The organism is Streptomyces sp. NPDC020801, assembly GCF_044334385.1.
In the GTDB taxonomy this organism is placed as follows: domain Bacteria; phylum Actinomycetota; class Actinomycetes; order Streptomycetales; family Streptomycetaceae; genus Streptomyces.
In genome coordinates this window covers 1-56,453 of record NZ_JBIRST010000012.1, presented here as the reverse complement: position 1 = coordinate 56,453, position 56,453 = coordinate 1, and the positions used below count along the sequence as shown (strand labels likewise).

Annotated in this window: 48 protein-coding genes and 2 pseudogenes (1 of these 50 running past the window's edge); 31 read left to right on the top strand and 19 right to left on the bottom strand. The window is 72.2% G+C overall.

The window, feature by feature from the left end:
- The 4 genes in view from ACH4UM_RS24460 to ACH4UM_RS24445 are tightly spaced (at most 47 nt apart) and all read left to right on the top strand, a layout consistent with a single transcriptional unit that may run on beyond the window.
- Positions 1–206: the end of a thiamine ABC transporter substrate binding subunit gene (locus ACH4UM_RS24460; RefSeq protein WP_398183063.1), read on the top strand. Its footprint begins 910 nt before the window's first position; the window shows 206 of its 1,116 coding nt (coding positions 911–1,116); the start codon falls outside the window, past its left edge; it ends in the stop codon at positions 204–206.
- Between the two features lie 47 nt (positions 207–253).
- The gene (locus ACH4UM_RS24455) at positions 254–1,858 is read left to right on the top strand and encodes an ABC transporter permease (protein ID WP_398183060.1); all 1,605 of its coding nucleotides are present in this window, start codon (positions 254–256) and stop codon (positions 1,856–1,858) included.
- Entirely contained in the window at positions 1,858–2,877 is a 1,020-nt protein-coding gene (locus tag ACH4UM_RS24450; protein WP_398183057.1) for an ABC transporter ATP-binding protein, read from the top strand. Before ACH4UM_RS24455 ends, ACH4UM_RS24450 begins: the two co-directional genes overlap by 1 nt.
- A gap of 24 nt (positions 2,878–2,901) precedes the next feature.
- Positions 2,902–3,699 (top strand): maleylpyruvate isomerase family mycothiol-dependent enzyme, encoded by a 798-nt coding sequence (locus tag ACH4UM_RS24445; RefSeq protein ID WP_398183055.1) that lies wholly within the window; start codon positions 2,902–2,904, stop codon positions 3,697–3,699.
- 56 nt (positions 3,700–3,755) lie between these two features.
- On the opposite strand, the gene ACH4UM_RS24440 is transcribed toward ACH4UM_RS24445, so the two are convergent.
- The 7 genes from ACH4UM_RS24440 to ACH4UM_RS24410 all read right to left on the bottom strand — a co-directional run bounded on the left by ACH4UM_RS24440 (position 3,756) and on the right by ACH4UM_RS24410 (position 10,563).
- On the bottom strand, positions 3,756–4,448 hold the full coding sequence (locus ACH4UM_RS24440) for an LAETG motif-containing sortase-dependent surface protein (RefSeq protein ID WP_398183052.1): 693 nt from the start codon (positions 4,446–4,448) through the stop codon (positions 3,756–3,758).
- A gap of 169 nt (positions 4,449–4,617) precedes the next feature.
- Positions 4,618–5,778: an LOG family protein gene (locus ACH4UM_RS24435; RefSeq protein ID WP_398183049.1), complete on the bottom strand. Its 1,161-nt coding sequence runs from the start codon at positions 5,776–5,778 to the stop codon at positions 4,618–4,620.
- 36 nt (positions 5,779–5,814) lie between these two features.
- Complete coding sequence (locus ACH4UM_RS24430) at positions 5,815–6,222, bottom strand: VOC family protein (protein WP_398183046.1); 408 nt, start codon at positions 6,220–6,222, stop codon at positions 5,815–5,817.
- 147 nt (positions 6,223–6,369) lie between these two features.
- Positions 6,370–7,710: a hypothetical protein gene (locus ACH4UM_RS24425; RefSeq protein WP_398183043.1), complete on the bottom strand. Its 1,341-nt coding sequence runs from the start codon at positions 7,708–7,710 to the stop codon at positions 6,370–6,372.
- Positions 7,692–8,435, bottom strand: coding sequence for an ABC transporter ATP-binding protein (locus ACH4UM_RS24420; RefSeq protein WP_398183040.1), 744 nt, complete (start codon positions 8,433–8,435; stop codon positions 7,692–7,694). Before ACH4UM_RS24420 ends, ACH4UM_RS24425 begins: the two co-directional genes overlap by 19 nt.
- A gap of 248 nt (positions 8,436–8,683) precedes the next feature.
- Complete coding sequence (locus tag ACH4UM_RS24415; RefSeq protein ID WP_398183037.1) at positions 8,684–10,063, bottom strand: aspartate aminotransferase family protein; 1,380 nt, start codon at positions 10,061–10,063, stop codon at positions 8,684–8,686.
- On the bottom strand, positions 10,048–10,563 hold the full coding sequence (locus ACH4UM_RS24410) for an Lrp/AsnC family transcriptional regulator (RefSeq protein WP_398183034.1): 516 nt from the start codon (positions 10,561–10,563) through the stop codon (positions 10,048–10,050). Before ACH4UM_RS24410 ends, ACH4UM_RS24415 begins: the two co-directional genes overlap by 16 nt.
- 170 nt (positions 10,564–10,733) lie before the next feature.
- Here ACH4UM_RS24410 and ACH4UM_RS24405 point away from each other — a divergent pair, with 170 nt between their 5' ends.
- The 3 genes and pseudogenes from ACH4UM_RS24405 (at position 10,734) to ACH4UM_RS24395 (ending at position 13,161) form a co-directional block, all read left to right on the top strand.
- Positions 10,734–12,173: a gamma-aminobutyraldehyde dehydrogenase gene (locus ACH4UM_RS24405; RefSeq protein ID WP_398183031.1), complete on the top strand. Its 1,440-nt coding sequence runs from the start codon at positions 10,734–10,736 to the stop codon at positions 12,171–12,173.
- Positions 12,174–12,288: 115 nt separating this feature from the next.
- Positions 12,289–12,571, top strand: a pseudogene (locus tag ACH4UM_RS24400) (HXXEE domain-containing protein); the annotation flags it as partial.
- A gap of 56 nt (positions 12,572–12,627) precedes the next feature.
- Positions 12,628–13,161 (top strand): hypothetical protein, encoded by a 534-nt coding sequence (locus tag ACH4UM_RS24395; RefSeq protein ID WP_398183030.1) that lies wholly within the window; start codon positions 12,628–12,630, stop codon positions 13,159–13,161.
- Here ACH4UM_RS24395 and ACH4UM_RS24390 read toward each other — a convergent pair.
- From ACH4UM_RS24390 to ACH4UM_RS24380, 3 genes are all read right to left on the bottom strand, one after another.
- The gene (locus ACH4UM_RS24390; RefSeq protein WP_398183027.1) at positions 13,151–13,312 is read right to left on the bottom strand and encodes a hypothetical protein; all 162 of its coding nucleotides are present in this window, start codon (positions 13,310–13,312) and stop codon (positions 13,151–13,153) included. The two genes, ACH4UM_RS24395 and ACH4UM_RS24390, sit on opposite strands and share 11 nt — an antisense overlap.
- A 298-nt stretch (positions 13,313–13,610) precedes the next feature.
- Positions 13,611–14,324 (bottom strand): glycerophosphodiester phosphodiesterase, encoded by a 714-nt coding sequence (locus tag ACH4UM_RS24385; protein ID WP_398183025.1) that lies wholly within the window; start codon positions 14,322–14,324, stop codon positions 13,611–13,613.
- A gap of 58 nt (positions 14,325–14,382) precedes the next feature.
- On the bottom strand, positions 14,383–15,432 hold the full coding sequence (locus ACH4UM_RS24380; RefSeq protein ID WP_398183022.1) for an adenosine deaminase: 1,050 nt from the start codon (positions 15,430–15,432) through the stop codon (positions 14,383–14,385).
- Positions 15,433–15,726: 294 nt separating this feature from the next.
- Between ACH4UM_RS24380 and ACH4UM_RS24375 the strand changes: the two genes are divergently transcribed.
- Both ACH4UM_RS24375 and ACH4UM_RS24370 read left to right on the top strand, forming a co-directional pair.
- Entirely contained in the window at positions 15,727–16,461 is a 735-nt protein-coding gene (locus tag ACH4UM_RS24375; RefSeq protein WP_398183020.1) for a DUF4190 domain-containing protein, read from the top strand.
- Positions 16,462–16,579: 118 nt separating this feature from the next.
- A complete protein-coding gene (locus ACH4UM_RS24370; RefSeq protein WP_398183017.1) occupies positions 16,580–17,041 on the top strand; it encodes a DUF4190 domain-containing protein in 462 nt (153 codons plus the stop codon).
- Between the two features lie 49 nt (positions 17,042–17,090).
- On the opposite strand, the gene ACH4UM_RS24365 is transcribed toward ACH4UM_RS24370, so the two are convergent.
- Positions 17,091–17,711 (bottom strand): NADAR family protein, encoded by a 621-nt coding sequence (locus tag ACH4UM_RS24365; RefSeq protein WP_398183015.1) that lies wholly within the window; start codon positions 17,709–17,711, stop codon positions 17,091–17,093.
- Positions 17,712–17,921: 210 nt separating this feature from the next.
- Here ACH4UM_RS24365 and ACH4UM_RS24360 point away from each other — a divergent pair, with 210 nt between their 5' ends.
- From ACH4UM_RS24360 to ACH4UM_RS24325, 8 genes and pseudogenes are all read left to right on the top strand, one after another.
- Positions 17,922–19,457 carry a gamma-aminobutyraldehyde dehydrogenase gene (locus ACH4UM_RS24360; RefSeq protein ID WP_398183012.1) on the top strand — a complete coding sequence of 512 codons (1,536 nt, stop codon included), beginning with the start codon at positions 17,922–17,924 and terminating at the stop codon, positions 19,455–19,457.
- A 52-nt stretch (positions 19,458–19,509) separates the two neighbouring features.
- Positions 19,510–20,757 (top strand): PotD/PotF family extracellular solute-binding protein, encoded by a 1,248-nt coding sequence (locus tag ACH4UM_RS24355; RefSeq protein ID WP_398183010.1) that lies wholly within the window; start codon positions 19,510–19,512, stop codon positions 20,755–20,757.
- A gap of 8 nt (positions 20,758–20,765) precedes the next feature.
- Complete coding sequence (locus ACH4UM_RS24350; protein WP_398183573.1) at positions 20,766–21,935, top strand: ABC transporter ATP-binding protein; 1,170 nt, start codon at positions 20,766–20,768, stop codon at positions 21,933–21,935.
- Positions 21,935–22,873 carry an ABC transporter permease gene (locus ACH4UM_RS24345; protein ID WP_398183007.1) on the top strand — a complete coding sequence of 313 codons (939 nt, stop codon included), beginning with the start codon at positions 21,935–21,937 and terminating at the stop codon, positions 22,871–22,873. The genes ACH4UM_RS24350 and ACH4UM_RS24345 overlap by 1 nt, the downstream gene beginning before the upstream one ends.
- The gene (locus ACH4UM_RS24340) at positions 22,874–23,674 is read left to right on the top strand and encodes an ABC transporter permease (RefSeq protein WP_398183004.1); all 801 of its coding nucleotides are present in this window, start codon (positions 22,874–22,876) and stop codon (positions 23,672–23,674) included.
- Between the two features lie 39 nt (positions 23,675–23,713).
- Positions 23,714–25,141: an NAD(P)/FAD-dependent oxidoreductase gene (locus ACH4UM_RS24335; RefSeq protein WP_398183001.1), complete on the top strand. Its 1,428-nt coding sequence runs from the start codon at positions 23,714–23,716 to the stop codon at positions 25,139–25,141.
- A gap of 154 nt (positions 25,142–25,295) precedes the next feature.
- Complete coding sequence (locus ACH4UM_RS24330) at positions 25,296–25,754, top strand: hypothetical protein (RefSeq protein WP_398182998.1); 459 nt, start codon at positions 25,296–25,298, stop codon at positions 25,752–25,754.
- A gap of 24 nt (positions 25,755–25,778) precedes the next feature.
- Positions 25,779–26,069, top strand: a pseudogene (locus ACH4UM_RS24325) (chitinase); the annotation flags it as partial.
- On the opposite strand, the gene ACH4UM_RS24320 reads toward ACH4UM_RS24325, so the two are convergent.
- The gene (locus tag ACH4UM_RS24320) at positions 26,008–26,646 is read right to left on the bottom strand and encodes a phosphatase PAP2 family protein (RefSeq protein WP_398183570.1); all 639 of its coding nucleotides are present in this window, start codon (positions 26,644–26,646) and stop codon (positions 26,008–26,010) included. The pseudogene ACH4UM_RS24325 and the gene ACH4UM_RS24320 overlap by 62 nt on opposite strands.
- A gap of 613 nt (positions 26,647–27,259) precedes the next feature.
- A complete protein-coding gene (gene gabT / locus ACH4UM_RS24315) occupies positions 27,260–28,594 on the bottom strand; it encodes a 4-aminobutyrate--2-oxoglutarate transaminase (RefSeq protein WP_398182995.1) in 1,335 nt (444 codons plus the stop codon).
- A gap of 271 nt (positions 28,595–28,865) precedes the next feature.
- Here gabT and ACH4UM_RS24310 point away from each other — a divergent pair, with 271 nt between their 5' ends.
- The 4 genes from ACH4UM_RS24310 to ACH4UM_RS24295 all read left to right on the top strand — a co-directional run bounded on the left by ACH4UM_RS24310 (position 28,866) and on the right by ACH4UM_RS24295 (position 36,123).
- On the top strand, positions 28,866–31,319 hold the full coding sequence (locus tag ACH4UM_RS24310) for an ATP/GTP-binding protein (RefSeq protein WP_398182992.1): 2,454 nt from the start codon (positions 28,866–28,868) through the stop codon (positions 31,317–31,319).
- Positions 31,320–31,521: 202 nt separating this feature from the next.
- The gene (locus tag ACH4UM_RS24305; protein WP_398182990.1) at positions 31,522–33,192 is read left to right on the top strand and encodes a PucR family transcriptional regulator; all 1,671 of its coding nucleotides are present in this window, start codon (positions 31,522–31,524) and stop codon (positions 33,190–33,192) included.
- Between the two features lie 149 nt (positions 33,193–33,341).
- Positions 33,342–34,787, top strand: a complete 1,446-nt coding sequence (locus ACH4UM_RS24300; protein WP_398182987.1) for an aldehyde dehydrogenase family protein — start codon at positions 33,342–33,344, stop codon at positions 34,785–34,787.
- Between the two features lie 616 nt (positions 34,788–35,403).
- Entirely contained in the window at positions 35,404–36,123 is a 720-nt protein-coding gene (locus ACH4UM_RS24295; protein WP_398182984.1) for a CDP-alcohol phosphatidyltransferase family protein, read from the top strand.
- Here ACH4UM_RS24295 and ACH4UM_RS24290 read toward each other — a convergent pair.
- On the bottom strand, positions 36,086–36,538 hold the full coding sequence (locus ACH4UM_RS24290) for an adenylyltransferase/cytidyltransferase family protein (protein WP_398182981.1): 453 nt from the start codon (positions 36,536–36,538) through the stop codon (positions 36,086–36,088). The genes ACH4UM_RS24295 and ACH4UM_RS24290 overlap by 38 nt on opposite strands.
- A gap of 187 nt (positions 36,539–36,725) precedes the next feature.
- Here ACH4UM_RS24290 and ACH4UM_RS24285 point away from each other — a divergent pair, with 187 nt between their 5' ends.
- The 3 genes from ACH4UM_RS24285 to ACH4UM_RS24275 are packed head-to-tail and all read left to right on the top strand — an operon-like array spanning position 36,726 to position 40,809.
- Entirely contained in the window at positions 36,726–37,955 is a 1,230-nt protein-coding gene (locus ACH4UM_RS24285; RefSeq protein WP_398183567.1) for a glycosyltransferase, read from the top strand.
- The gene (locus ACH4UM_RS24280; protein WP_398182978.1) at positions 37,952–39,583 is read left to right on the top strand and encodes a lipopolysaccharide biosynthesis protein; all 1,632 of its coding nucleotides are present in this window, start codon (positions 37,952–37,954) and stop codon (positions 39,581–39,583) included. The genes ACH4UM_RS24285 and ACH4UM_RS24280 overlap by 4 nt, the downstream gene beginning before the upstream one ends.
- A complete protein-coding gene (locus tag ACH4UM_RS24275) occupies positions 39,580–40,809 on the top strand; it encodes a hypothetical protein (RefSeq protein ID WP_398182975.1) in 1,230 nt (409 codons plus the stop codon). Before ACH4UM_RS24280 ends, ACH4UM_RS24275 begins: the two co-directional genes overlap by 4 nt.
- On the opposite strand, the gene ACH4UM_RS24270 is transcribed toward ACH4UM_RS24275, so the two are convergent.
- The gene (locus ACH4UM_RS24270) at positions 40,769–42,235 is read right to left on the bottom strand and encodes a hypothetical protein (RefSeq protein WP_398182972.1); all 1,467 of its coding nucleotides are present in this window, start codon (positions 42,233–42,235) and stop codon (positions 40,769–40,771) included. The genes ACH4UM_RS24275 and ACH4UM_RS24270 overlap by 41 nt on opposite strands.
- Before the next feature lie 94 nt (positions 42,236–42,329).
- Here ACH4UM_RS24270 and ACH4UM_RS24265 point away from each other — a divergent pair, with 94 nt between their 5' ends.
- Entirely contained in the window at positions 42,330–42,899 is a 570-nt protein-coding gene (locus ACH4UM_RS24265) for a WcaF family extracellular polysaccharide biosynthesis acetyltransferase (protein WP_398182969.1), read from the top strand.
- Positions 42,896–44,011, top strand: coding sequence for a glycosyltransferase (locus ACH4UM_RS24260; protein ID WP_398182966.1), 1,116 nt, complete (start codon positions 42,896–42,898; stop codon positions 44,009–44,011). Before ACH4UM_RS24265 ends, ACH4UM_RS24260 begins: the two co-directional genes overlap by 4 nt.
- Before the next feature lie 40 nt (positions 44,012–44,051).
- Here ACH4UM_RS24260 and ACH4UM_RS24255 read toward each other — a convergent pair whose 3' ends face one another.
- The 3 genes from ACH4UM_RS24255 to gmd form a co-directional block, all read right to left on the bottom strand.
- Entirely contained in the window at positions 44,052–44,708 is a 657-nt protein-coding gene (locus ACH4UM_RS24255) for a hypothetical protein (protein WP_398182963.1), read from the bottom strand.
- Positions 44,708–46,978, bottom strand: a complete 2,271-nt coding sequence (locus ACH4UM_RS24250; protein ID WP_398182960.1) for a LamG-like jellyroll fold domain-containing protein — start codon at positions 46,976–46,978, stop codon at positions 44,708–44,710. Before ACH4UM_RS24250 ends, ACH4UM_RS24255 begins: the two co-directional genes overlap by 1 nt.
- A gap of 174 nt (positions 46,979–47,152) precedes the next feature.
- Positions 47,153–48,166 (bottom strand): GDP-mannose 4,6-dehydratase, encoded by a 1,014-nt coding sequence (gmd, locus tag ACH4UM_RS24245; RefSeq protein WP_398182957.1) that lies wholly within the window; start codon positions 48,164–48,166, stop codon positions 47,153–47,155.
- Positions 48,167–48,271: 105 nt separating this feature from the next.
- Here gmd and ACH4UM_RS24240 point away from each other — a divergent pair, with 105 nt between their 5' ends.
- Positions 48,272–49,306 carry a GDP-L-fucose synthase family protein gene (locus ACH4UM_RS24240; RefSeq protein ID WP_398182954.1) on the top strand — a complete coding sequence of 345 codons (1,035 nt, stop codon included), beginning with the start codon at positions 48,272–48,274 and terminating at the stop codon, positions 49,304–49,306.
- A gap of 81 nt (positions 49,307–49,387) precedes the next feature.
- Here ACH4UM_RS24240 and ACH4UM_RS24235 read toward each other — a convergent pair whose 3' ends face one another.
- Positions 49,388–50,812 (bottom strand): exopolysaccharide biosynthesis polyprenyl glycosylphosphotransferase, encoded by a 1,425-nt coding sequence (locus ACH4UM_RS24235; RefSeq protein ID WP_398182951.1) that lies wholly within the window; start codon positions 50,810–50,812, stop codon positions 49,388–49,390.
- A gap of 552 nt (positions 50,813–51,364) precedes the next feature.
- On the opposite strand from ACH4UM_RS24235, the gene ACH4UM_RS24230 reads away from it, so the two are divergent.
- The 4 genes from ACH4UM_RS24230 to ACH4UM_RS24215 form a co-directional block, all read left to right on the top strand.
- Positions 51,365–53,305, top strand: coding sequence for an acyl-CoA dehydrogenase family protein (locus ACH4UM_RS24230; RefSeq protein ID WP_398182948.1), 1,941 nt, complete (start codon positions 51,365–51,367; stop codon positions 53,303–53,305).
- Positions 53,306–53,528: 223 nt separating this feature from the next.
- Complete coding sequence (gene dxr / locus ACH4UM_RS24225; RefSeq protein ID WP_398182945.1) at positions 53,529–54,791, top strand: 1-deoxy-D-xylulose-5-phosphate reductoisomerase; 1,263 nt, start codon at positions 53,529–53,531, stop codon at positions 54,789–54,791.
- Positions 54,792–54,799: 8 nt separating this feature from the next.
- Positions 54,800–56,092 (top strand): M50 family metallopeptidase, encoded by a 1,293-nt coding sequence (locus ACH4UM_RS24220; protein WP_398183564.1) that lies wholly within the window; start codon positions 54,800–54,802, stop codon positions 56,090–56,092.
- Between the two features lie 170 nt (positions 56,093–56,262).
- Positions 56,263–56,453 (top strand): flavodoxin-dependent (E)-4-hydroxy-3-methylbut-2-enyl-diphosphate synthase (locus tag ACH4UM_RS24215; RefSeq protein ID WP_398182942.1); only part of this gene is annotated, 191 nt, incomplete at its 3' end.

The following is a 56,453-nucleotide window of genomic DNA, read 5'->3' as shown; positions in this document are numbered from 1 at the left end:
TCATCGACTTCCTGATCTCCAAGCGGTTCCAGGAGGACATGCCGCTCAACATGTTCGTCTACCCGGTGGTCACGGGCGCCGCGGTGCCCGCCGAGTTCACCAAGTACGGCCCGCCGGCCCAGAACTCCGAGACCATGGCGCCCGGCAAGATCGCCGCCAGCCGTGACCAGTGGGTCAAGTCGTGGACCTCACTCGTACTGAAGTAGTACGCCGGCCCCATAGCCGCACGGGGAACGCGGCGAGGCTCGGCCTGATGGCCGTGCCCGTCGCGTTCTTCGCGGTCTTCTTCGCCTACCCCGTGGCCGCGATCGTCCGGCGCGGTCTGAAGGCGGGCGGGACCTGGCAGTTCGGCCGGATCGCGGAGGTCGTCGCCCAGCCCGACATCCGGCACGTGCTGTGGTTCACCACCTGGCAGGCGCTCGCCTCCACCGCGCTCACGCTGCTGATCGCCCTGCCCGCCGCCTACGTCTTCGCCCGCTTCGACTTCCCCGGCCGGCAGGTCCTGCGGGCGGTCGTCACCGTGCCGTTCGTGCTGCCCACGGTCGTGGTCGGTACCGCGTTCCTCGCCCTCGTCGGCCGCGGCGGCCTTCTCGACGAGCTGTGGGGCCTGCGGCTGGACACCACGGTGTGGGCCATCCTCCTCGCCCATGTCTTCTTCAACTACGCGGTCGTCGTACGCACCGTCGGCGGGCTGTGGGCACAGCTCGACCCGCGGCAGGAGGAGGCCGCGCGGATGCTCGGCGCCTCGCCGCTGACTGCCTGGCGCAGGGTCACCCTGCCCGCCCTCGCCCCCGCGGTCGCCGCCGCCGCGCTCATGGTCTTCCTGTTCACCTTCACCTCCTTCGGCGTGGTGCAGATCCTCGGCGGCCCCACCTTCTCCACCCTGGAGGTGGAGATCTACCGGCAGACGTCCGAGATCTTCGACCTGTCCACCGCCGCCGTCCTGACGATCGTCCAGTTCCTGGCGGTGGGCGTGATCCTCGCCGTGCACGCCTGGACCGTACGGCGCCGGGAGGCCGCGCTGAGGCTGGTCGACGCCTCCGCCACCGCCCGCCGTCCGCGCGGCGCGGGGCAGTGGGCGCTGCTGGCCGGTGTTCTCGCGACCGTCGCCGTACTCCTCCTGCTGCCGCTCGCCGTGCTGGTGCAGCGGTCGCTCACCGCGCCCGGCTTCGGCTACTACCGGGCGCTGACCGACGCGGACGGCGGCACCTTCCTGGTGGCGCCGATCCAGGCGATCGGCACCTCCCTGTCCTACGCCGCCGCCGCCACCGCCATCGCCGTGGCGATCGGCGCCCTGGCCGCCGCCGCGCTCACCCGGCGGGACGCGGGCCGGATCGTACGCGGCTTCGACGCGTTGCTGATGCTGCCGCTCGGGGTGTCGGCGGTGACGGTCGGTTTCGGGTTCCTGATCGCGCTGGACGAGCCCCCGCTGGACCTGCGCCAGTCCTGGCTGCTGGTCCCGCTCGCCCAGGCCCTGGTCGGCGTCCCCTTCGTCGTAAGGACCATGCTGCCGGTGCTGAGGGCGGTGGACGTACGGCTGCGGGAGGCGGCGGCCGTGCTCGGGGCGTCGCCGTGGCGGGTGTGGCGGGAGGTCGATCTGCCGATGGTGCGGCGGGCGCTGCTGATCGCCGCCGGGTTCGCCTTCGCGGTGTCGCTGGGGGAGTTCGGGGCGACCGTGTTCATCGCGCGGCCCGACAACCCGACGCTGCCGGTCGCGGTGGCGCGGCTGCTGGGACGTCCCGGCGACCTCAACTACGGCCAGGCGATGGCCCTGTCGACGATTCTGATGGTGGTGTGCGCCGTGGCTCTGCTGATGCTGGAGAGGCTGCGGGGCGCGGACCGGACGGGGGAGTTCTGATGCTGCTGAGCCTGGATGCCGCGACCGTCCGCCTCGGCGGCCGGGCCGTGCTGGACGCCGTCGGCCTGCAGGTCGCCGAGCACGAGATCGTGTGCGTGCTCGGCCCCAGCGGCAGCGGCAAGTCGACCCTGCTGCGGGCGGTGGCCGGGCTGCAGCCGCTGGACCGTGGGCGGGTGCTGCTCGACGGGCGGGACCAGGCCGGGGTGCCGGTGCACCGGCGCGAGGTCGGGCTGATGTTCCAGGACCACCAGCTGTTCCCGCAGCGGGACGTCGCCGGCAACGTCGGCTTCGGGCTGCGGATGCACGGTGCGCCGAGGAGCGAACGGGCCGCGCGGGTGGAGGAGTTGCTGGAACTGGTCGGGCTGCCGGGCGCGGGCTCGCGGGCCGTGGCGGCGCTCTCGGGCGGCGAGCAGCAGCGGGTGGCCCTGGCCCGCGCCCTCGCGCCCCGGCCGCGGCTGCTGATGCTGGACGAGCCGCTCGGCCAGCTCGACCGTTCGCTGCGGGAGCGGCTCGTGGTCGAACTGCGTCAGCTGTTCGGGCGGTTGGGCACCACCGTGCTCGCCGTCACCCACGACCAGGGCGAGGCCTTCGCGCTCGCCGACCGGGTGGTGGTGATGCGGGACGGCCGGATCGCCCAGTCCGGTACACCGCTGGAGGTCTGGCAGCGGCCGGCGGACGCCTTCGTCGCGCGCTTCCTCGGCTTCGACAACGTGGTCGAGGCAAGGGTCGACGGCGAGGCCGCGGTCACGCCCTGGGGCAAGGTGCCGGTGCCCGACGGCGCGCCCCGGGGGACGCACACCCTTCTCGTACGGCCCGCCGGAGTCCGGCTCGTGCCCGCCGCCGAGGGCCTGCGCTGCACGGTCGTCGCCCGCACCTTCAAGGGCACCCATGTCACCGTCCACCTCTGGCCGAAGGAGGCGCCCCGCCTGGAGGCGGCCTGCCCGCTGCGGGCGGCACCTGAGGTGGGGGACGAGGTCGGGGTGGAGTTCGACCCCGCCGAAATCGTGGTGCTGGACTGATCGCGCGGTCGTAACGTGCGGGGCATGACGCAACTCGCACATGATCGCTACTGCGACGAGATCGCCCATCAGGTGGAGCAGCTGAGGGCCGTGGTCACCTCCGGCGCCGACCTCTCGGCCACCGTGCCGACCTGCCCGGACTGGTCGCTGGAGGATCTCGTACGGCATATGGGCGGCGCCCTGCGCTGGGTGGAGGCCCTCGTCAGGACCCGCGCCCAGCAGGAGATCCCCGAGGAGGAGGTCCCGCTCGCCGGGGGCCCGGCGGCGCAGGGCGATCCCGCCGCGCTGGACGCCTGGCTGGCACAGACCGGCCGGCTGGTCGTCGCCGCCCTTCGCGAGGCGGGGCCGGACGCGAAGGTGTGGGCGTGGGCGGAGCCCAAGAGCGCCGGCTTCTGGGCCCGCCGTATGACCCACGAGATCACCATCCACCGCGCCGACGCCACGCTCGCCGCCCAACTGCCCTACGAGGTCGCCCCCGACGTGGCCGCGGACGCCGTCGACGAGTGGCTGCAGATCGTGGAGTGGGCGCAGCGGACCAGGCCGGACAAGGACACCGAGGAACTGCGTGTGCCGGGCCGCAGCATCCATCTGCACGCCACCGACACCGGCCCCGAGCTGAACGCCGAGTGGCTGATCGAACTCACCGAGGAGGGGGTCGCCTGGCGCCGGGGCCACGAGAAGGCGACGGTCGCCCTGCGTGGCCCGCTCGTCCCCGTGCTGCTCGCCTTCTACAGCCGGCTGCCGCTGGACAGCGAGGAGCTGGAGGTGCTCGGCGAGCGGGAGCTGCTGGAGTTCTGGCTGCGGCGGGCCACCTTCGGCTGAACGACCGTGGCCCGCCCCCGGGTTCGGGGACGGGCCACGAACGGCGTACGGAGGCGTCAGCGGCCGCTGTTCGCCCCGCGGCGGCGCAGGCCGAAGAAGACCGCGCCGCCGCCGACGACGACCAGGGCCGCCGCGATGCCGGCGATCAGACCGGTGTTGGAGCCGGCACCGGTCTCGGCGAGGTTGGAGTCACCGGCCGCGGGCGACGGGGCGTTGCTCGCGGTGCCGGCCGGGGCCGTGCTGCTCTGCGATGCCGACGGCGTGGGGGTGCCGGCCTGCGACGGCGTCTTCGACGGAGCCGGAGTGGCCGGCTTCGACGGGCCGGCCGGCGTGGTCGGGGTCTCCGTCTTGCAGGCCGTGGACGGAGTCGTCAGGTTCGGTTTGATGTCCGCGTCGACCAGCTTGCCGCCGGCCTTGACGTGGATGCGGTAGATGGCGTTCGGCTGCCAGTCCTCGGCGAAGGTCACCGTGGTGCCTGTGGCTGAGCCTTTGACCTTCTGCGGTTTGCCGACCGGCCTGGCGTCGGCGTTGTTGTTCTCAAGGAACACGGAAATGGTCGCCGGAGTACGGGAGGCGTCCTTGTCGGTGACGACGATGACGCCCTTGCCGCCGTCGCACTTCGCTTCGGCGGAGAACTCACTGATGTCGCAGGCGAGCGCGCTGCCGGCGGCGCTGAGCGCGAGCGCGGCCGAGGCGGAGGCGACACCGAGGATGCGCACGGTGCGTGCGGTACGGCGAGATATGGACAAGATGGCCACTTTGCCCTTCACGGGATGCGCAATTGCGGGGGGCTGAGGGGACGTTGGGGCGCCCCGCGAGGTGCGGCCCCAGCAACCCCAGGAGACACACAGGTCTATAAGCGCTCCGTGAGGGGTGTCAATGCATATGCCCCGCACGGGCGTTGGCTTTGCTTCTTTATTAATCGCCCAGACGTTTCAGCGCCTCCGGCGCCTCCTCGATCCGGTCAACCAGGGCGATTCGGTCCTCCATCGAACGCTCCCGTGCCAGTGACCGCAGCAACGGCCACGCCGGCAGCCGTTCCGTCCAGTGCGCGCGGTCCACCAGGACCATCGGCGTGGGCTCGCCGCGGGACTCGTAGTAGTTCGGGGTCGCGTTGTCGAAGATCTCCTGAACGGTTCCGGCGGCGCCCGGCAGGAAGACCACCCCCGCGTTCGAGCGGGCCAGCAGACCGTCCTCGCGGGTGGCGTTGGCGAAGTACTTGGCGATGTGCGTGGCGAACACGTTCGGGGGTTCGTGTCCGTAGAACCAGGTCGGTATGCCCACCGAGTGCGTGCCGCCCGGCCAGCGGTCGCGCACATCGAAGGCGGCGCGTGCCCAGTCGGTGACCGAGGGCCTGAACGACGGCGCCTTGGCCAGCAGCCGCAGGGCCTCCGGCAGCATCCCGTCGTCGAACGCGGCGGCGTACGCGCCGAGGTTCGCCGCCTCCATCGCGCCCGGGCCGCCGCCCGTGGCCACCGTGAAACCGGAGCGGGCGAGCTCGCGCCCGAGGCGCGCGGCACCGGCGTACTCCTGCGTGCCCCGCTCCATCGCGTGCCCGCCCATGACGCCCACCACCCGGGCACCGTCGAGGAGTTCGTCCAGCGCGTCGGAGACGGCGTCGTCGTGGATCGCGCGCAGCATGGAGGCGTAGACGTCGCCGTCCGCCTTCGTCCGCTGGAACCAGGCATAGGCGCGGGCGTCCGGCGTCGCCTCGTAGCCGATGTCCTTCCGGGTGCCCTCGCCCTCGCCGGCACCCCCGCCGAGCCCGTCGAACAGCTCGTCGGGTCCGTACACCAGCCCGCGGTACGGGTCGAAGGGCAGCTCCGGCACCGGCGGGAAGACCAGGGCACCGGCGGCGCGCACACGGGCGACGGCCTCGGGGTCCATGGGGCAGCCGAGGAAGACGGCTCCGGTGGTGTCCAGGGCGACGAGGACGCCGGTACGGTCCGTCAGGTCGACGGCCTGGACGCGGAAGTGGGCGAGTGTGCCGTGTGCCGAGACGGCCTCGTCGAACTCTTCGAGGGACTCGATCTCGCGGTCGTGTGAGCCGTCTAGCGGCTGGGCGGGTGTCGGATGCACCCGCCCATGCTAGGCAGTGCGTTCACCCGGACGGGCTCAACCCTGCACGGCTGCCGGGTCCATCCACACCACCTCCCAGGTGTGGCCGTCGAGGTCGTCGAAGGCGCGGCCGTACATGAAGCCCTGGTCCTGGGTCTCGCCGGTCGCCGTGCCACCGGCCGCGATCGCCCTGTCGACCAGTTCGTCGACCTTCTCGCGGCTCTCCGCGCTCAGACAGATCAGCGTCTCGCTGGTCCTGGTCGAGTCCGCGATCTCCTTCTTGGTGAAGTCGGCGTAGCGCTGCTTGCTCAGCAGCATCGCGATGATCGTGTCGCTGATGACGACGCAGGCGCACTCGTCGTTGGAGAACTGCGGGTTGATCGTGTAGCCGAGCTCGGTGAAGAACTCCTTCGACGCGGCCACGTCGTGGGTCGCCAGGTTCACGAAGATCATCTGCTGGTACATGGTGGGGTCTCTCCCGTCGCTGCGCATGCCGTTGGTGGCGTTGGTGGCGTTCGCCGGGGTAGACCCGGGATCCGTGCGGAACTCATCGGCGGCCCGGGACCTTTCTCGGTGCCTTCTCGCCGGGGCGGCTCCGCAAGGAGCCGGTTCTCAGCGCGCCAGGGGCAGCGCGGCGAGCTCGGCGATCATCAGGGTGAGTGGCACGAACACGGCCAGCAGGGCGCCGACGCGCAGGGCGGCGGCGGTGCGCAGCATCGTGGCGGGCGCGCCGAGCCGCAGCAGGGCGGCGGCGGTCTCGGCGCGGGCCTGGCGCGCCTCGACCGCGGCGGTCAGCAGGGTGGCCACGGTGCAGCCGGCGACGAGGAGCGTCCCGAGGACGGTCAGCGGGCCGAAGGCCGGTGCGCCGCCGTTGTCGTAGAGCGCGACCAAGGCGTACGTCCCCGACGCCACCGCGCAGACGACGCCGAGCGGGCGGCCGATGCGGCCCGCCTCCTCCATCAGGACGCGGCCGGCCAGCAGGCGCAGGGCGCCCGGACGGACCGACTGCAGCAGCCGCCCGCACAGGTGCGTCAGGCCCGGACCGGCCAGGGCCAGACCGAGGGCGGTCAGCAGCCAGCCGATCAGGACCGGCGCGGAGTCGGCCGCGAGGCCGCCGGGGAGGGCGGCGGCGGGGCCGGTGGAGGTGGCGGAGGCGGCGGAGGTGGTGACGCGGCCGGCGTACGCCTCGACGCTGAGGCCGACGGCCAGCACGGCGATGCCCCAGGGGAGGCTGGCGGGGGGCCGGCGCGGCGGGAGGGGACGGAGCGGGTCGGGCGCGACGGGGTCGTGCTCGCGCTCGGGGTCGTGCTCGCGCTCGGGGTCGTCGGCCTGGTCGTGGTCCGGGAGTGTGCCGGTCCGGCCGGCCGGTGCGCCCGCCAGGCCCCTCAGCCGTGCCCCGAACCTGCCGTAGGCCCCGGACGTCTCCCGGGCCGGGTGCCTGGGGTCACGGGGGCGCAGGGCGAGCGCGGCCGACACCGAAGCGGCCACCGGTACGACGGCCAGCAGGGTCAGCGTCCCGGGCACCGGGAGCTGTTCGCGCGCGGCCAGGAACTCCGCCGCGGCGCCGTCGAGGGGCGGGCCTGCCGGGCCACCGCGCAGCCGGAGGAAGAGCAGCGCCGCGAGCAGCGAGCCGGATGCGCAGGACAGGGCCGTCGTCGCCGCCGAGACGGCCATCAGACGGCCGGGGCCGAGGCCGAGCGCCGAGAGGCCCGGGCGGGGCCGGGTGCCCGGGTCGGCGCGGGCCACCGCGACCGCGAGGTACACCGTGGCGACCAGGGGCACCGCGCACCAGGACAGCCGCAGCAGCGCGGCGGCCGAGTCGCTCGGGTGGCCGAGGGCGTAGCCGAGGCTGCACAGCAGCAGGAAGCCCGTGCCCGCCGACGCCGCCGCGACCGTGACGCGGCGCAGCTGGACGGCCGGGTGGGCGACACGGGTCAGACGGAGAGCGAGCACGCGGCCCGGCCTTCCGCCGTGTCTCCGGCCGGGGGCAGGTGCACGGTCTTCACACACCGGCCGTCGAGCAGTGCCACCGTGCGGTCGGCGAGGGCCGCGGTCTCCGCATCGTGCGTGGCGAGCACGACCGTGATCCCGTGCGAACGGGCCGCCGTGGTGAGGGTGCGCAGCACGTGGGCGCGGTCGGCGCGGTGCAGCGGTGCCGTCGGCTCGTCGGCGAACAGCACGGTGGGCGCGGGGGCGAGGGCGCGGGCGATGCAGACGCGCTGCCGCTCGGCCTGGCGCAGTTCGTGCGGGCGCTTGCGGGCCAGCTCTCCGACGTCGAGGCGCTCCAGCCACTCCAGGGCGGCCACCTTGGCCCGGCGCCTGCTGGTGCCACGCAGCATCAGGGGCAGAGCGGTGTTCTCCCAGACGTTGAGCTCCGGAACCAGCACCGGGGCGGGGTCCACCCAGCCGAACCGGTCACGGCGCAGCCGCTCACGGGCGAGCGGGCCGAGGGTGTGCACGGGAGCGCTGTTGAACCAGACCTCGCCGCGCTGCACGCGCACCATTGCGGACAGGCACCGCAGCAGGGTCGTCTTGCCGCTGCCGCTCGGGCCGCCGACGGCGAGGATCTCGCCCTGCCGGACGCCGATCGAGACGCCGCCGAGCGCGGGCGAGCCGTCGTTGTGGGTGTAGTGCAGTGCGCGTGCCCAGAGCACGTCGTTGTCCGGTGGGGCCACCATGGCGTACACCTCGGTTCGGATCGGAAATGCCGCGCGGATCGCCGTGCGGGTCCGCTGATTCCCCCGTCCGGGGGAACGAGGGCGGAGCCGATCGGTCACTGGGCACGCTAGGCAGCCGACGCCGGGGGGCCGGACAGCACACGGCCCCGGGCCGCCGTTTCTCACTCGAACGGACGGCCCGGGGCCGGTGATGATCATCTGATCGGAGGTGCCGGCCGTAACCGCCTTGGGCGGTCACCGCGCCGGGGTCACAGCTTGGTCCACGCCTCCGACAGCGTCGCGCGCAGGATCTGCTCGATCTCGTCGAAGGTCTCCTGGTTGGAGATCAGCGGCGGGGCGAGCTGGACGACCGGGTCGCCGCGGTCGTCGGCACGGCAGTACAGACCGTTGTCGTACAGCGCCTTGGACAGGAAGCCGTACAGGACGCGCTCGGTCTCCTCGTCGTTGAAGGACTCCTTGGTGTGCTTGTCCTTCACCAGCTCGATGCCGTAGAAGAAGCCGTTGCCGCGGACGTCGCCGACGATCGGCAGGTCGTGCAGCTTCTGCAGGGTGGACAGGAACGCGCCCTCGTTGTCCAGCACGTGCTGGTTCAGGCCCTCGCGCTCGAACAGGTCGAGGTTGGCCAGGCCCACGGCCGCGGAGACCGGGTGACCGCCGAAGGTGTAGCCGTGCAGGAAGGTGTTGTCGCCCTTGTAGAAGGGCTCGGCGAGGCGGTCGGAGATGATGCACGCGCCGATCGGGGAGTAGCCCGAGGTCATGCCCTTGGCGCAGGTGATCATGTCCGGGACGTAGCCGAACTTGTCGCAGGCGAACATGGTGCCCAGGCGGCCGAAGGCGCAGATGACCTCGTCCGAGACGAGCAGCACGTCGTACTGGTCGCAGATCTCGCGCACCCGCTGGAAGTAGCCGGGCGGCGGCGGGAAGCAGCCGCCGGCGTTCTGCACCGGCTCCAGGAAGACGGCCGCGACCGTGTCCGGGCCCTCGAAGAGGATCTGCTGCTCGATCTGGTCGGCGGCCCAGCGGCCGAAGGCCTGGGGGTCGTCGCCGAAGATCGGGGCGCGGTAGATGTTGGTGTTGGGGACCTTGTGCGCACCCGGGACGAGCGGCTCGAAGGGGGCCTTCAGGCCCGGCAGACCCGTGATGGACAGGGCGCCCTGCGGAGTGCCGTGGTAGGCGACCGCGCGGGATATGACCTTGTACTTGGTGGGCTTGCCCACCAGCTTGAAGTACTGCTTGGCGAGCTTCCAGGCGGTCTCCACCGCCTCACCGCCGCCAGTGGTGAAGAAGACCTTGTTCAGGTCGCCCGGCGCGTGGTCCGCGAGGCGCTCAGCCAGTTCCACGGCCTTGGGGTGGGCATAGGACCACACCGGGAAGAACGCCAGCTCCTGCGCCTGCTTGAAGGCGGTCTCGGCCAGCTCCGTGCGGCCGTGGCCCGCCTGGACCACGAACAGACCAGCCAGACCGTCGAGGTAGCGCTTGCCCTTGTCGTCGTAGATGTAGGTGCCCTCGCCGCGCACGATCGTCGGCACGGGGGCGTTCTCGTACGAGGACATGCGGGTGAAGTGCATCCACAGGTGGTCGTACGCGGTTCGGCTGAGGTCCTTGCTCACGGTTATCGGGTTCCCCACATATAGGTCTGCTTCTTGAGCTTGAGGTAGACGAAGCTCTCGGTGGAGCGCACGCCGGGCAGCGTCCGGATGCGTTTGTTGATGACGTCCAGCAGGTGGTCGTCGTCCTCGCAGACGATCTCGGCGAGGATGTCGAACGAGCCCGCGGTCATCACCACGTACTCGACTTCCGACATGTCGGTCAGCGCGTCCGCGACGGACTCCACGTCGCCCTCGGCGTTGATTCCGACCATCGCCTGCCTGCGGAAGCCCACGGTGAGCGGGTCCGTGACGGCGACGATCTGCATCACGCCCTGGTCGAGCAGCTTCTGGACGCGCTGGCGCACCGCCGCCTCGGACAGGCCGACGGCCTTGCCGATCGCGGCGTACGGCCGGCGGCCGTCCTCCTGCAGCTGTTCGATGATGGCGAGGGAGACGGCGTCCAGGTGGGGGTTGCCGTTCCTGGACTCGCGGGAGTCCCTTGGGTCTGCGCTTCGACTGGCCACGCCCACACTGTGCACGACGTCTCGATAGTTCCGCAAGGCCGTAGCGATGAAATTCGTCGTTTACAGGACCGAGACCTGCGGATTTCGCAGATGTCATGGCGATGGGGGTGTTGAAAACGTGGGGCTGCCGACTAGGGTGGGTGTCTCAGTGATCGGACAGCTTGAACAGACCAGGAGGGCCGGCAGTGAGCACCGAGCTGCGTCGTCTGCGCAACTACATCGACGGTGAGTTCCGGGACGCCGCCGACGGACGGACCACCGAGGTGGTCAACCCCGCGACGGGCGAGGCGTACGCGACCGCGCCGCTGTCCGGCGAGGCGGACGTCGACGCCGCCATGGCGGCCGCCGCCGCGGCCTTCCCGGCCTGGCGCGACACCACCCCGGCCGAGCGGCAGAAGGCCCTGCTGAAGATCGCGGACGCGTTCGAGGAGCGGGCCGAGGAACTGATCGCGGCCGAGGTGGAGAACACGGGCAAGCCGATCGGGCTGACCCGCTCCGAGGAGATCCCGCCGATGGTCGACCAGATCCGCTTCTTCGCGGGTGCGGCGCGGATGCTCGAGGGCCGCAGCGCCGGCGAGTACATGGAGGGGATGACCTCGATCGTCCGCCGTGAGCCGATCGGCGTCTGCGCCCAGGTCGCGCCGTGGAACTACCCGATGATGATGGCGGTGTGGAAGTTCGCCCCGGCGCTCGCGGCCGGCAACACGGTCGTCCTCAAGCCGTCGGACACCACCCCCGCCTCCACGGTCCTGATCGCCGACATCGTCGGCTCGATCCTGCCCAAGGGCGTCTTCAACGTCATCTGCGGAGACCGCGACACCGGCCGGCTGATGGTCGAGCACCCGACCCCGGCGATGGCCTCCATCACCGGCTCCGTACGCGCCGGCATGTCGGTCGCCGAGTCCGCGTCCAAGGACCTCAAGCGCGTCCACCTGGAACTCGGCGGCAAGGCCCCGGTCGTGGTCTTCGGGGACACCGACATCGACAAGGCCGTCGAGGACATCTCGGTGGCCGGCTTCTTCAACGCGGGCCAGGACTGCACGGCCGCCACCCGTGTCCTGGTCCACGAGTCGATCCACGACGAGTTCGTCTCCGCGCTGGCCAAGGCCGCCGCCGAGACCAAGACCGGGCAGCCGGACGACGAGGACGTCCTCTTCGGCCCGCTGAACAACCCCAACCAGCTCAAGCAGGTGGCCGGCTTCATCGAGCGGCTGCCCGCCCACGCCAAGGTCGAGGCCGGCGGCCACCAGGTCGGCGACAAGGGCTACTTCTACGCCCCGACCGTCGTCTCGGGCCTCAGGCAGGACGACGAGATCATCCAGAAGGAGGTCTTCGGCCCGGTCATCACCGTGCAGTCCTTCTCCGACGAGGACCAGGCGGTCCAGTGGGCCAACGGCGTCGAGTACGCCCTCGCCTCCTCCGTGTGGACCAAGGACCACGCCCGCGCCATGCGGATGTCCAAGAAGCTCGACTTCGGCTGCGTGTGGATCAACACCCACATCCCGCTGGTCGCCGAGATGCCGCACGGCGGCTTCAAGAAGTCCGGCTACGGCAAGGACCTGTCGGCGTACGGCTTCGAGGACTACACGCGCATCAAGCACGTCATGACGTCGCTGGACGCGTGATCCGACCCTGCGCGCGCACTGAGGCTCGCGGCCCCGGACGGAGGACGGACCGTCCGGGGCCGCGGTGTTCTCCCGGCCGGGTTCGCCGGGCGGCTGAGCAAGATCGTGGGCCTGTAGCGGCGGGCGCTCGGCCGGCTGCCAGGCGGCGCTGAACGGCTTCGGACTGCACGGCCTGGTCCCCCTGGCCCGGGCCGCGGCGGTGCGCGTCTGCACCCCGGGGTCGGTCACCTCGCCCGTCCTGGCCGTCCCCTTCGCCCCTCTGGGCGCGCGGCCGGCTGCGGTACGCCGGTGTCCTGCGACCGGTGCACCCACGGGACATGGCCGTCGGCCTCGGGTTGGCGGGGGCGGCCTCGGTCGTGTCGCACGCGGTGGCGCGCCGCCTGCCCGGCAGGCGGTGACCCCTCGGGCCGGACCCACTTTTGAACGCGTTCAAATGCCGGCGTACGCTGCTGCCATGAGCGACAGAGCCGCCCTGCTCAAGGGCATCCGCGTCTGGCTGGTTGTCTTCGTCGTCTGCCTGGTGCTCAGTGGTGCCACCGCGTTTGCGCTGGTCCATGAACTGCACTGGACCGAGACCCTGTTGCGGTCCCTGTCCGTGCCCGGGCACCTCCCCGCGCTCATGGACTGGATCGAACGCGTACGGCACGGGCTCGACGCCGCCGACGCCGACTACCCGTTCCTGCTCTACGGCACGGACTGGCTCGCCTTCGCCCACCTCGTCATCGCGGTCGCGTTCTACGGCCCGTACCGCGACCCGGTCCGCAACATCTGGGTCGTCGAGTTCGCGATGATCGCCTGCGTGGGCATCGTCCCGCTCGCCCTCGTCTGCGGACCGATCCGCCACATTCCCTTCTGGTGGTCGGTGATCGACATGTCGTTCGGGGTGTTCGGGATCGTCCCCCTGTACGTCGTACGCAGGAAGATCAAGCGACTGGAGGCGCTGACCACCATGCCCGCGCCCCCGGCCGTGGCGGGCGTCAGCGGTTGAACGCCGGATACCCGAAGCGCTGGGCGGTGGGCAGGCCGTCGCCCTTGGCGTCGGTGGAGCTGACGTCGTGGACCAGGGTCCGGGACAGGTCGCGCGTGGCGGTGATCACCGTGGTGTAGCCGGGGCGTGAGCCGGTCCTGCCCCGGATCACCCTGCCGTTCAGCTCGAACCGCTCCAGCGCGGCGGCGTACCGCGCGCCCCGACGACGGATGCTGCGGTCAGGGCAGTGGTACGGGCACGCATCGGCTGCTCCCGAGGATCTTCGAACGGCTGTCGTCGATCATCCTCAGGGCGTACGGTGCTCAGCGGACCGTCGGCGAGGAGGGCACCCGCCCCCGAGCCGTCCCGGAGCAACAGACCGGCGTTCCAGGGGAGTTGTCAGGGGCCGCCCCCTACGGGGCCCCGGGCGGGCCGAGCGTGGTTCGATCGGGCGGGCCGCCGCGGGGGCGCTACGTCCTGCTCCGGTTCCCGCCCCCGGCCGGCTGCCGGCGCAGTGCGCAGAGCAGATCGACGCGGTTGGTCGTGATGGAGTCCGCGCCGATGCCGACGAGACGGCGCAGTGAGCGGCCGGTGTCCGGGGTCCAGACCGAGAGCAGGTAGCCGTCGCGGTGGACGCGGCCCGCCAGGGCGCGGTCCACGAGGCCGAAGCGGTAGTTCAGCCACCTGGGCCGCACCGCGGCCAGCAGACCGGCCCGCGGGGGCGCGAGCGTCGTCCAGGTCAGGGCGATCTCGGCGGACGGGTCGGCCGCACGGACCGCGAGCATCGCCTCCGCGCCCGCGCAGTAGTACACGCGGTCCTGCGCCCCGCACTCGCGGACGGCGCCGACGATCCGCCGCACCGCCCGCGGGGCGGCCGGGCCCGGCAGGTCGATCATCACGCGGCTGCCGTCCGTCGCGGCCAGCGCGTCCACGAGCGTGGGCACCCGGCCCCCGGTCAGGCCGCGCACCTGCGCCGCGGACAGCGACCGCAGCGGCCGGTCGTGCGCCCACAGCCGTTTCAGCGACTCGTCGTGCAGCAGCACCGGCACGCCGTCCCGGGTCAGGCGTACGTCGATCTCGACCGCGTCCGCGCCCTGGCCGAGCGCGGAGCGGAGCGAGTCGAGGGTGTTCTCGCGGAAGCGGTAGGGGTCGCCGCGGTGCGCCACGGCGGTCACGGTCTGCATGGGTTCCATTGTGGCGTGCGGCGGCTGCGGCGGGTCCGTGTGCGGAGGCCGCCGTGGTTCAGGGGGCGAGCCACCGCTCCGTGTAGGTGTCGATCTCCGCCGTGATGCGTGCCTTGCCGGCCTCGTCGAGGAAGGAGGCGTGCACCGCGTTCTTGGCCAGCTCGGCGAGGCCCCGCTCGTCGAGGTCGAGGAGGCGGGCGGCCACGGCGTACTCGTTGTTGAGGTCGGTGCCGAACATCGGCGGGTCGTCGGAGTTGATCGTGACGAGCACTCCGGCCCGGGTGAACTCCCTGACGGGGTGCTCGTCGAGGGCGCGGACGGCCCGGGTGGCGATGTTGGAGGTGGGGCAGACCTCCAGCGCGATCCGGTGCTCGGCCAGATGGGCGAGCAGCCGGGGGTCCTGGGCGGAGCTGGTGCCGTGGCCGATGCGCTCGGCGCGCAGCTCGGTCAGGGCGTCCCACACCGTCTCCGGACCGGTGGTCTCCCCGGCGTGCGGGACCGAGTGCAGTCCGGCGGCGATCGCGCGGTCGAAGTACGGCCTGAACTGCGGCCGCGGTACGCCGATCTCGGGCCCGCCGAGCCCGAACGACACCAGTCCCTCGGGGCGCAGCCGGTCGTCGGTGGCGAGCCGGGCCGTCTCCTCGGCCGACTCCAGCCCGGCCTCACCGGGGATGTCGAAGCACCAGCGCAGCACCGTCCCGAACTCCGCCTCGGCCGCCTTGCGCGCGTCCTCGATCGCGTCCATGAAGGCGCGCTCGTCGATGCCGCGCCGGGTGGAGGAGAACGGGGTGATGGTCAGCTCCGCGTAACGCACCTGCTGGCGGGCCATGTCGCGGGCCACCTCGTAGGTCAGCAGGCGGACGTCCTCCGGGGTGCGGATCAGGTCGACGACGGACAGGTACACCTCGATGAAGTGGGCGAAGTCCGTGAAGGTGAAGTAGTCGGCCAGGGCCTCGGGGTCGGTGGGCACCTTGGAGTCGGGGTGGCGGGCGGCCAGCTCCGAGACGATCCGGGGGGAGGCGGAGCCGACGTGGTGCACGTGCAGTTCGGCCTTGGGCAGTCCGGCGATGAAGGCGTGCGGATCGCGGGGTGCGCGCTGGTCGGTCAAGGTGTCCCTCCCCGGGAACGGCACCGCAGGCCCCGGAGACGAGGCGCGGTGCGGGTGATCGGCTGATCGATGAGCAGAGCCATCGTAGGCGCAGCCTCGCCTGCGTAAGCGGGGGCGTGGGGGCCGGTGGGCAGCCGGTGGGTGGCCGGGGCGCGTTGGCCCGGCGGGTGCGTGGCCGGTGGGTGGCCGGGGGTGCGTTCGCGCGGTGGGGGGCGGTGGGCCCGGACCGGCCGTCGGGGCTGCGGTGACGAGGCCGTAGCATGGCGGAACGGTCGACCGAGGGGGAGCGCGGACATGACGGACGGAACGCAGACGGGCGGGGGCGCCGGAGCCGGCGACAACCCGTGGGCGCCGCCCGAGAGCAGACCCTCTCTGCAGAAGAACCCGCCCGCGCCGCAGCAGCCCCCGGCCGCACCGTACCCGGCGCCCGGGCAGCAGCCCCCGGTCGCACAGGACCAGCAGGCCGCGTTCCAGCAGCCCCCGGTCTCCTCGCCGACCGTGCACGACCAGGTCACCATGACCTCGATGCCGGCCGCGGGCTTCACGCCGCCCGCCGGTTACGGCGGCCCCGGCGCCGAGCCCGCCGTGCCCCCGCCGCCCCTCGCTCCCACCGGCCCGGCCGTCCCCGGTGGATACGGCTACCCCGGCCATCCCGGACCCCCCGGGTACCAGGCCTACGGCTGGCCCGGCATGCCGATGGCCCCGCAGAACGGGATGGGCACCGCCGCGATGGTGCTCGGCATCCTGGCCTGCTGCCTGTTCTGCCTGTACGGCGTGGTCTCGCTGGTGCTCGGCATTCTCGCCGTGGTCTTCGGCGTCAAGGGCCGCCGCAGGGTGGAGCAGGGCGAGGCCAACAACCACGGGCAGGCCCAGGCCGGCCTGGTCATGGGCATCATCGGCATCTTCCTCGGCATCGCCGTGATCGTCCTGATGATCATCGGCATCACGGCCGCCGTCAACGAAGAGCACAGGAGCGACCCCTACTACGGCGCCGCCGTCCCGTCCGCGACCGTCCTCGCCGACCGCTGAGCCCTCCGGCTCGTTGCCGGCCGGGCACGCCCGCCCGGCAACGGCCTGCGTTCTCGGTGTCCTCCGGGACGACCGGGGCCACTACGATGCCTGACTGTCAACGGAGGGGAGACCGATCATGTCCGACACCAATCCCGCACCCGGTGGCTTCGGGCCGCCGTCCCAGCCGCCCCAGCAGCCGGCGCCGGGATATGGGTATCCGCAGCAGCCCGGCCCGGGCTACGGCTATCCGCAGTCGGGTCCGGGCTACCCGGCCGCGCCTCCCGTCGCCTACCCGCAGACCCCCGGCTACGGCATGCCGATGCAGCCGAGCAACGGCATGGGCACCACGGGGCTGGTGCTGGGCATCATCGGCGTGGTCTGCAGCCTGACCTTCTTCCTGTGGTTCTTCGGGGTCATCCTGGGCATCCTCGGGATCATCTTCGGCGCCATCGGCCGTGGGAAGGCCAACCGGGGCGAGGCCACCAACAAGGGCGCCGCGACCGCCGGCCTCGTCTGCGGCATCGTCGCCACCGTGGTGCTGCCGCTGCTGGGCCTGCTGATCTTCGCGAGCTTCATGAGCAGCGCGAGCACTTTCTGACCGACGCCCAAGTCACCGAGGGGGACCGGCTCGCGAGCCGGTCCCCCTCTCATGTGGCCGCGCCGCTTCCGGGCGCCTTCGCGTGCAGCCGCTCCCGCGCCTCCATCAGCGCGAAGCCCAGCAGGTTCGGCCCCCGCCAGCGCTCCGGATCGGCCGCCGCCTCGTCGTCCGCGGCCAGTCCGATGCCCCACACGCGGTCCACCGGACTCGCCTCCACCAGCACCCTCCCCCAGCCTTCGGCCGGGGGGACCCCCATCTCGCTTCGCGCGCCCGTGTCCACCAGGAACGCGCGCAGCTCGGGGTGGGCGGCGAACTTGTGGACGCTGCCCTCGACCACGATCCGGAACCGCTCCCGCGCCCATATGGCGTCGTCGAAGCCGCGCACGAGCCGCCCCGCCTTCTTCGCCTCGGCCGGATGCCCCGCGGCCGGCACCCGCCGCTCCGCCTCCGAGTCCTGGAACAGCCGCGCCTTGCCGGCCATCATCCAGTGCTCCGCGGACGCGTACGTCACCCCGTCCACGGTGAACGGCGCGGGCCACCACTGACTCAGGCAACTCGCGCCCACCCGGCCGTCCGGCCGCGGCCGGTGCCCCCAGAAGTGCAGGTACTTGATCCTCGCCCCCGCGCGGACCTCCCCGATCAGGGCTTCCCAAGAATCGATCTTCCCCATGCACGCGAGTGTGGCACGCACCACTGACAGTCCGTCCCGCCTGCTCCGCGTCGACTCGACACCTGGTCGACAGATTCCGTCGCGTAACCAAAAGGCAACAACGGAATCACTTGTTGGCGGCCCATAGCTCTGTCAGGATCGGCACTCAAATCGAGCTGGAGCTACGCCACCCGCCCCCGTGGAAGCGGGGCGACGGCGGAGGAGAGCGACATGCAGAACCCGGGCACCGCGACCCCGGACCGATTTCCGGCACAGGACCTTTTCGCCGACGGCGCGCAGTACATCGCGGGCCGGCCGGCCAAGGGCACCTCCGGCCGCACGCACGCGGTCGTCGACCCGAGCACGGGCGGGGAGGTCTACACATACGAGCTGGCCGGTCCCGAGGACGTCGACGCCGCGGTCGCCGCCGCGCGCGAGGCGTTCCCGGGCTGGTCGGGCGCCACGCCCGGCGAGCGTTCGGACGCGCTGCACCGCTTCGCCGACGTGCTCGCCGGCCGGGCGGACGACCTCGCCCGCGCCGAGTCCCTGCAGTGCGGCAAGCCGCTGAAGCTGACCCGCGAGTTCGACGTGCCGGGCACCATCGACAACACCGCCTTCTTCGCGGGCGCCGCCCGGCATCTGCAGGGCCAGTCCGCGGGCGAGTACTCCGGCGACCACACCTCGTACCTGCGCCGCGAGCCGATCGGCGTCGTCGGCTCCATCGCCCCCTGGAACTACCCCCTCCAGATGGCCGCCTGGAAGATCCTCCCCGCGATCGCGGCGGGCAACACCATCGTGCTGAAGCCCGCCGAGCTGACCCCGCTGACCTCGCTGATGTTCGCCCGGGCCGCCACCGACGCGGGCATCCCGGACGGCGTGATCAACATCGTCACGGGCTCCGGACGCGAGGCGGGCGAGCGCCTGGTCGGTCACCCCGACGTGGCCATGACCTCCTTCACCGGCTCCACGGCCGTCGGCAGGCGTGTCGCCGAGATCGCCACCGCGACCGTCAAGCGCCTGCACCTGGAACTCGGCGGCAAGGCACCCTTCGTGGTCTTCGACGACGCCGACCTGGAGGCAGCGGTCAACGGCGCGGTCGCGGGCGCGCTCATCAACACCGGGCAGGACTGCACGGCCGCCACGCGCGCGTATGTGCAGCGCCCGCTCTACGAGGAGTTCGTCGCGCGGACGGCCGCCCTCATGCACACCGTCCGGCTCGGCGACCCCTTCGCCCCCGGCACCGACCTCGGTCCCCTGATCTCGCACGCCCAGCGTGACCGGGTGGCCGGTTTCGTCGACCGGGCCCGTGCCTACGCGCGCGTGGTCACCGGCGGCGAGGCCCCGCAGGGGGAGCTGAAGAACGGCGCGTACTACCGGCCCACCCTGATCGCCGACGCCGCGCAGGACAGCGAGATCGTCCAGTCGGAGATCTTCGGCCCGGTCTTGGTCGTGCTGCCGTTCGACGGTGATGATGAAGGGATCCGGCTGGCCAACGACACCCCGTACGGTCTGGCCGCCTCGGCGTGGAGCCGGGACGTCTACCGGGCGAACCGCGCGACCCGTGAGATCAGGGCGGGATGCGTGTGGATCAACGACCACATTCCGATCATCAGCGAGATGCCGCACGGCGGTTACAAGCAGTCCGGCTTCGGCAAGGACATGTCCTCGTACTCGTTCGATGAGTACACGCAGATCAAGCACGTCATGTTCGACAACACGGCGGTGGCCCGCAAGGACTGGCACCGCACGATCTTCGGGGACCGATAGCCCATACCAGGCCCTCGACCGGGCCGCATCCTTCCGAAAGGGCACCACGCGCATGGCAAGTTACGAGCCCGACCGCCTCACTCCGGCCCAGGTGGCCGCCGTGCGGCGCAGCTTCCGCAACGGGCGGGCCGCCCTCACCCGCCGTTCGCTGCTGCGCGCCTCCGCGGGCGGCGCGCTCGCCGTCGGCGGACTCGGGGCGCTGAGCGCCTGCGGAATTCCCGCGGCCGGCAAGACACAGGGCGGCGTCTCCGCCGAGGACCACTCTGCCAAGGAGAAGACGGTCAACTTCTCCAACTGGCCCGAGTACATCGACGTCGACGACAGCGGCAAGCACCGCCCGACGCTGGAGACGTTCACCAGGCGGACCGGCATCCAGGTCAAGTACACCGAGGACATCAACGACAACAACGAGTTCTTCGGGAAGATCAAGCCGCAGCTCGCCGCCGGACAGGACACCGGCCGGGACCTGATCGTCCTCACCGACTGGCTGGCCGCGCGGGTGATCCGCCTGGGCTGGGCCCAGAAACTGGACCCGTCGAACCTGCCGCACGCCTTCGCCAACCTCTCCGACCAGTTCCGCAGCCCTGACTGGGACCCGGGGCGTGCCTACTCCTATCCCTGGCAGGGCATCTCCACGGTCATCGCGTTCAACAAGAAGGCGCTCGACGGCGTCGAGGTGAAGTCGATCTCCGACCTGCTCGACAACCCCAGGCTCAAGGGGCGGGTCGGCTTCCTGTCGGAGATGCGGGACAGCGTCGGCATGACGATGCTCGACATGGGCAAGGACCCGGCGAAGTTCACCGCCGACGACTACGACGCGGTGATCGCCCGGCTGCAGAAGGCCGTCGACAAGGGGCAGATACGCCGCTTCACCGGCAACGACTACACCTCCGACCTCACCAAGGGCGACCTGGCGGCCTGTGTGGCCTGGGGCGGGGACATCGTCCAGTTGCAGGCGGACAGCCCGGACGTCGACTACATCATCCCGGACAGCGGCTACATGACGTCGACCGACAACATGCTGATCCCCAACAAGGCGCGCCACAAGACGAACGCCGAGCGGCTCATCGACTTCTACTACGAGCCCGACCAGGCCGCAGCGCTCGCCGCCTACGTCAACTACGTGTCTCCGGTCGACGGCGTGAAGCCCTACCTCGCGAAGATCGACAAGTCGGCGGCGAACAATCCGCTGATCCTTCCCGACAAGGCCATGGCCGCGAAGTCCCACGCCTTCCGCTCGCTCAGCGAGAAGGAAGACGCGGCCTACGAAGAAAAGTTCGCGAAGCTCACAGGGGCGTGACGAGGATGATGACCACAGACAACAGCGGCGACGTCCGCCTCTCCGGAATCAGCAAGACCTACGGCGCCTTCACCGCCGTGCACCCGCTGGACCTGACCGTGCCGCAGGGCTCCTTCTTCGCCCTGCTCGGCGCCTCCGGCTGCGGCAAGACGACCACCCTGCGCATGATCGCGGGCCTGGAGGAACCTTCCTCCGGCACCGTGCACCTCGGCGACCAGGACGTCACCGCCCTGCCGCCGTACAAACGCCCGGTCAACACGGTCTTCCAGTCCTACGCCCTCTTCCCGCACCTCGACATCTTCGAGAACGTCGCCTTCGGCCTGCGCCGGCGCGGCATCAAGTCGGTCAAGAAGCAGGTCGAGGAGATGCTGGAGCTGGTCCAGCTGGGCGAGCAGGCCCGCAAGAAGCCGCACCAGCTCTCCGGCGGCCAGCAGCAGCGTGTCGCCGTGGCCCGCGCGCTGATCAACCACCCCAAGGTGCTGCTCCTCGACGAGCCGCTCGGCGCCCTGGACCTGAAGCTGCGCCGCCAGATGCAGCTGGAGCTCAAGCGCATCCAGACCGAAGTCGGCATCACCTTCATCCACGTCACGCACGACCAGGAGGAGGCCATGACCATGGCCGACACGGTCGCCGTGATGAACGCCGGCCGCGTCGAGCAGCTCGGCTCGCCCGCCGACCTCTACGAGAACCCGCAGACCACGTTCGTCGCCAACTTCCTCGGCACCTCGAACCTGATCGAGGCCGAGGTCGACTCCAAGGGCGGCGACGAGATCATCCTCAGGGCGGGGGGCGGCAAGCTCTCCCTGCCCGAGGCGCGATGCTCCGCCCCGACGACGACCGGTGGCAAGGTGCTGGTCGGCGTCCGCCCGGAGAAGATCTCCCTCACCCACGCCGACGACGCCGGTGAGATCCCCGAGGGCCGCAACCGCATCACCGGCAGGATCGCCGACTCCAGCTTCATCGGTGTCTCCACGCAGTACGTGATCGACAGCCCGGTCTGCCCCGAGTTCGAGGTCTACGCCCAGAACATCGACCGCGACGCCCGCCTGGTGCCCGGCACCGAGGTGGTCCTGCACTGGGACCCGGCCCACACCTTCGGTCTCGACGCCGCCCAGTCCCTGCTTGCCGGGACAGTTGGCTCCGCCGGCGTGGAGAGCGAAGAGGGGGTGGCCGCCTGATGGCCGCAGTCACCGAGGCGCCGCCACCACCGGCGCCCACCGCCCCCACCGCCGCCAAGCAGAAGGTCCCGCGCAGACGCGGCCGCCTCACGCCGTACTGGCTGCTGCTGCCCGGCATCCTCTGGCTGGTGATCTTCTTCGCCCTGCCGATGATCTACCAGGCGTCCACGTCCGTGCAGACGGGTTCGCTGGAGCACGGCTACAAGGTCACCTGGCACTTCGCGACCTACTGGAACGCGCTGTCGGAGTACTGGCCGCAGTTCCTGCGCTCGGTGCTCTACGCGGCCTCCGCGACCATCCTGTGCCTGCTGCTCGGCTATCCGCTCGCCTACCTGATCGCCTTCCGTGCGGGCCGCTGGCGGAACCTGATCATGATCCTGGTGATCGCGCCGTTCTTCACCAGCTTCCTGATCCGCACCCTGGCCTGGAAGACGATCCTCGCCGACGGTGGCCCGGTCGTCGGCGCCCTGAACGCGCTGCACGTCCTGGACGTCACCAACTGGCTCGGCTGGACCGCCGGAGACCGGGTGCTCGCCACGCCGCTCGCGGTGGTGTGCGGTCTGACGTACAACTTCCTGCCGTTCATGATCCTGCCGCTGTACACGTCGCTGGAGCGCATCGACGGCCGGCTGCACGAGGCGGCGGGCGACCTGTACGCCAAACCCTGGACCACCTTCCGCAAGGTGACCTTCCCGCTGTCGATGCCGGGCGTGGTCTCCGGCACACTGCTGACCTTCATCCCGGCGGCCGGCGACTACGTCAACGCCGAACTCCTCGGCTCCACGGACACCCGCATGATCGGCAATGTCATCCAGACGCAGTTCCTGCGGATTCTGGACTATCCGACGGCGGCGGCGCTGTCCTTCATCCTCATGGCCGCGATTCTCCTCATGGTCACGGTCTACATCCGCAGGTCCGGGACGGAGGATCTGGTCTAAATGCCCTTCGTCAACTGGCTCAAGCGCCATCTCGTCGTCATCGCGGGACTGCTGACACTCGCCTATCTGCTGCTGCCGAACGTCGTCGTCACGGTGTTCTCCTTCAACAAACCGAAGGGGCGCTTCAACTACGAATGGCAGCATTTCTCCACGGACGCCTGGAAGGACCCGTGCGGCGTCGCCGACATGTGCGGCTCGCTGTCCATCAGCCTCCAGATCGCCGTGTGGGCGACGGTCGGCGCCACACTCCTCGGCACCATGATCGCCTTCGCGCTGGTCCGCTACCGCTTCCGCGCGCGGGCCGCCGTGAACTCGCTGATCTTCCTGCCGATGGCCATGCCCGAGGTCGTCATGGCGGCCTCGCTGCTCACGCTGTTCCTCAACATGGGCGCCCAGCTGGGCTTCTGGACGATCCTGATCGCGCACATCATGTTCTGCCTCAGCTTCGTGGTCGTCGCGGTCAAGGCCCGGGTGATGTCGATGGACCCGAGGCTCGAGGAGGCGGCACGGGACCTGTACGCCAGTCCCGTGCAGACCTTCCTCCGGGTCACCCTGCCCATCGCGGCACCCGGAATCGCCGCGGGCGCGCTGCTGTCCTTCGCGCTCTCCTTCGACGACTTCATCATCACCAACTTCAACGCGGGCTCGACCGTCACCTTCCCCATGTTCGTGTGGGGTTCGGCGCAGCGTGGAACGCCCGTTCAGATCAATGTCATCGGCACGACGATGTTCCTCGTCGCCGTGCTGTTCGTCCTGACTTCGATGGTCATCACCAACCGCCGTACCAAGCAGAAGGCATGACCGGAACAACCCGGAACAACCCTGTGGGGAGTTGAAATCATGGCCCCGAGCGCCATGAGCCGCAGCAACGACTGGACGAAGTCCCTTTCCGAGGTCCAGCCGGTCCCGTACTGGCTGGACGACCCCGGCCGGCCCCGCCCCGAGCCCGCGCTCACCGGCACCGAGAGCTGCGACCTGCTGGTCGTGGGCGGCGGCTACAGCGGGCTGTGGACCGCGCTGATCGCCAAGGAGCGCGATCCGGAGAGGGACGTGGTGCTGGTGGAGGGCCGCGAGGTGGGCTGGGCCGCCTCCGGCCGCAACGGCGGCTTCTGCGCCGCCTCCCTCACCCACGGCCTGGCCAACGGCCTCACCCGCTGGCCAGGCGAGATCCACAAGCTGGAGGAACTGGGCGCCCGCAACCTCGACGCCATCGAGGAGGCGGTCGCCCGCCACGCGATCGACTGCGAGTTCGAGCGCACCGGCGAGATCGACGTGGCCACCGAGCCGTATCAGGCCAGGGAGCTGGAGGACTGGTACGCGGAACTGGAGCGCCGGGGCCTGGCCGCGGGCACCGAGTTCCTCGACCGGGACGCCGTACGGGAACAGGTCGCCTCACCCACCTTCGAGGCCGGTCTCCTCGACCGCAGGGGCGTCGCCATGGTCCACCCGGCCAAGCTCGCCTGGGGCCTGAAGCAGGCATGTCTGCGGCTCGGCGTCCGCATCCACGAGCACACCCCCGCCCTCACCCTCAAGCCCCACGCCGCCGGCATGGCGGTGCGCACCCCCTACGGCCGGATCCGCGCCCGCCGGGTCGCGCTCGGCACCAACGTCTTCCCGAACCTGGTCCGGCGGGTCCGCCCGTACACCGTCCCGGTCTACGACTACGCCCTGATGACCGAGCCGCTCACGGACGGGCAGATGGCCTCCATCGGCTGGAAGAACCGCCAGGGCCTCGGGGACTCGGCCAACCAGTTCCACTACTTCCGGCTGTCCGCCGACAACCGCATCCTGTGGGGCGGCTACGACGCCGTCTACCCCTACGGCGGCCGGGTGCGCGCCGAGTACGACGACCGCCCCGAGACGTACGCCAAGCTCGCCGGGCACTTCTTCACCTGCTTCCCGCAATTGGAGGGCGTCCGCTTCACACACGCCTGGGGCGGGGCGATCGACACCTGCTCGCGCTTCTCGGCGTTCTTCGGCACCGCCCACCGGGGGAGGGTGGCGTACGCGGCCGGTTACACGGGCCTGGGCGTCGGCGCGACCCGATTCGGGGCTGAGGTGATGCTCGACCTGCTGGCGGGGGAGCGCACCGAGCGGACCGAGCTGGAGATGGTCCGCAAGAAGCCGCTGCCCTTCCCGCCCGAGCCGTTCGCCTGGACCGGTATCGCCCTCACCAAGTGGTCGCTGGCGCGGGCGGACGCGCACGACGGCCGGCGCAACCTGTGGCTGAAGGCGATGGACCGGCTGGGCCTGGGCTTCGACAGCTGACCCGGCAGGGGATGCGGCGGACTGTGGGCGGTTCCGGGCGCACGGTGAGCCGGTTCACTCCAACGAGCGCCCGTAATCCGCGTAATGCCTGACGGGATGCCTCCCTCTCCCCCGTGACGCGACCCGCGTCCACGACAGAGAGGGAGGGCTTGTCATGACTGGCACTGGGGCCAGGACCGCGGTCGAGTGGCTGGCATCCGTCGCACCGGATCCCGGGGCCTGTCGCCGGGAGTGGGAACGCAACCCCCGAGGGGTCGCCCTGCTGCCCGCCGGCAGGGCCTGGGACGTACTGATCCTGCCGGGGCGGCTCGGCTACCCCACGCTCGACGTCCTGACCCGCGTCCTCGACCGACCCGGTCCGGTGCTCGCCGACTTCGGTGACGAGCGCGTGGGTTTCCTGGTACCGCCGGGCACGGCCGCCCGCTGGCTCGGCACCGGCATCCGCGGCGCCGGCCTCGGCACCTGGATCGTCGTGCCGTACCCCGGCCGCACCAGCGGCGAAGTGCGCTGGCTGGTCCCGCCGGACGGCTCGGGCACCCTCACCGACCCGGCGCTGCTGGAACTGGCGATGCACGAGGCGGCGGCGGGGCCGGCGGCGCGGGAGGACCGCTGAAGCCGGAGCGGCCGTGCGGCGCCCATGCTCCTGACCGGCTTCCCGGTCGGCGGGGACACGTCGAACGTCTTCCCGCCCCTCCGCCCCGAGTTGGTGGCGATCGGCATGCCGGCCTCCACCAACGCGGGGAACGGCCATGTGGCGCCCACGGAGGTCACCAAGGCCCTCGACTGCCTGACCAGGAGGACCGGTTGCGGCTCGTGCACCACCCACGGCACCTGGCCGGCCCTGCGCGGCCTGATGACCTGGTCGATCAACTGGGACCGGTTCGGGGGCCGGGAGTTCCGGAAGAGCTTCGGCGCGTACTTCGGCTGAGGACCCTCAGTAGCAGGAAGAGCAGCGAAAGCAGCACGGCGCACAGGCACCAGCTGGCCACGACGTCCAGTGGCCAGTGGTATCCGCGCCGCACGAGGCCGAACGACACACCGAGCACAAGCACGAGGCAGGCGGCGACGGCCACCCGGCGGGCGAGGGCCGTACGCAGCCACGGAAGGAGGACCAGCGTCCCGGAACCGTAGGCGATCGCGGCGGTGGCCGTGTGCCCCGAGGGGTAGTACCCGACACCGGGCGGCATGACGGCGGTCCCGTGCCGCGCGGTCCACTCCTTGAGCGGTACGACGAACGCCGGCAGCACCGCCATCGGCGCGGCCGCCGCCAGGGGCGGCAGCCACCACCGGTCCACACCGGTGGCACGCCCCCGCCAGGCCACGTACCCGAGCACGACCACGAGGACCGGGACCGCGACCTGGGCACTGCCGAGCCCGGCGAGCAGTTCGGAGGCCCGGTCCGGGTGGAGCAGGTCGTGGCTGACGCCCCGGTCCGCGCGCAGCAGGGGCCCGTCGGCCACGACCTGCCAGGTGATCAGCGCGAAGAGGACGCCCGGCAGCCCGATGAGAAGGGCGCCGAGACGGGCCCACCGTCCGGGAACGGCTGCGGCCCTGCTGCCTGCCGCGCCCGGCGCACACTCGGGTTCCTGGTTTCGGGAGATCGACACGGCACCCAGCTTCGCAGGTCCGGCCGATCGCGACCCCGCACTTGTCCACCCCGCCGCCGGCGCCCGCGCGGTTCGGTGCGGATCCGGTCGGCCGCCGCCAGGTACGCCGTCGGCCCACCGCCGCCGACGAGGGCGCAGGCACGCCGAAGGGCCGGCGCAAGGGGGGGTGTGCGCCGGCCCTTCGGGGGGCGGTCGTCCCATTTGACGTCGACCGTCCTGACCGGAACGTCGCGCGCCCCGGGGGGTCTGGGGCGGGCGACCGTCCGATCGTGAGGAGACCCGGAACCCTGGGGCTCCGGTTGTGTGCGCGAGGCACGAACCAGGTCGAAGCTGGGGAGGCTACGGCCTGATGCCGCCCACAGTCCCCTGTGGGCGGGTGTATCTCTCATCTGCACTAGAAGCTACGGCAGCCAAGGGGCGGAGGACAGCAGGAACGGCCTCCTGACATCCACCCCGCACACCTTCTTCACACGGTCTACCGCAGGGGCCGCCGGATGTGCGTATCCGCCGCTCAGATGCGCGCGAACGCCTGCTCGATGATGTCCAGGCCCTCGTTCAGGAGGTCCTCGCCGATCACCAGCGGGGGCAGGAACCGCAGCACGTTGCCGTAGGTGCCACAGGTCAGGACCAGCAGGCCCTCGGCGTGGCAGGCCTTGGCGAGCGCGGCGGTCGCCTCGGGGTTCGGCTCCTTGGTGTCGCGGTCCTTGACCAGCTCGATGGCGATCATGGCGCCGCGGCCCCGGACCTCGCCGATGATGTCGAACTTCTCGGCCATGGCGCCCAGGCGCGCCTTCATGATCGCCTCGATGTTCTTCGCCTTGGCGTTGAGGTCGAGCTCCTTCATCGTCTCGATCGCGCCCAGCGCGCCGGCGCAGGCCACCGGGTTGCCGCCGTAGGTGCCGCCGAGGCCGCCCGCGTGCGCGGCGTCCATGATCTCGGCGCGGCCGGTGACCGCGGCGAGGGGCAGGCCGCCCGCGATGCCCTTGGCCGTCGTGATCAGGTCCGGGACGATGCCTTCGTCCTCGCACGCGAACCACTGACCGGTGCGGCAGAAACCGGACTGGATCTCGTCGGCGACGAAGACGATGCCGTTGTCGGCGGCGAACTGGCGGATCGCGGGCAGGAAGCCCTTGGCGGGCTCGATGAAGCCGCCCTCGCCGAGTACCGGCTCGATGATGATCGCGGCCACGTTGTCAGCGCCGACCTGCTTGGTGACCTGGTCGATGGCCATCTTCGCGGCCTCGGGGCCCGCGTTCTGCGGGCCGGTCGGCCAGCGGTAGCCGTAGGCGACCGGGACGCGGTAGACCTCGGGGGCGAACGGCCCGAAGCCGTGCTTGTACGGCATGTTCTTGGCCGTCAGCGCCATCGTGAGGTTGGTACGGCCGTGGTAGCCGTGGTCGAAGACCACGACCGCCTGGCGCCTGGTGTACGCGCGGGCGATCTTGACGGCGTTCTCCACCGCCTCGGCGCCGCTGTTGAACAGCGCGGACTTCTTTGCGTGGTCACCCGGTGTGAGCTCGGCCAGCGCCTCGGCGACGGCCACGTAGCCCTCGTACGGCGTGACCATGAAACAGGTGTGGGTGAAGTCGGCGAGCTGCGCGGAGGCGCGGCGTACGACGGCCTCGGCGGAGGCGCCCACCGAGGTCACCGCGATGCCGGAGCCGAAGTCGATGAGACGGTTGCCGTCGACGTCCTCGATGATGCCGCCGCCGGCGCGGGTGACGAAGACCGGCAGCGTGGAGCCCACGCCCTGCGCGACCGCGGCGAGACGGCGGGCCTGAAGCTCCTGCGACTTCGGGCCGGGGATGGCGGTGACGACGCGGCGCTCCTGCTCAAGTGCGGTCATGGGGGGCTCCCTGATGAGATCTTGCGTACGGGGGCGTTTTTCGGACGCTTTTCCTGCTTTTCTCGCAGGTTAGGACGGCGGACGGGGGGTGGGCATGCTCCATGTGGGCGTTGTCGGGAGTCGCGGTTGTCCGCGGTGGACATAGCAAGGGAGGGGCAAAGGTCCGACGCGCTGGTGCGCGCCTTCGTGCGCAATCGGTGAACTCCCCTTGCCCGGGCGTTAGATTGACTCGCTGATGGTGGACGGAGCGGCTGGTCAGGGGGCAAGGGCGATGGACGACGGGACGCAGGACGCCCGGGGTACGCATGCGAACCCTGTGCCGCGCCCGGCGGCGCCGCGGGACGCGCCCGCGATGCCGCCGCGGCCCGCGCGTCCTCCGGGCGCGCCGGGCGGGTACGAGCAGCCGCCCTCGGGGCCGCTGCCTGCGCCGCAGCACGCCCCACGGCAGGCCCCGCAGCAGGCCCCGCGGCCGGCCGTCGCCGACTGGATCGACGCGCCCCGCCCGGCCGCCGGGCCCGGCATCTGGCGCCTGGGCTACCGCCCGCCCAAGGGCGCGCAGTCGCCGCAGCGGCTGCCCTCCATCACCATCGTCGGCCTGCTGATCCCGCTGGTCGTGGCACTGCTCGTGTGGTCCCTGTGGCGGCAGGGCGCGCTGCCTTACCAGTCGGCCCCGCTGAAGCTGTTCACCCCGGACGACTGGTGGTGGGGCGGCACCGTCTCCCCCAAGGGGATGGAGGGGCGCGAGGCCCGGGTGGTGTACGACGGCCTCTTCTTCGCCCTCCTCGTCTACACCGTCGGCCGGCTGGGCAGCTGGCCGGAGGTCGTACGGCACTTCGTGGGCCGCCGTCCGCAGCCCGGCCGGGCCCTGCTCGCCGCCGTGGGCGCCCTCGGCACCCTCAGCCTGGTCTTCCCGGGCGCCTTCCCCGGCGTCGGCTGGGACCCGCTGCCGGTCGTCGACCCGGTGTTCTCCCTCGTCGTCCTCCTCTCGGGCGGCTACGACCTGTTCACCTCCCAGCTGTTCACCGACACCCTGTACGCGCTCATCACCCTGCTGGTCGTGTGGCCGTTCGCCCGGGTCGGCGGCTGGTGGGCGTACGTCAGGGAGCTTGCTGCGCGCCGCCGGGCGGGCGCGGACCCGGCCGCCCCGCCGGCGGCGGACCTGCCTCGCTCGCAGTGGCCCGAGCTGCGGCACGCGGGGCAGTACGAGGCGGCCGACCTGCTGGCCGCCGAAGTGGCCGGTGGCCGGATGAACGACGTGGACTGCGCCCGTGTCGAGCGGGCCTGGACCGAGGCCCGGCGGGAGGACCGCCTGGCCGCCTTCACCGACACCGTGCGGCGGCAGGGCGCCACCGCCTGGACCCACCCCTCCGGGGCCCGCGACCTGCCCGGCCGCAACGCGCGGCACGACCTGCTGGAGGGGCAGGTGCGGATCGGACGGTGGGTGCCCGGGGAACGGGCTCCGCGCGCCTACCACGACGCGGGCGCGGCCGTCGGCCCGGAGACGCTGGGCACCTCCCTGCTCCTGGTGGGACCGCCCGGATCCGGCAAGACCCGGCACGTCACCGAGCCGCTCACCGAGGCGCTCGCGCTGCAGGCGCTGACCGGCCGGTGCGCGGTGGTCGCCGTCTCGGCCGCGGGTTCGACGCTCGGCCCGGACGCGGCGTACGACGTGGTGGTCCGGATCGGTGACCCCGCCTCCGTCCACGACCTCGACCCCTACGCGGAGTCCGACGACCCCGATGAAGCCGCCGCCTTCCTCGCCGAGGCCCTGGTCGGCGACCTCGACACGGTCGGCGGCCAGAGCGCCGCCACCGCCCTCGCGCAGCTGCTCGGCCCCTACCGGGCGGTGCACGGGCACTTCCCGCCGCTGCCCGTGCTGCGCGAGCTGCTGGAGGGCGATCCGGGCGCGCTGGCGTCCCTGCGGGCGGGGCTGGCGGCCGACGAGCACGCCGTGATGCGCCGCGAGCTCGACGCCCGTATGCGGCAGGCCGGGAGCGCGGCCGACGCCGGACCCGCCCTCGCCGACCGGCTCGCCCTCATCGACCGCCCGGTCTTCGCCGAGTTCTTCGGTGCCGGGGGGCCCGGAAGCAGGCCCTTCTCGCTGCGTGCCGTGGCCCACCATCCGCTGCGGGTCCGCATCGACCTGCCCGAACGCGGTCACGAGGAGGCGTCCCGGCTGATCACCCGGCTGGTCCTGGCCCAGTTCCACACCGTCGTGCGGGAGACCGGGCGCCCCCACTTCGCCTGCCTGGTCCTCGACGACGCCACCGGGACGATCACCACCGAGTCGGTGCGCCGCATCCAGCGGCTGCGCTCGCAGAACGCGGGCGTCGTCCTCGCGCTCCGCTCGATCGCCGACGTGCCCGAGGCGCTGCACGGTCCGCTGCTGGGCGCCGTCGGCTGCCGTATGGCGCTGGCCGGGGTCACCACCTGGGACGGCAGCCGGTTCGCGCACGCCTGGGGCACCGAGTGGGTGGAGACCAAGGAGGTGGCCAAGCACACCGTCTTCGCCGACCAGCCGATGACCCGCGCCATCCACGCCCTGCGCAAGCTGGTCACGGGAAGGGCCGTGACCACCGACGCCGTGACGACCAAGCAGGTCGAGCGGGAGCGCTGGTCGTCCTCCCAGCTGGCCCACGAGGTACCACCGGGGCACGCGGTGCTGTCGCTGACGAGCGTGCGCGGCGAGCACGCGCCGCCGCTGCTGGTGGATCTGCGGGGCTGAACCCGTCGGGAGCACGTCTGCGAGCGGGAGTACGTCTGCGAGCGGAAGTACGTCTGCGAGTGGCCGCACCCGTCCCGAACCGGACAACTGGGCGTGCGGTCCCGCGGTGACCATACAGTGAGGCAGAATCAACACAGGCCGTTCATACGTGGCGGCCAAAAGATCACAATGATCATCGGACCTCCGCAGACCTGAAGGCCTCATGCCCCCGACGCTCGCCTCGCTAGTCCACCACTCCGCGCTCAAGCTGACCGTGCGCGCGGGAGGGGACCGCCTGGACGTGCCCGTCCGCTGGGCGCACGTCAGCGAGCTCGCGGACCCCGTGCCCTACATGGAGGGCGGGGAGCTGCTGCTGATCACCGCGCTCAAGCTGGACGCGGAGGACCCCCAGGCCATGCGCCGCTATGTGAAGCGGCTGGTCGGCGCCGGGGTCGTCGGGCTCGGCTTCGCCGTCGGGGTCAACTACGACGAGATCCCCGGGGCGCTGGTCGACGCGGCCGAGGAGGAGGGACTGCCGCTGCTGGAGGTGCCCCGGCGCACCCCCTTCCTCGCGATCAGCAAGGCCGTGTCGGCCGCCATCGCCGCCGACCAGTACCGGGCCGTCACGGCGGGCTTCGCCGCCCAGCGGGAGCTGACCAGGCAGGCGCTGAACGCCGGCCCGGAGGGGCTGCTCGTCGCGCTCGCGGCCCAGGTCGACGGCTGGGCGGCCCTCTACGACGCCTCGGGCGCCGTCGTCGCCACCGCGCCGGAGTGGGCGGGCCGCAGGGCCGCCCGGCTCACCGCGGACGTCGAACGGCTGCGGGACCGCCCCGCGCCCGCGTCCGCCGTGGTCGGCGGCCCCGAGACCGAGGACCGCGTCGAACTGCACTCCATCGGCACCGGACGCCGCCCCCGTGCCGCGCTCGCCGTCGGCACGGCCGCGGCCCTCGGCACCGCCGAGCGCTACGCCGTCTACTCCGCCATCGCCCTGCTGACCCTCACCACCGAACGCTCGAGTTCGCTGCACGCCGCCGAGCAGCGGGTCGGCACGGCCGTGCTGCGCATGCTGCTGGCCGGCCAGCCCGACCACGCCCGGGCCGTCGCCGGCGACCTGTACGGCGGCCTGCTGGACGCGCCCTTCCGGGTGATCGTCGCCGAGTCGGCGTCGGCGTCCGCCGCGCGGGCGCACGCCGACGCCCACGCGCGCGTGCAGACCGCCAGGCCCGCCGCCACCGTCGTGCCGGCCGCGGTCGACACCGGGGGCGACCCGCTCGCCCGACTCGCGGAGATCGTGGAGGCCGCCGCCGCACGCTCCGGGGAGGCGGTGCTGGTCGTGCCCGACGGGGAGCGGCTGGTGGTGCTGGCCGGGGACGGCGGCGCGGCCGTCGCGGCCTGCGGGGAGTACGCGAGCGCCCTTGAGGCGGCCCGGGCGGCCACGGCACGGGAGCAGTCGGGCGCCCCGGACGAGGACGAGCTGGTCGTGGGCCTCTCGGCGCCGGCCGGGCCCATCGCGGCCGCCGCCGCGTACAAGCAGGCCGAGCAGGCGCTGTCGGTGGCGCGGCGGCGGGGGCGGGTGCTCGTCGAGCACGAGCAGCTGGCGTCGGGATCGGTGCTGCCGCTGCTGGCGGACGACGCGGTCAGGGCGTTCGCGGACGGGCTGCTGCGCGCGCTGTACGAGCACGACGCGACCGGCCGCGGCGACCTGGTGGCCTCCCTGCGGGCCTGGCTGTCGCGCCACGGCCAGTGGGACGCGGCCGCCGCCGACCTGGGAGTGCACCGGCACACGCTGCGCTACCGGATGCGGCGGGTCGAGGAGATCCTCGGGCGCTCGCTCGACGATCCGGACGTGCGGATGGAGCTGTGGCTGGCGCTCAAGGCGACCTCCACCGAATAGGCGTACGCCAAACCGTCGCACCCCCGGCTCCCACTGCTCCACCTCGGACAAGCGCCGCCGGGCGGCCCCCGCCCTACCGTTGACGACGCAAGCAGACATCTCCAACTCCAACGCGGAAGGGCCGGGACTCGTACATGCCAAAGGAAAATGTGGCAGCCACCCACGCCTTCTGGCTCGCCGGCCGCCAGGTCACCGGCGAGGACACCTTCGACGTCACCTCCCCGTGGGACGGCCGGCTGGTCGGCAGGGTCGGCGTGCCGACCGACGCCCAGGTCGAGGAGGCCGTGGCCGCCGCGTACGCCGTGCGGGACGAGTTCGCCGCCACCCCGGCGCATGTGCGCGCCGCCGCCCTCGACCACGTCAGCAAGCGGCTGGCCGAGCGCACCGAGGAGATCGCGCAGCTCATCTCCGCGGAGAACGGCAAGCCGGTCAAGTGGGCACGCGGCGAGGTCGGGCGTGCGGTGTCGGTGTTCCGGTTCGCCGCGGAGGAGGCCCGCCGGTTCAACGGTGGCGAGGCCCAGCGCCTGGACACCGACGCCGGCGGTCAGGGGCGCCTCGCACTGACCCGCCGCTTCCCCAAGGGCGTCGTCCTCGGCATCGCGCCGTTCAACTTCCCGCTGAACCTGTGCGCGCACAAGGTCGCCCCGGCCGTCGCCGCCGGAGCCCCGATCATCCTCAAGCCGGCCCCGGCCACCCCGCTGTCCGGCCTGATCCTCGGCGAGCTGCTGGCCGAGACCGACCTCCCGGCCGGTTCCTGGTCGATCCTCCCGGTCGCCAACGACAAGATGCCCGCCCTGGTCCAGGACGAGCGCCTGCCGGTGATCTCCTTCACCGGTTCCGAGAAGGTCGGCTACGCGATCATGGACTCGGTGCCGCGCAAGCACTGCACCCTCGAGCTCGGCGGCAACGGCGCGGCCGTCGTCCTGGCCGACTACGCGAGCGACGCGGACCTGGACTGGGCGGCGAACCGGATCGCCACCTTCTCCAACTACCAGGGCGGCCAGTCCTGCATCTCCGTGCAGCGCGTGATCGCCGACGCCTCGGTGTACGACCGTCTGCTGCCGCGCATCGTCGCCGCCGTCGAGGCGCAGGTCACCGGAGACCCGTCGGATGCGAGGACCGATGTGGGCCCGCTGGTCAGCGAGGACGCCGCGCAGCGTGTCGAGGCGTGGGTGCAGGAGGCCGTCGAGGCCGGCGCCACCCTGCTGACCGGCGGCAAGCGCGACGGCGCCTCCTACGCGCCGACCGTCCTGACGGATGTGCCGGCCGACGTGACGATCTCCTGCGAGGAGGTCTTCGGGCCGGTCCTGACCGTGCAGAGGGCCGACGGCGAGGCCGAGGCGTTCGCCGCGGTCAACGACTCCAAGTACGGCCTCCAGGCGGGCGTGTTCACCCACGACCTGCAGACCGCCTTCCGCGCTCACCGCGCCCTGGAGGTCGGCGGCGTGGTCGTCGGCGACGTCCCGTCCTACCGCGCCGACCAGATGCCCTACGGCGGCGTCAAGCAGTCCGGTGTGGGTCGCGAGGGCGTGAAGTTCGCGATGGACGACTACACCTACGAGCGCGTCCTCGTCCTGACCGGCCTCGCTCTGTAGGCCGCCTGCGCGGCGCACGGGCCGTGCAGGTGCGCCGTCTGCGAGGCGCTCGTGCGGACCGCTCGACGGCCGGAGCCCGCTGTGCGGGGGCTCCGGCCGTCGCGTTCCGCGGCCCGGCCTGGAGCTGGTCGAGGTCCTCCTCGCCCAGCAGCGGTGGCAGGTGGGTCCCGGCGGACCAGTGCTCGCCGTCCTGGGAGGGCCTGCTCACGGGGACCGTCACCTCCTCCCGCCGGTGCCCGGCACCCTACGGGTACCCGGGACCCGGGTCCGCACGACTCGGTCCCGATGGCTGAACGGCCCCGATGGGCGACTGACGGCCCCGATGGGCGACTGACGGCCCCGATGGCGACTGACGGCCCCGATGGCTGAACGGCCCCCATGGCTCGTGGCCCCGTGACCGGCTCGGGGGAATCATCCCCGGGGCTGCGGCGGCGGCCGCCGGGCGCCGTCCTCGAAGGGGGCCGGCACCGTGTTCTCCCCGCGGCCGGCACGTGGCGGGCCGCCCGGCCCGGTGCCGGACGCCTCGAACACCCGCACGCCCGCCTTCTCCGCGTGTCATCATGGCGTTCACCGGGGCGCCGGGGGCGGTGCCGCAACGGGGACGCGAGGGGGGCTCGTGGGGACGACGGTGCTGGGGGAGCTGCGCGGGGCGCAGAAGTCGGCGAAGGGCGTGTCCCTGTACTCGCGGTACGTGAACCGCCCGGCGGGCCGGTACCTCGCGGCGGGTGCCTACCGGGTGGGGTTCACGCCGAACCAGGTCACGCTGGTCAGCGCCGCGTTCACCTTCGCCGGCATCGCCGCCGTGGCCCTGCTGCGCCCCTCCTGGCCGCTCGCGCTCGCGGTGTACGCCGCTCTGGTTGTCGGCTTCGCCTTCGACTCGGCCGACGGGCAGCTCGCCCGGCTCACCGGGAAGGGCGGGCCGGCGGGGGAGTGGCTGGACCATGTGGTGGACTGCGCGAAGATGGTCGCGCTGCACACGGCGGTGCTGATCTCCTTCTACCGCTTCTTCGAACTCCCCGGTGACGGCTGGCTGTTGCTGCCGCTGGGTTTCCAGCTGGCGGCCGTGGTCACCTTCTGCGCGGGCCTGCTGACGGAGCAGCTGAAGCGCGGCCGGAACGCCGGCGGCACCCCGGCGGCTCCGCCCTCCCGGCTGCGGGCGATCGCCCTGCTGCCGGTGGACTACGGGGTGTTCTGCCTGGTGTTCCTCACGCTGGGCGCGCCGGATCTCTTCCGGCTGGCCTACGCCGTACTCGGCGCCGTGCACGCCCTGTTCCTCGTGGCCTTCCTCGCCAAGTGGTTCAGGGAGCTGTCCGCGCTTCCCCGGAACCCGGCGTGACCAGTGCGTCCAGGGCCCTGGTCAGCAGGGTGCTGGAGGTGTGCACGGTGTACGGGAAGTAGACGACCTCGACGCCGACGGTCGCGAAGTCCCGCTCCAGCCGCTCGCCCTTCTCGGTGCCCCGCCAGTCGTCACCCTTGAAGATCACGTCGAAGCGGACCTGCTGCCAGGTCTCCAGCTTGTCGGGGACGGTCTCCACGAACGCGGCGTCCACATGCCGGACGCTGCGCACGATCTCCAGCCGCTCCGGCAGCGGGACCACCGGTCTGCGGCCCTTGGCGAGTTCGGCCATCTCGTCCGAGACCACGCCGGCCACCAGGTAGTCGCACTGGCTCCGGGCATGGCGCAGGATGTTCAAGTGGCCGATGTGGAACAGGTCGTAGACACCGGGTGCATAACCGACACGATGGACCATGCGTTCTCCCCCCACAGTGAACGTCACAGTGAATGTCAAACCGTCCACGGCAGTTGACGGTCCACCGACCTTACTGTGAAGCCCACCTGGAGATCCGGTGAACGGTTAAGGTGGGCCAGGATCGCTTCTGGGGGGAAGGGGACCGGTGTTGACCGGATTGGACGCCCTGACTGGCCGCTGCCTGCTGCTGGTCTCGACCAACTACGCACCCGAGCACACGGGTATCGGCCCCTACGCCACCCAGCTCGCCGAGCACTGGGCGGCCCGCGGCGCCGACACGCACGTGCTGGCGGGCATGCCGCACTATCCGTCCTGGCGGGTCGATCCGGCCTACGCCGGTTTCTGGCGGACCACGGAGTCGCGCGGCGGCGTCACCGTGCACCGGCGCAGACACACCGTGCCCGCACGGCAGACCGCCGTGCGCCGGGCCCTGTTCGAGGGCTCGCTGCTCGCCCACCAGCTCGCCGCCCCGCCCCGTATGCCCCGCCCGCACGCGGTGGTCGCCCAGATGCCGAGCCTGGCGGGCGCGGTGGCCGCGGCCCGGATCGCCCGCCGCCACCGGGTGCCGTTCGTGCCGGTCGTACAGGACCTGATGGGCGCCGCGGCCGCGCAGAGCGGGATCAGCGGCGGCGACAGGGCGGCCGCCGTGGCCGCCCGCGCCGAGCGGTACGCACTCGGCCGGGCCGCCCTCGTCGGCGTCATCCACGACAGCTTCCGGCCCCGGGTGGAGGCGATGGGCGTCGACCCGGCCCGCATCCGGCTGGTGCCCAACTGGTCCCATGTGGCCCGCCCTTCGCGCCCGCGCGCCGAGACGCGCGCCCGGCTCGGCTGGTCCGACGACCGACCGGTGGTCCTGCATTCCGGGAACATGGGCCTCAAGCAGGGCCTGGAGGTCCTCGTCGGCGCGGCCCGGCTCGACACGGGCGTCGACTTCGTCCTCATGGGCGACGGCAACCAGCGCGCCATGCTCGAGGAGCGCGCCCGTGACGTCCCCAACCTGCACTTCCTGCCGCCCGCCGACGAGGCGGACTTCCCCGACGTGCTCGCCGCCGCCGACGTCCTCGCGGTCACCCAGCGGGCGTCCGTGCTCGACATGAGCGTGCCGTCCAAGCTCACCTCCTACTTCGCCGCCGGGCGCCCGGTCCTCGCCTCGGTCGCGGACGAGGGGGGGACGGCCGACGAGGTGCGCCGCTCGGGCGCCGGAGTGCTGGTCGAACCCGAGGACCCGGCGGCGCTGCTCAAAGCTGTCAGGGACCTGGCGGCCGATCCGGTGGCCGCCGGGCGGCTCGGGTCCCGCGGACCCGCGTACGTGGACGAACGGCTCAGCCGCGCGGCCGGGCTCGGCCGCCTGGACGACCTGCTCGCCGAGGCACTGCAACAGGGCACCACCGCGCACGAAGGAGCGGCACCCGCATGAACGAAGAGGCACGGGCCCAGCAGGACGAGCCGGAGCTCCTGCGCGACCAGGTGCAGCAGGTCCTGCGGCACCGCGTCCTGGTGGCCGGCGGCCTGCTCGCCGGGCTGCTGGCCGGCACCTGGTTCGCCGTCGGCTCGGCGCCGACGTACGAGTCCTCCAGCGAGGTCCTCGTCCGGGCGGCCACCATCAACCCCTACGCGGCGACCGGGATATCCGTCGACAAGCAGATCAACATCGGCAGCGAGCGGCAGACGGCCGCGGGCAACGCGGTGGCCGGGCGGGCCGCGCAGCGACTCGGCCGGAGCGCGTCCGACATCGGTGACCTGCAGAGTCACCTCCAGGTCACCAACCCGCCGGACACCCTGGTGCTGAAGTTCTCCTACGTCGCCGGCACCCCGAAGACCGCCGCCGAGGGCGCCAACGCCTTCGCCGGGGCCTACCTCGACTACCGCGAGAAGCAGACCGCCGGCACCGTCGCCAAGATGGTCAAGGGCTACCAGAACCAGCTCGACCCGCTCACCAAGCAGCGCGAGGACCTGCTCAAGCAGATCGACCGGCTCAAGGGCGACACCGAGAAGAGCACCGTGCTGGCCGCGCAGGCCAATCTGCTCAGCCAGATCACCCAGCTCACCAACAGCATCAGCGAGCTGAAGGCCCTGGACACCACGCCAGGCTACGCCACCGTCACCGCCGAGCCGCCGGCGAGCGCGGAGGGCCTGGGCACGCCCCTGCTGATCGCGCTGGGCGCGGTGGTCGGCCTGGCGGTGGGGCTGCTCGGCGCCTGGCTGCGGATGATCTTCGATCCGTCGGCCCGCTCTGCCGAGACGGTCGCCCGCGCGCTGCGCGCCCCCGTGCTCGGCGCCCTGCCCAAGGCCCCCGAGGAACCGCTCCTCGCCGCCGACGGCGCCCTCGCCGAGCAGTACCGCTCGGTGGCCTTCCGGCTCGCCTACGACCGTCACTTCGCCGACCGCCGCCGCCTGCTGGTGGTCGAGCCGAACGGCGAGGGCACCGCCGCCGCGGCGGTCGCCGTCAACCTCACCGCCTGCTTCGCCGAGACCGGCATGTCGGCCCTGCTCGTCGAGGCCGACCTGCGCCACCCCGGCCTGGCCGAAAGGCTGCCCGAGGCGCCCGGCGGACGCGCCGGCTGGGCCAACGGGCGTACGGCGGAAGGCAATCCGTGGCCCGGCGGCCGGCACCTCACGGTGGACGCGGGCGAGTCCGGCACCTTCGAACTGGTCCCCGGCACCCAGGTGCCGCACGTGGCCCGCACTCTCACCTCCGCCGCCACCACGCGCCTCATCGACCAGGCGGACGCCCCGAACACCACGGTCGTCGTCCTCGCCCCGCCGGTGCTGTCCTACGCCGACGCGCTCGCCCTGGTCGACCGAGTGGACGGAGTGGTCGTGGTGTGCGACCCGCGCACCACCGCCCGCACCGCGCTGGAACGCATCCGTGAGCTCATCGACGGCGCGGGCGGCCAGGTCCTCGGCGCCGTGCTGCACCCGGCCGCCGGTCACCAGCGCAAGCGGCGCCGCCGGGACAGCGGCGCCGCCGCCGTGACGGTGCCCCCGGCCGCGACGCCCGACGAGACCGTCCGCCTGGGCACCCTGTCCTCGGGCAGCCGGTGAGAGCGCGCACGGCCGTCGTCTGCTCCGTCCTGGACCAGGCGGTGAGCGCGCTCACCAACATCGCCGTCCTGGTCCTGGTCGCCCGGCACAGCCAGGCCGGCACCTTCGCCGTCTTCGCCACGGCCTATGTGGTCTTCAGCGTGCTGCTCGGCGCGTTCGGGGCGTACGTCGGCCAGGAGCTCGTGCTGCACCGGGGCGAGCCGGAGACCCTGGGGCGGGCCTGCCGCAGCGCGGCCGCCTTCACGGCAAGCGCCTCCGCGGTGCTGGGCGCGCTGCTGGCGGGCGGCGCGGCCCTGGCCGCCTCGGACGCGGCCGTGTACGCGGCGCTCGGCCTGGTGCTGCCGGTGACCCTCACCCAGGACACCCTGCGCTACTGCTTCTCCGTGCTGCAAAGGCCCCATCTCGCCCTGCTCACCGACCTGTTGCGACTGGCCGCCGCGCTGCCCCTGCTGGCCGTGCAGCCCGACGGCGCCTCCGCCGCCCGTACGACCCTGGTGTGGGGCCTGTCCGCGCTGCCCGCCCTGCTGCTGGCCCTCGTGCTGCTGCGCCCGCACGTCAGGGGCGCCCGGACCGACCTCGGGCGCTACGTCGTCCGTGGGCATCTGGGCCGGCGCTTCCTGGTCGAGTTCGGCGTCGGCAACGCCACCAGCCAGCTCGCCGTCCTCGCCCTCGGCCTGTTCGCCACCCCGCTCGCGGTGGGCGCCCTGCGCGGTGCGACCACCCTCTTCGGCCCGCTGAACGTGGCCTTCAACGCGGCCACCGGCTTCGGACCGCCCCTGCTCACCCGGTACCACGCGCCCCGGCGCGCGGCCCTGGCCGCGGGCGGCGCGCTCGCCGCGGTGGCCGCCGGGTGGGCGGCGGTGCTCTACGCGCTGCCCGGCCACTACGGCCGTCAACTCCTCGGTGACACCTGGGAGTCGGCCGCCAAGGTGCTCCCCGCGACCGGCGCGCAGTACGCGGCGATGGCCTTCGGGGTGTGCGGGCTGCTCGCCCTGCGTGTGCTGGCGCCCCGCACCACGCTCCCCGTGCAGCTGGCGTTCTCGCCCGTGTCGGCCGCCCTGCTGCTCGCCGGGTACGCCTGGGCGGGGGTCGGGGGCGCGGCCTGGGGACTGTGCCTCGGCTCGGTGCTGAAGGGTGCCGCCGCCTGGCTGCGGGCCGCGCGCGGGCCCGGGGACGCCCCGGCCGTCAGCGCAGCTGCCGCCACCGCTCCGGGCGCAGTGTCGTGATCAGCGCCAGGCACATCACACCGATCGCGATCCGCCCGGATGCCTGGAGCAGCGGCCCGCGCAGCAGGATGAAGGAGTAACCGGCGACGAGCGGCACGGCGAGGGTGAGGATGCTCGCCGGACCGGCCCGCACCACCTTGTGCGCGTACCGCCGGTCCACCCGGGCCGCCACCCAGCCGATCAGCCCGAACCCGGCCACCATGCCCACCGGCCCGAAGTCCAGCCACAGTTCGGCCCACAGCGGCGAGGAGCGGTTGGTGTTGGCCGCGGCCATCCACTGGCTCACCATCACCCCGGTGTCCTGCGGCTTCGCCGACCACATCGAGCGGGGCACGAAGAACAGCACGGAGCCGGTCAGCTGGCGGCCGTAGGTGTGGCCGTTGCCGGCGTCCGCATAGGTGATGGTGTTGGCGAACATCGCCATCTGGTCGTAGTCCTTGAGCACCAGCGGGTCGAGGACCGAGGAGGTCTGGGCGGTGCTGGGCGCGCCCGCGCTGTCGTAGCGGAACTTGTCCGCGAACGGGAAGATCAGCACGGCCGCGGCGACGCCCAGCGCGAGGGCCGTCCGGTACATCGTCGGGCTCTGCGGGAACACCGTGAACAGCAGCGCCAGCAGCACGGTCAGGAACCAGTAACGCGGATTGGATATCGGGTTGTTGACGATCAGGTTCAGACTCGCGAGCCCGGCCAGGGTGATCCACGGCAGCGGACGCCTGCGCGCCCTCGGCGAGGTGATCAGCCAGCGGGTCACCACCATCAGCGCCAGCAGCGCCGGAACCGTGCCGAAGCCGCGCAGCATCGCCGTACCGGCCTGCGAACCGGCGCCGCCCACTCCGCTGTTGTCGATCGACTGGCTGATCTCCATCCGGCTGGAGAAGAACACCCCGAGCCCGCCGAGCTTGAGAACGAACAGCCCGCTTCCCGCGAACGCCAGCGCCACCAGCGCCGCCAGGCGCCTGCGCGCCACCATCGCGGGGCGGAACACCGTGCGGGCCGTTGGCCGCACCCCCGGCCGCACCAGCAGCGCGCCCGCGTCGAAGGCCGCGCACGCGGCCAGCACCAGACCGACCGCCAGGGCCAGGTCGGAGCGCGAACCGGCCACCGGCACCGGGTACTTGCCCATCACGGCCTGGGCGAGCGGCGCGATGCCCATCGCCATGTAGACGAACAGCCAGAAGGTGCCCTGGAGCAGCTTGCGGTGCCGGCCGAGGATCATCGCCGACAGCCGGGCCCCCGCGTACACCGTGAGGACCAGCTGCAGCCAGTACGCCTGGTCACGCAGCCCCGCCCCCTGCCGCAGGACGACGAACGCGGGCAGCAGCACCGTCAGGCCCAGGACCAGCGGCAGGGCGAGCACGCGCCGGAGCGCACCGGGCATCACGCGCACCGCGGCGGACGGTGCGACCACATGAGTTCCCGCCGCCATGAGCCCCCCTCTGCTTTTCGTTCACAGAGTCTACGGATCTGTGTGCGAAAGGGGTGCGGAATCCCTAGGGTGGATCACGGCAGAGGGGGGACTCTTGCGCGATCTTCGAACGTTCACACTGTCCGGGTACGACAAGGGGCGCGGGATCGTCAGCCAGGCGGTCTGGTTCTGCGTGATGAACACGTTGTTCATGGCCTGGTTCTGTCCGGCCCGGCTGCGGGTGGCGCTGCTGCGGGCCTTCGGCGCGAGGATCGGCGAAGGAGTGCTGATCCGGCACCGGGTCCGCGTCCTGTGGCCCTGGAAGCTGAGCGTCGGCGACCACACCTGGATCGGCGAGGGCGCCTGGCTGCTGAACCTGGAGCCGGTCACCATCGGCTCCCACGTGTGCGTCTCCCAGGAGGCGCTGCTGTGCACCGGCAGCCACGACCACCGCACCACCGACTTCCGGTACCGCAACGCACCGGTCACGGTGGAGGACGGCGCCTGGATCGCGGCGCGCGCCACCGTGCTCGCGGGCGTGACGGTCGGCCGGCACGCGGTGGTCTCGGCGGGCACGGTCCTCGCCCGTGACCTGCCGGAACTCACCCTGCACACGGCCGACGGCACCCGCCCGCTGAAGGAGCCCGGGCACCATCCGGCCGCCGCGAAGGAGCGCACCCGGTGAGAGCCCTGCACGCGGTCACCCTGCACACCCCCACCCAGGCCTTCGGCGGGCCCGTCCGGGTCGCAGTGAACCTCACCGCCGGACTCGCCGCGCGGGGCGTGGACTCAAGGATCGTCGCCCTCGGCTCCGGCTTCGACGGGCCGCTGCCCGCCGACGTCGACGGCCGCCCCGCCCGCCTCTACCCGGCCCGGCGCGTGCTGCCCGGCGCCGGCTTCAGCGGGATCACCTCGCCGGCGCTGCTGGCGGGCGCCCGCCGGCTGGTGCGCGGCGCGGACGTGGTCCACGTCCACCTCGCCCGGGACCTGGTCACCCTGCCGATCGCGCTGGCCGCGCTGGGCGCGAGGCGCCCGCTGGTCGTGCAGACCCACGGCATGGTCGACCCCAGCGACAAGGCCCTCGCCAAGCTGCTGGACGCCGTCGCCGTACGCCGGGTGCTGCGCCGCGCGGACGCCGTGCTGCACCTGACCTCCTACGAACGCAGGGCCCTGGACGCCGTGCTGGGCGGCAAGGACCCCGGCAACGGCGTGCGGCTGGTCAACGGCGTGCCCGCACAGGACCGCCGCCCGCGCCCGCCCGGACCGCCCCGGCTGCTCTACCTGGCCCGGATGCAGGCCCGCAAACGCCCCGCGGACTTCGTCGCCGCCGCCCCCGAGGTGCTCCGCAGGCACCCCGGCGCCCGGTTCGTGCTCGCCGGCGCGGACGAGGGCGAGCTCGGCAGGGCGCTGAAGCTGGCCGGGGAACTGGGCGTGGCCGGCTCCGTCGACTACCTGGGCACCCTCGCCCCGGGCGCCGTCCTGGACGAGCTGCGCCGCGCCCATGTGCACGTGCTGCCGTCGGTGGACGAGCCGTTCCCGATGTCGGTGCTGGAGGCGCTGTCGGTGGGCGTGCCGTCGGTGGTCACCCCGACGAACGGGCTCGGCGACGACCTCGCCCGCGCCGGCGCGGGCCGGGTGGCGGCCACGCCGGAGGCGCTCGCGGGGGAGATCCTGGCCCTGCTGGACGCCGGCGCGAACGACCGCGCCTCGGAGGCGGCCTGGCAGCTGTCCCGTACCTCCTTCTCGCTGGAGGCGGTCGCCGACCGCCTCCACACGCTCTACGCGTCCCTCGGCTGAGGTGGGGGCCGCCCGGCCGGCGGCCCCCACCCCGAGCGGATCAGGTGCGCGCCCAGGCGTAGCACCCGGTGGACGTGAAGGTCCTCGTGCCTTTCCCGATCGTGACCGTGTGCTGTCTGCCCGAGGTGCCGTCCAGGGACCACGAGCAGTCCTTCGACGGCGTCAGGGCGCGGTAGGTGCCGGGCGCCGGGGCGGCGTGGGTGCCGTCCGCGTAGCCGCCGCGGGTCGCGGCGACCAGCGGCTTCAGGTCCGGGCAGAGCCCGTCCACGGCGGCCTCGGCCCCTTTGATGTCACCCGCGATGACCGCGCCCACGGCCGCGTCCCGGTCGATCTTCGCCGTGTGGGCGAGCCGGTCGCAGACGTCCTGCCCGGCCTGCAGGATCGCCGCCGGGTCGGTGCCCTGGGGCACGCGGCCGGCCAGGTACTTCTTCTCCTTCTTGGTGAACGACCCGGTGGCCGGAGTCAACCGGCCGTCCGGGACGGTGTTCCGCGGGCCCTGGGAGGCGTTCGCGGGGGCCCTGCCGGACGCAGCCGTACCGGAAGGACCGTCCTGCGACGGTGTGGGTGCCGCCGAGGCGGCCGGGCGCGGCGCCGCGCTCCCGTCCGCCCCGGTGTGCCGCTCGCCCCCGCCCGAACTGCCGCACGCCGCCAGCAGCAGCGGCAGCACGGCGAGGGCCGCCGGCGCACTTCTTCTCATCAGGCGCCCGACCCCCGCTGGTAGTGCGTCAGCACCTGGCTCGCCGACAGGGCCTTGCCGTAGACGGCCACCTCGTCGATCAGCCCGGTGAAGTACGGGCTGGACGGCGCGTTCGTCCAGGACGAGCCCAGGGTGTCGCCGCCGACCCGCCAGTAGCCGGTGCCGGACTCGTTGCCGGTGACCAGGATGTTGGAGGTGCGCAGGCTGCCGTCGACGTACAGCTTCATGCCGGCGCTGCTCTCGGTGGCGACCACGTGGTGCCACTTGCCGTCGTTGTACGACTGCGAGGTGGTGACCGTCCGCACCGACCCGGGGTACACGCCGAAGACGAGCCGCCCGTTGTTGGTCATGTAGACGTGCTTGTCGTACCGCGTGGACGTCAGCTGCACCTTGTTGCCGAAGCCGATGAGCTTGCCGCCGTTGGTGCTGGTGGTCTTGAACCACAGCTCCAGCGAGAACGCGGACGGCGCGCTGTGCGGCTTGTCGGTGTACGTCCACTCGTGCTGCGAGCCCGTGTAGCCGGCCGCCGAGCCGGAACCGGCCGCCGCGTCGGTGACGGCCTGTGTCGGCGCGTTCCAGTGCACCCCGCTGTCGTCGCCGCTGGAGCTGTCGGCCGCGTAGGCGCCCGAGGTCTCGCCGAAGCGCCAGTACAGGGAGGCTCCGTCACCCCGCACGGCCGCCGTGTAGGCGTCGGCGGCCGAGGCCACCTTCACCGACTGCGCGGTGGACTTGGCGGAGGTGTTGGTGCCGTCGGTGACGCTGACCCGGTACGAGTGCGTCTCGCCCGCGGTCACGTTGGTGTCCGTCCACGACAGCTGCGGCCGGGACCACGGCAGGGAGTCGGCGGACACCTCGTAGACCGGGGTGGTGGCGCCGTCCTTGTAGACCCGGTACGTCAGGTGGCTGTCGTCGGTGTCGTAGCTGGAGCGCCAGTGCACGGCCACCTGGCCGGCCTCGACGCTCTCCACCTTCACCTGCGGCACGGTCGGCGCCCCGGTGTCCGGGCCGGAGGAGACCCGGGTCAGGGACTGCTGCGCGGAGCCGCCCACGGTGGTGAACTCGCCGCCCACCCACAGGTAGTCGGTGCCGCCCTTTGGGGCGAGGGTGAACACGCGCGGGCCGATGCCCTCGCCGATGCCGTCGTTGGTGTCCGGGGCCCAGCCCACCAGCTTCGCGTCGTTGATGCCCTCGGCCAGCAGATGGCGGCGCTGCCCGTCCGGGTACTCGCCCATCGAGGAGCAGTCGTGCGCGTGCGAGGCGCTGTAGACCAGGCCCTTGTACAGCTGCAGTGCCTGGGTGGCACCGAGGCAGGTGTCCCGCCAGCGCTGGGCGAAGGTGTCCGGCTCGAAGGCCGTCCGCCCGTCGAAGACGCCCCCGCCGGTGCCCTCGTTGGCGGTGTAGACGCCGGTCGCGTCGGCGGTGATGTCCTTGACGACGGAGGTGTCCGGGAAGAAGCCGCGCGGGTAGTTCCGGGTCACCGCGCCGGTGGTGGCGTCGGTGATGGCCAGGGCGTGCGAGTCGCTGCCGTTGACGGTGAAGAAGTCGCCGCCGACCGCCACGTGCCGTCCGTCCGCGGTGACCTCCACCGCCCGTCCCGGAGCGTCCGCGTTCGCGGTCCAGGGGGTCAGCGCACCGCCGGTGTCCACGCCGGCGAACCGCTGCCGGGTGGTGCCGTTGACGCTGGTGAAGTCGCCGCCGAAGTACACCGTGTCGCCGGTCACCGACAGCGCCCGCACGGTGGCCGGCACCGAGGGACGGAAGTCGCTGCGGGGCGTGCAGGTGGCGATGTCGATGGCGACCAGGCTGCTCGCACCGACCCCGTTGACCGCGCCGAAGTAGCCTCCGGCGTAAAGGGTCTTGCCGTCCGGGGACACCGCGAGCGCCCGCACGGTGGCGGTGCCGCTGCCGACGGTGAAGGACAGCCGGCAGTCGGTGGGCGCGCCGGTGGCCGCGTCGAAGGCGGCGAAGTTCACCGCCGACTGCTCGCCGCTGCCGCCTGCGGCGGTGCCCGCGGGGCGGATCGCCGAGAAGGTGCCGCCCGCGAACACCACCCCGTTCGCCTGGGCGAGGGCGTACACGACGCCGTTGGTCTGCCAGGTCGAGAGGCTGTCGGCGGTCAGGGCCACCGGCGCCGTGAGCGCGGAGGCGCCGGTGGCGGTGAGCGGCAGGCAGAGCAGCGGGGCGGCCGCCGCGAGGGCGAGCGCGGTGAGGCTCCTGCGGTGTTTGGACCTGCGGCTCAGCCGCCTGGGCTGTGTGGATCTGCCGTGCATGGTTTCTCCTAGCGGTGCGAGCGGGTGGTACTGGGTGCTGTGGGGGGCGTCCCTGGGGCGTGGGGGTGCCGGAAGGTACGAAGGGGCCGGGCGGCCCGGCGGAGGGGGGAGGCCGGGCCGCCCGGCGGTGAGGGAGGGTTCAGGGGTGGCGGGTGCCGGTGGCGGTGGTGCGGCTCACCGGTCCACGCGTACGGTGGTGCCGGCCAACTCGTCCGCCAGGCGGGCCACATCGGCGTCCACCATGATCCGGGCGAGTTCCCGCACCTTCACGGACGGCTGCCAGCCCAGCAGTTCCGCGGCCTTGGAGGCGTCCCCGATCAGGGCGTCGACCTCGCTGGGGCGCTCGTACTTGGGGTCGTAGCGGACGAACTCGGTCCAGTCCAGGCCGGCGTGGGAGAAGGCGACCTCGAGGAACTGCCGTACGGTCACGGCCTCGCCGGTGGCGACCACGTAGTCGTCGGGCACGTCCCGCTGGAGCATCCGCCACATCGCCTCGACGTACTCGGGCGCGTAGCCCCAGTCCCGCACCGCGTCCAGGTTGCCCAGGTAGAGACGGTCCTGCAGACCCGCCTTGATCCGGGCGACCGCACGTGTGATCTTGCGGGTCACGAAGGTCTCGCCGCGGCGTGGCGACTCGTGGTTGAACAGGATGCCGTTCACGGCGAACATGCCGTACGCCTCACGGTAGTTGACGGTCGCCCAGTAGCCGAAGACCTTCGCGCAACCGTACGGGCTGCGGGGATGGAACGGCGTCCTCTCGTTCTGCGGCGGCGGCGTCGCGCCGAACATCTCCGAGGAGGAGGCCTGGTACAGCCGGGTCTCGATGCCGCTGGCCCGCACCGCCTCGAGGAGCCGGATCGTGCTCAGCCCGGTCACGTCACCCGTGTACAGCGGCGCGTCGAAGGAGACCCGCACATGGGACTGGGCGCCCAGGTTGTACACCTCGTCGGGCTTGAGGTCGCGCAGCAGGTTCACCAGCGCCACCCCGTCCGACAGGTCGGCGTGGTGCAGGATGAAGGACCGCTCGGGCTGGTCGGGGCCCTGGTAGATGTGGTCGATCCGCTCGGTGTTGAAGCTCGAGGAGCGGCGGATCAGGCCGTGCACGGTGTAGCCCTTGCCCAGCAGCAGCTCCGCCAGATACGACCCGTCCTGGCCGGTGACCCCGGTGATCAGCGCCGACTTGCCCATTCAGTACCCCCTCCGACGCGACCAACCGGTCACGTTTTCATGTGAATTGCCCTGCATTTTCGAGGATCGTCCCGTGAGGGCACCGGCCGCTGGCACAATCCGCGCATGACTGCTGACGCTTCGCCCACGCCCGAGGCCGGGCCCGCGGCGCCCTCGTCGTCGCCCTCGCCCTCGCCCTCGCCCTCGTCCTCGTCCTCGGCCGCGCTGCTCCCGCGCGCGGCCCGCGTGTTCGTCGCGGGTCATCGTGGCCTGGTCGGGTCCGCGGTGGCCCGTCGGCTGGCCGCCGACGGACACGAGGTGATCACCCGCCCCCGGGAGCAGCTCGACCTGCGCGACGCGGCACGGACCGAGGCCTTCCTGCGCGACGCCCGCCCGGACGCCGTCGTACTGGCCGCCGCCAAGGTCGGCGGGATCATGGCCAACAGCACCTACCCGGTGCAGTTCCTGGAGGACAACCTGCGGATACAGCTGAGCGTGATCGCCGGCGCGCACACCGCGGGCGTCCCGCGTCTGCTGTTCCTCGGATCGTCCTGCATCTACCCCAAGCTCGCCGAGCAGCCGATCCGTGAGGAGTCGCTGCTCACCGGCCCGCTGGAGCCGACCAACGAGGCCTACGCCATCGCCAAGATCGCCGGCATCACCCAGGTCCAGTCCTACCGCCGCCAGTACGGCGCCTCGTACATCAGCGCCATGCCTACCAACCTCTACGGCCCCGGCGACAACTTCGACCTGGCCACCTCGCATGTGCTGCCCGCCCTGGTCCGCCGCTTCCACGAGGCCCGCGCCGGCGGGGCGCCCGAGGTGGTCCTGTGGGGCACCGGGACCCCGCGCCGGGAGTTCCTGCACGTCGACGACGTGGCCGCGGCCTGCGCCCTGCTCCTGGAGCGCTACGACGGCGACGGGCCGGTCAACATCGGCTGCGGCGAGGACCTGCCGATCAGCGAACTCGCCGAAACGGTAAGAGAGGTGACGGAATATCAGGGCAGGATCGTGTGGGACACGGGCAAGCCCGACGGCACCCCGCGCAAGCTGCTGGACGTCTCCCGGCTGACCGCCCTCGGCTTCAAGCCGGCCGTGGCGCTGCGGGACGGCATCGCCGCGACGTACGAGTGGTGGCTGTCCCAGCAGCGGACCGGCTGAGCCTCCCGGCTCCGGGGCCCGGCGCGCGGCCCCGGCCCCGGGGCGGCCCGTGCGGCACCCCTGGCGCATCGGCGGGCTCCCTCAGTAGGCCCCGCGGCCGTCGACGACGGCGCGCAGGGTCCGGGTCATGATCTCCACATCGGTGGCGACCGACCAGTTGTCGACGTACCAGAGGTCCAGCGAGACCGTCTCGTCCCAGGAAAGGTCCGAGCGCCCGCTGACCTGCCACAGCCCGGTCATGCCCGGCCTGACGGCCAGCCGCCGCAGCTCGGTGGGGCTGTAGTGGGCCACCTCGTCGGGCAGCGGAGGACGCGGACCAATCAGGGACATGTCACCCCGAAGTACGTTGAAAAGCTGGGGCAGTTCGTCCAGGGACAGCCTGCGCAGCACGGCCCCGAGCGGCGTGACGCGCGGGTCGCGGCGCATCTTGAACATGTGCCCGTCGTGCTGGTTGGCGCCGGAGCGCGCGAGCTCGGCCCGCCGGGCCTCCGCGTCGGCCACCATCGTGCGGAACTTCCACATGGTGAACGGCTCACCACCGAGCCCACAGCGCGCCTGCCGGTGGAACACCGGCCCCGGCGAGGTGCAGCGCACGGCCAGCGCGAGCGCCCCGAACAGCGGTGCCAGCAGGACCAGCCCCAGTGCCGCGCCCAGCCGGTCAAGCAGTGACTTCAGCCACGGCTGCCCGAACTCCTGGGCGGGCGGCGTCACCTGAAGCACCGTCAGCCCGGCTGCGGTGGTGGGCCGCACCCGTGCCTCCGCGACCTCGGCGAGCCCCGGCACCACGGCGAGCTGCAACCCGGCGCCGTGCAGCGCCCAGGTCACGTGCCGCAACCGCTCGCCGGTCATCCGCAGCCCCGGCACCACCAGGGCGACGTCCGCCTCGAAGTCCGCGACGGCGCGCAGTACGGCGTCCGCGTCACGGGCGCGGTCGGTGGTGGTGGCCGCCAGCCGCTCCGCGACCGGCATGCCGCAGCTCACGGCCTGGAAGCCGACCGGGACCACTCCCACGACCACGTACGCGTGGTCCGTGCGGGAGGCCAGGCGTCCCACGACGTGGTCCACGGCGGCCGGCTCGCCCACCACCAGGGCCCGGCGCACGGCCCGGGCCTCGCGGCGCTGCCGGTTCAGATGCAGTTTCGTCATCGGCGCGACCGTCGCGCTCAGCGCCAGTCCCGGGGTGAGCGCGGCGAGCGCCAGGGTCGGCCGCGGGCCGTTGTCCAGGTCGGAGAGGGTCAGTGCCAGCGCCAGGATCCCGGCCAGCAGCACCCAGTCCCGTAAAGCGGCCAGCACGCCCCAGGACTCGCCGAGCCGCTGGGCGGCGTACCGGCGCCGGGTCGCCCGGATGGCCGTCCACACGCCCGCGCCGACCAGTCCGCCGAGCGCGGGCACGTTCTGGCCGTCGGCGGCCAGCGCCGTGGCGAGCGGGACGCCGATCCCGCAGGTGTCCGTGAGTACCGCCAGCGGCCGGTACCAGCGGGCCTTGTTGTCACCCGTTCGGACCATCGGCCTGCCTCGGCCCGGCGCGGGTCTCCCCGCTCCTGTGGGTCTCTCCGCTCCTGCGGGTCTCCCCGCTCCCGCGGGCCCGTTTCCCTCGATCCCTGCGGGGCGCCCCTTCGGGTGAATCGTTTCCCTGGCTTCCTCTGCCGCCCTCGTCGCACCCCCGGGCGTCTCCTCCGCCTCCGGTGCTCCGGCGGACTCCGACACGCCGACTTCCCGCATGTGCCCCCCAGCCATACGCTGCCGTCACAGGCCCATCCGGCTCCCGCGTTCCCCACCGAACGGATGTGCCCAAGTGATCGAGGACCCTATGCCACAACTGTGCGCGTCGGCCGAGGTTTTCGAGAAATTCATAGGAATTCGGTGAAGGAGTTCACAACTGGCCTTCACGCCGTGCTCACCTGATGCTGGGGGAAACCGCCCCGAAACAGACGGTGGACGCGAGTGTCCGTTGCGTGAGGGGTGGTGGGTCGACCCGGTATCGGGTACATACGATCCAGTAGCACCGGTCAGTAACGTACCGCTCCCAAGATCCCTATTCGCGGCGAGGTGAGCCTCATGTCCGCACCAACTGCCAACAAGCCCACCGTCACCGAGCGCGAGGCACGCGAGGTGGCGGAGGCCGCCCGGGAACAGGACTGGCGCAAGCCCAGCTTCGCCAAGGAACTGTTTCTCGGCCGCTTCCGGCTCGACCTCATCCACCCGCACCCGCTCCCGGCCGACGACGACGTCCAGCGCGGCGAGGAGTTCCTCGCCAAGCTGCGCGACTTCTGCGAGACGAAGGTGGACGCGGCCCGGATCGAGCGCGACGCGCAGATCCCCGACGAGGTCATCACCGGGCTCAAGGAGCTCGGCGCGCTCGGCATGAAGATCGACACCAAGTACGGCGGCCTGGGCCTGACCCAGGTCTACTACAACAAGGCCCTGGCCCTGGCCGGCTCGGCCAGCCCCGCGATCGGAGCCCTGCTCTCCGCGCATCAGTCGATCGGAGTACCGCAGCCGCTGAAGATTTTCGGCACCCGGGAACAGAAGGACACCTTCCTGCCGCGCTGTGCCCGCACCGACATCTCGGCGTTCCTGCTGACCGAGCCCGATGTCGGGTCGGACCCGGCACGCCTGGCGACCTCGGCCGTCCCGGACGGGGACGACTACGTGCTCGACGGGGTCAAGCTGTGGACGACCAACGGCGTGGTGGCCGACCTCCTTGTCGTCATGGCACGGGTACCGAAGTCCGAGGGCCACCGCGGCGGCATCACCGCCTTCGTCGTCGAGGCCTCCTCCGAGGGCGTCACGGTGGAGAACCGCAACGCCTTCATGGGCCTGCGCGGCATCGAGAACGGCGTCACCCGCTTCCACCAGGTGCGCGTCCCGGCCACCCACCGCATCGGCGAGGAGGGGCAGGGCCTGAAGATCGCGCTGACCACCCTCAACACCGGCCGGCTGTCCCTGCCCGCCATGTGCGCCGGCGCCGGCAAGTGGTGCCTGAAGATCGCCCGCGAGTGGTCCGCGGCCCGCGAGCAGTGGGGCAGGCCGGTCGCGCTGCACGAGGCGGTCGGCTCGAAGATCTCCTTCATCGCGGCCACCACCTTCGCTCTGGAGGCGGTCCTCGACCTGTCCTCCCAGATGGCCGACGAGAACCGCAACGACATCCGCATCGAGGCCGCCCTCGCCAAGCTCTACGGCTCCGAGATGGCCTGGAAGATGGCCGACGAGCTGGTCCAGATCCGCGGCGGCCGCGGCTTCGAGACCGCCGCCTCCCTCGCCGCCCGCGGCGAGCGCGCCGTCCCCGCCGAGCAGATGCTGCGCGACCTGCGCATCAACCGGATCTTCGAGGGCTCCACCGAGATCATGCACCTGCTGATCGCGCGCGAGGCGGTCGACGCCCATCTCTCGGTCGCCGGCGACCTCATCGACCCCGACAAGTCCCTGTCGGACAAGGCCAGGGCAGGCGCGAACGCGGGTGTCTTCTACGCCAAGTGGCTGCCGAAGCTGGTCGCGGGCGCCGGGCAACTCCCGCGCTCCTACGCCGAGTTCCATCCGGCCGGCCACGTCGACCTGTCCTCGCACCTGCGCTACGTCGAACGCCACGCCCGCAAGCTCGCCCGCTCCACCTTCTACGCCATGTCCCGCTGGCAGGGCCGGATGGAGACCAAGCAGGGCTTCCTCGGCCGGATCGTCGACATCGGCGCCGAACTGTTCGCGATGAGCGCCGCCTGCGTCCGTGCCGAACTCCTGCGCACCCAGGGCGACCACGGCCGCGAGGCCTACCAGCTCGCCGACGCCTTCTGCCGCCAGTCCCGCATCCGCGTGGAGGAGCTCTTCAACCGCCTGTGGACCAACACCGACGACCTCGACCGCAAGGTCGTCAAGGGCGTCCTCGGCGGCGCCTACGAATGGCTGGAGGAAGGCGTCATCGACCCGTCCGACGACGGCCCGTGGATCGCGGAGGCGGCACCCGGCCCCTCCCGGCGGGACAACGTGCACCGGCCGATCCGGTAGCAGCCGGCCGCCGGCCGCCCGGGCCCGGCCCCGCCGCCGGTGACGAACCGGAACACGCAGGGGCGCGGGCCCGCGGCCGCCGGGCCATGGCGCCGGGTGGAGCCGTACGGCCGGGGGCACGGATGGTGCCCCCGGCCGTACGGCTCCACCGCCGGACAGGTGCCTGGGCCCACCCGGAGGACGCGCTGTCCTCCCCGGCACCCGTTGCGGCCACAATGGGGGAATGAGCGACAGTCCAGTCCCCCTCGCCGATCCGCATCTCGTCTTCGACCCCGTCGCCGGGGACGGGCCCAGGGACGTGGTGGTCCTCGGGTCCACCGGGTCCATCGGCACCCAGGCCATCGACCTCGTGCTGCGCAACCCGGACCGCTTCCGGGTGACCGGGCTCTCCGCCAACGGCGGGCGGGTCGGTCTCCTCGCCGAGCAGGCCTACCGGCTCCGGGTGCGGACCGTGGCCGTGGCGCGCGAGGACGTCGTACCGGCGCTGCGGGAGGCGCTCTTTGCCCAGTACGGGACTGCCCGGCCGCTGCCCGAGATCCTCGCCGGGCCCGACGCGGCCACCCAGCTGGCCGCCTCCGACTGTCACACCGTCCTCAACGGCATCACCGGGTCCATCGGCCTCGCCCCGACCCTCGCCGCCCTGGAGGCGGGCCGCACCCTCGCGCTCGCCAACAAGGAGTCGCTCATCGTCGGCGGCCCGCTGGTCAAGGCGCTCGCCAAGCCGGGGCAGATCATCCCCGTGGACTCCGAGCACGCCGCCCTCTTCCAGTCGCTCGCGGCCGGTACCCGCGCAGACGTACGAAAGCTCGTCGTCACCGCCTCCGGCGGCCCCTTCCGGGGACGTACCAGGGAGCAGCTGGCGAACGTCACCGTCGAGGACGCCCTCGCCCACCCCACCTGGGCCATGGGACCGGTGATCACGATCAACTCCGCCACCCTCGTCAACAAGGGGCTGGAGGTCATCGAGGCACACCTGCTGTACGACATTCCCTTCGATCGCATTGAGGTCGTCGTGCACCCGCAGTCGTATGTCCACTCGATGGTTGAGTTCACCGACGGTTCCACACTCGCCCAGGCGACGCCCCCCGACATGCGCGGGCCCATCGCCATCGGTCTCGGCTGGCCCGAACGGGTCCCCGACGCCGCGCCCGCCTTCGACTGGAGCAGGGCGTCGACCTGGGAGTTCTTCCCGCTCGACAACGACGCCTTCCCCTCCGTCGGCCTCGCCCGGCACGTGGGCCGGCTCGCCGGGACCGCCCCGGCCGTGTTCAATGCGGCCAACGAGGAGTGCGTCGACGCGTTCCTGCGCGGCACACTGGCCTTCGACGGGATCATGGAGACCGTGACACAAGTGGTCGAGGAACACGGGACACCCCGCACGGGAACTTCGCTCACCGTGCCGGACGTCCTCGAAGCAGAGACCTGGGCCCGTGCCCGGGCCCGGGAACTGACAGCGCAGACGGCGACCGCGGAGGCGCGTGCATGACGTCCCTGATGATGATCCTCGGCATAGTCGTCTTCGTGATCGGCCTGCTGGTCTCGATCGCCTGGCACGAACTGGGGCATCTGTCCACCGCCAAACTCTTCGGCATCCGCGTGCCGCAGTACATGGTCGGCTTCGGCCCCACCGTCTGGTCGCGGAACAAGGGCGAGACGGAGTACGGCATCAAGGCCATCCCGTTCGGCGGCTACATCCGCATGATCGGCATGTTCCCGCCGGGTGACGACGGCCGGATCGCCGCGCGCTCCACCTCGCCCTGGCGGGGGATGATAGAGGACGCCCGCTCGGCCGCCTTCGAGGAACTCAGGCCCGGCGACGAGAACCGCCTGTTCTACAAGCGCGCCCCGTGGAAGCGGGTCATCGTGATGTTCGCGGGTCCCTTCATGAACCTGATCCTCGCGGTCGCGCTGTTCCTCACCGTCCTCATGGGCTTCGGCATCTCGCAGCAGACCACCTCGGTCAGCTCGGTCTCCCAGTGCGTCATCGCCCAGAGCGAGAACCGCGACACCTGCAAGAAGACCGACGCCCCCTCCCCGGCCGCCGCCGCGGGCCTCAAGGCCGGCGACCGGATCGTCTCCTTCGACGGGGTGAGGACGGACAACTGGAACCGGCTCTCCGACCTCATCCGGGCCAACCCCGGCAAGCAGGTGCCGATCGTCGTCGACCGCAAGGGCCAGGACGTGACCCTGCACGCGAAGATCGCCACCAACCAGGTCGCCAAGAAGGACTCCCACGGCCAGATCGTCCAGGGGCAGTACGTCACGGCCGGCTTCCTCGGCTTCAGCGCCGCCACCGGCATCGTCCGGCAGGACTTCGGCCAGTCCGTGACCTGGATGGGTGACCGCCTCGGCGAGGCCGTCGACTCCATCGCGAGCCTGCCCGGCAAGATCCCGGCACTGTGGAACGCCGCCTTCGACGGCGCCCCCCGTCAGCCGGACTCCCCGATGGGCGTGGTCGGCGCGGCCCGCGTCGGCGGCGAGATCTTCACCCTGGACATCCCGCCCACGCAGCAGCTGGCCATGGCCCTGATGCTGGTCGCCGGCTTCAACCTCTCCCTGTTCCTCTTCAACATGCTCCCCCTCCTCCCGCTCGACGGCGGCCACATCGCCGGCGCCCTGTGGGAGTCGCTGCGCCGCCAGCTCGCCAGGGTGCTGCGCCGCCCGGACCCGGGCCCGTTCGACGTGGCGAAGCTGATGCCGGTGGCCTATGTGGTGGCCAGCATCTTCATCTGCTTCACCGTCCTCGTCCTGATCGCCGACGTGGTCAACCCGGTGAAAATCTCCTAGCCACCCGCTGTTCAGGGCGGCCGGGCGGGCCTTGCGCCCGGCCGCCTTCCAACGAGTGGGTTTGCCGGGTGGGATGTGCTCGCGGGAGCGGCCGTGCCGTAATCTCGAAGCCTGGAGCCCGCCGCTGAACGGGGCCGGACCTTGATCCACGACTTGGGGTTGCACAGCAGATGACTGCGATTTCTCTCGGCATGCCGTCCGTTCCGACCAAGCTCGCCGAGCGCCGGAAGAGCCGGCAGATCCAGGTCGGCACCGTGGCGGTGGGCGGAGACGCCCCGGTGTCGGTGCAGTCGATGACCACGACCCGTACGTCGGACATCGGCGCCACCCTGCAGCAGATCGCGGAACTGACCGCGTCCGG

What these genes read in the sequence shown, in the direction of transcription:
- ACH4UM_RS24455 (WP_398183060.1), top strand. Translation starts at nt 254, where the DNA reads ATGGCCGTGCCCGTCGCGTTCTTCGCGGTCTTCTTCGCCTACCCCGTG.
- ACH4UM_RS24450 (WP_398183057.1), top strand. Translation starts at nt 1,858, where the DNA reads ATGCTGCTGAGCCTGGATGCCGCGACCGTCCGCCTCGGCGGCCGGGCC.
- ACH4UM_RS24445 (WP_398183055.1), top strand. Translation starts at nt 2,902, where the DNA reads ATGACGCAACTCGCACATGATCGCTACTGCGACGAGATCGCCCATCAG.
- ACH4UM_RS24430 (WP_398183046.1), bottom strand. Translation starts at nt 6,222, where the DNA reads ATGTACCAGCAGATGATCTTCGTGAACCTGGCGACCCACGACGTGGCC.
- ACH4UM_RS24420 (WP_398183040.1), bottom strand. Translation starts at nt 8,435, where the DNA reads ATGGTGGCCCCACCGGACAACGACGTGCTCTGGGCACGCGCACTGCAC.
- ACH4UM_RS24395 (WP_398183030.1), top strand. Translation starts at nt 12,628, where the DNA reads ATGAGCGACAGAGCCGCCCTGCTCAAGGGCATCCGCGTCTGGCTGGTT.
- ACH4UM_RS24385 (WP_398183025.1), bottom strand. Translation starts at nt 14,324, where the DNA reads ATGCAGACCGTGACCGCCGTGGCGCACCGCGGCGACCCCTACCGCTTC.
- ACH4UM_RS24375 (WP_398183020.1), top strand. Translation starts at nt 15,727, where the DNA reads ATGACGGACGGAACGCAGACGGGCGGGGGCGCCGGAGCCGGCGACAAC.
- ACH4UM_RS24370 (WP_398183017.1), top strand. Translation starts at nt 16,580, where the DNA reads ATGTCCGACACCAATCCCGCACCCGGTGGCTTCGGGCCGCCGTCCCAG.
- ACH4UM_RS24365 (WP_398183015.1), bottom strand. Translation starts at nt 17,711, where the DNA reads ATGGGGAAGATCGATTCTTGGGAAGCCCTGATCGGGGAGGTCCGCGCG.
- ACH4UM_RS24360 (WP_398183012.1), top strand. Translation starts at nt 17,922, where the DNA reads ATGCAGAACCCGGGCACCGCGACCCCGGACCGATTTCCGGCACAGGAC.
- ACH4UM_RS24355 (WP_398183010.1), top strand. Translation starts at nt 19,510, where the DNA reads ATGGCAAGTTACGAGCCCGACCGCCTCACTCCGGCCCAGGTGGCCGCC.
- ACH4UM_RS24350 (WP_398183573.1), top strand. Translation starts at nt 20,766, where the DNA reads ATGACCACAGACAACAGCGGCGACGTCCGCCTCTCCGGAATCAGCAAG.
- ACH4UM_RS24345 (WP_398183007.1), top strand. Translation starts at nt 21,935, where the DNA reads ATGGCCGCAGTCACCGAGGCGCCGCCACCACCGGCGCCCACCGCCCCC.
- ACH4UM_RS24340 (WP_398183004.1), top strand. Translation starts at nt 22,874, where the DNA reads ATGCCCTTCGTCAACTGGCTCAAGCGCCATCTCGTCGTCATCGCGGGA.
- ACH4UM_RS24335 (WP_398183001.1), top strand. Translation starts at nt 23,714, where the DNA reads ATGGCCCCGAGCGCCATGAGCCGCAGCAACGACTGGACGAAGTCCCTT.
- ACH4UM_RS24330 (WP_398182998.1), top strand. Translation starts at nt 25,296, where the DNA reads ATGACTGGCACTGGGGCCAGGACCGCGGTCGAGTGGCTGGCATCCGTC.
- gabT (WP_398182995.1), bottom strand. Translation starts at nt 28,594, where the DNA reads ATGACCGCACTTGAGCAGGAGCGCCGCGTCGTCACCGCCATCCCCGGC.
- ACH4UM_RS24310 (WP_398182992.1), top strand. Translation starts at nt 28,866, where the DNA reads ATGGACGACGGGACGCAGGACGCCCGGGGTACGCATGCGAACCCTGTG.
- ACH4UM_RS24305 (WP_398182990.1), top strand. Translation starts at nt 31,522, where the DNA reads ATGCCCCCGACGCTCGCCTCGCTAGTCCACCACTCCGCGCTCAAGCTG.
- ACH4UM_RS24290 (WP_398182981.1), bottom strand. Translation starts at nt 36,538, where the DNA reads ATGGTCCATCGTGTCGGTTATGCACCCGGTGTCTACGACCTGTTCCAC.
- ACH4UM_RS24280 (WP_398182978.1), top strand. Translation starts at nt 37,952, where the DNA reads ATGAACGAAGAGGCACGGGCCCAGCAGGACGAGCCGGAGCTCCTGCGC.
- ACH4UM_RS24270 (WP_398182972.1), bottom strand. Translation starts at nt 42,235, where the DNA reads ATGGCGGCGGGAACTCATGTGGTCGCACCGTCCGCCGCGGTGCGCGTG.
- ACH4UM_RS24255 (WP_398182963.1), bottom strand. Translation starts at nt 44,708, where the DNA reads ATGAGAAGAAGTGCGCCGGCGGCCCTCGCCGTGCTGCCGCTGCTGCTG.
- ACH4UM_RS24250 (WP_398182960.1), bottom strand. Translation starts at nt 46,978, where the DNA reads ATGCACGGCAGATCCACACAGCCCAGGCGGCTGAGCCGCAGGTCCAAA.
- gmd (WP_398182957.1), bottom strand. Translation starts at nt 48,166, where the DNA reads ATGGGCAAGTCGGCGCTGATCACCGGGGTCACCGGCCAGGACGGGTCG.
- ACH4UM_RS24240 (WP_398182954.1), top strand. Translation starts at nt 48,272, where the DNA reads ATGACTGCTGACGCTTCGCCCACGCCCGAGGCCGGGCCCGCGGCGCCC.
- ACH4UM_RS24235 (WP_398182951.1), bottom strand. Translation starts at nt 50,812, where the DNA reads ATGGTCCGAACGGGTGACAACAAGGCCCGCTGGTACCGGCCGCTGGCG.
- ACH4UM_RS24230 (WP_398182948.1), top strand. Translation starts at nt 51,365, where the DNA reads ATGTCCGCACCAACTGCCAACAAGCCCACCGTCACCGAGCGCGAGGCA.
- dxr (WP_398182945.1), top strand. Translation starts at nt 53,529, where the DNA reads ATGAGCGACAGTCCAGTCCCCCTCGCCGATCCGCATCTCGTCTTCGAC.
- ACH4UM_RS24220 (WP_398183564.1), top strand. Translation starts at nt 54,800, where the DNA reads ATGATGATCCTCGGCATAGTCGTCTTCGTGATCGGCCTGCTGGTCTCG.